55 protein-coding genes (2 of these 55 cut by a window edge) are annotated in these 55,767 nt (G+C 73.6%); 37 read left to right on the top strand and 18 right to left on the bottom strand.

Annotated elements, in window-relative coordinates; translation table 11 throughout:
• Both ACTMS0_RS09965 and ACTMS0_RS09970 read right to left on the bottom strand, forming a co-directional pair.
• Positions 1-800, bottom strand: the 5' portion of a protein-coding gene (locus ACTMS0_RS09965) for a class I SAM-dependent methyltransferase (RefSeq protein WP_441154861.1). 4 nt of this gene lie to the left of the window's left edge; 800 of the gene's 804 nt are visible here — the first part of the coding sequence; the start codon lies at positions 798-800; the stop codon falls past the left edge of the window.
• A 5-nt stretch (positions 801-805) separates the two neighbouring features.
• A complete protein-coding gene (locus tag ACTMS0_RS09970) occupies positions 806-1,570 on the bottom strand; it encodes an SDR family oxidoreductase (RefSeq protein WP_441154862.1) in 765 nt (254 codons plus the stop codon).
• Positions 1,571-1,740: 170 nt separating this feature from the next.
• On the opposite strand from ACTMS0_RS09970, the gene mshA reads away from it, so the two are divergent.
• Together mshA and ACTMS0_RS09980 are read left to right on the top strand one after the other, a co-directional pair.
• Positions 1,741-3,090: a D-inositol-3-phosphate glycosyltransferase gene (gene mshA / locus ACTMS0_RS09975; protein ID WP_441154863.1), complete on the top strand. Its 1,350-nt coding sequence runs from the start codon at positions 1,741-1,743 to the stop codon at positions 3,088-3,090.
• 45 nt (positions 3,091-3,135) lie between these two features.
• Entirely contained in the window at positions 3,136-3,714 is a 579-nt protein-coding gene (locus ACTMS0_RS09980; RefSeq protein WP_441154864.1) for a YbjN domain-containing protein, read from the top strand.
• An 85-nt stretch (positions 3,715-3,799) separates the two neighbouring features.
• Here ACTMS0_RS09980 and ACTMS0_RS09985 read toward each other — a convergent pair whose 3' ends face one another.
• A complete protein-coding gene (locus ACTMS0_RS09985) occupies positions 3,800-5,026 on the bottom strand; it encodes a hypothetical protein (RefSeq protein ID WP_441154865.1) in 1,227 nt (408 codons plus the stop codon).
• On the opposite strand from ACTMS0_RS09985, the gene ACTMS0_RS09990 reads away from it, so the two are divergent.
• Complete coding sequence (locus tag ACTMS0_RS09990) at positions 5,019-5,198, top strand: hypothetical protein (protein WP_441154866.1); 180 nt, start codon at positions 5,019-5,021, stop codon at positions 5,196-5,198. The two genes, ACTMS0_RS09985 and ACTMS0_RS09990, sit on opposite strands and share 8 nt — an antisense overlap.
• 386 nt (positions 5,199-5,584) lie before the next feature.
• On the opposite strand, the gene ACTMS0_RS09995 is transcribed toward ACTMS0_RS09990, so the two are convergent.
• Positions 5,585-6,904 carry an MFS transporter gene (locus ACTMS0_RS09995; RefSeq protein ID WP_441155157.1) on the bottom strand — a complete coding sequence of 440 codons (1,320 nt, stop codon included), beginning with the start codon at positions 6,902-6,904 and terminating at the stop codon, positions 5,585-5,587.
• An 86-nt stretch (positions 6,905-6,990) separates the two neighbouring features.
• On the bottom strand, positions 6,991-8,346 hold the full coding sequence (locus ACTMS0_RS10000) for an MDR family MFS transporter (RefSeq protein ID WP_441155158.1): 1,356 nt from the start codon (positions 8,344-8,346) through the stop codon (positions 6,991-6,993).
• Between the two features lie 159 nt (positions 8,347-8,505).
• Here ACTMS0_RS10000 and ACTMS0_RS10005 point away from each other — a divergent pair, with 159 nt between their 5' ends.
• Positions 8,506-9,273, top strand: a complete 768-nt coding sequence (locus ACTMS0_RS10005; RefSeq protein ID WP_441154867.1) for a phosphoglyceromutase — start codon at positions 8,506-8,508, stop codon at positions 9,271-9,273.
• A 56-nt stretch (positions 9,274-9,329) separates the two neighbouring features.
• Here the strand turns inward: ACTMS0_RS10005 and phoU are convergent, their stop codons facing one another.
• The gene (phoU, locus tag ACTMS0_RS10010) at positions 9,330-9,983 is read right to left on the bottom strand and encodes a phosphate signaling complex protein PhoU (RefSeq protein WP_441154868.1); all 654 of its coding nucleotides are present in this window, start codon (positions 9,981-9,983) and stop codon (positions 9,330-9,332) included.
• 201 nt (positions 9,984-10,184) lie between these two features.
• Here phoU and ACTMS0_RS10015 point away from each other — a divergent pair, with 201 nt between their 5' ends.
• Together ACTMS0_RS10015 and ACTMS0_RS10020 are read left to right on the top strand one after the other, a co-directional pair.
• Complete coding sequence (locus ACTMS0_RS10015) at positions 10,185-11,480, top strand: sensor histidine kinase (RefSeq protein ID WP_441154869.1); 1,296 nt, start codon at positions 10,185-10,187, stop codon at positions 11,478-11,480.
• Positions 11,481-11,493: 13 nt separating this feature from the next.
• Positions 11,494-12,177 carry a response regulator gene (locus ACTMS0_RS10020; protein ID WP_441154870.1) on the top strand — a complete coding sequence of 228 codons (684 nt, stop codon included), beginning with the start codon at positions 11,494-11,496 and terminating at the stop codon, positions 12,175-12,177.
• A gap of 146 nt (positions 12,178-12,323) precedes the next feature.
• On the opposite strand, the gene ACTMS0_RS10025 is transcribed toward ACTMS0_RS10020, so the two are convergent.
• Together ACTMS0_RS10025 and ACTMS0_RS10030 are read right to left on the bottom strand one after the other, a co-directional pair.
• A complete protein-coding gene (locus ACTMS0_RS10025; protein WP_441154871.1) occupies positions 12,324-12,998 on the bottom strand; it encodes a response regulator in 675 nt (224 codons plus the stop codon).
• On the bottom strand, positions 12,995-14,689 hold the full coding sequence (locus ACTMS0_RS10030; protein ID WP_441154872.1) for an ATP-binding protein: 1,695 nt from the start codon (positions 14,687-14,689) through the stop codon (positions 12,995-12,997). Before ACTMS0_RS10030 ends, ACTMS0_RS10025 begins: the two co-directional genes overlap by 4 nt.
• Before the next feature lie 99 nt (positions 14,690-14,788).
• Here ACTMS0_RS10030 and ACTMS0_RS10035 point away from each other — a divergent pair, with 99 nt between their 5' ends.
• Genes ACTMS0_RS10035 through ACTMS0_RS10060 form a run of 6 tightly spaced genes read left to right on the top strand, consistent with a single transcriptional unit; the run spans position 14,789 to position 19,840 of the window.
• The gene (locus ACTMS0_RS10035) at positions 14,789-15,799 is read left to right on the top strand and encodes a Bug family tripartite tricarboxylate transporter substrate binding protein (RefSeq protein ID WP_441154873.1); all 1,011 of its coding nucleotides are present in this window, start codon (positions 14,789-14,791) and stop codon (positions 15,797-15,799) included.
• Positions 15,800-15,804: 5 nt separating this feature from the next.
• Entirely contained in the window at positions 15,805-16,491 is a 687-nt protein-coding gene (locus tag ACTMS0_RS10040) for a tripartite tricarboxylate transporter TctB family protein (RefSeq protein WP_441154874.1), read from the top strand.
• Positions 16,492-17,994, top strand: coding sequence for a tripartite tricarboxylate transporter permease (locus ACTMS0_RS10045; RefSeq protein ID WP_441154875.1), 1,503 nt, complete (start codon positions 16,492-16,494; stop codon positions 17,992-17,994). It begins immediately after the preceding gene.
• On the top strand, positions 17,991-18,383 hold the full coding sequence (locus tag ACTMS0_RS10050; RefSeq protein ID WP_441154876.1) for a universal stress protein: 393 nt from the start codon (positions 17,991-17,993) through the stop codon (positions 18,381-18,383). Before ACTMS0_RS10045 ends, ACTMS0_RS10050 begins: the two co-directional genes overlap by 4 nt.
• A gap of 55 nt (positions 18,384-18,438) precedes the next feature.
• On the top strand, positions 18,439-19,611 hold the full coding sequence (locus ACTMS0_RS10055) for an MFS transporter (protein ID WP_441154877.1): 1,173 nt from the start codon (positions 18,439-18,441) through the stop codon (positions 19,609-19,611).
• Between the two features lie 13 nt (positions 19,612-19,624).
• Positions 19,625-19,840 carry a hypothetical protein gene (locus ACTMS0_RS10060; protein ID WP_441154878.1) on the top strand — a complete coding sequence of 72 codons (216 nt, stop codon included), beginning with the start codon at positions 19,625-19,627 and terminating at the stop codon, positions 19,838-19,840.
• Between the two features lie 51 nt (positions 19,841-19,891).
• Here the strand turns inward: ACTMS0_RS10060 and ACTMS0_RS10065 are convergent, their stop codons facing one another.
• Positions 19,892-20,701 carry a hypothetical protein gene (locus tag ACTMS0_RS10065; RefSeq protein ID WP_441154879.1) on the bottom strand — a complete coding sequence of 270 codons (810 nt, stop codon included), beginning with the start codon at positions 20,699-20,701 and terminating at the stop codon, positions 19,892-19,894.
• Between the two features lie 74 nt (positions 20,702-20,775).
• On the opposite strand from ACTMS0_RS10065, the gene ACTMS0_RS10070 reads away from it, so the two are divergent.
• Positions 20,776-21,720 carry a Ppx/GppA phosphatase family protein gene (locus tag ACTMS0_RS10070; protein WP_441154880.1) on the top strand — a complete coding sequence of 315 codons (945 nt, stop codon included), beginning with the start codon at positions 20,776-20,778 and terminating at the stop codon, positions 21,718-21,720.
• A gap of 74 nt (positions 21,721-21,794) precedes the next feature.
• Complete coding sequence (locus tag ACTMS0_RS10075; protein WP_441154881.1) at positions 21,795-22,601, top strand: sugar phosphate isomerase/epimerase family protein; 807 nt, start codon at positions 21,795-21,797, stop codon at positions 22,599-22,601.
• A gap of 52 nt (positions 22,602-22,653) precedes the next feature.
• Here ACTMS0_RS10075 and ACTMS0_RS10080 read toward each other — a convergent pair whose 3' ends face one another.
• From ACTMS0_RS10080 to ACTMS0_RS10090, 3 genes are read right to left on the bottom strand one after another with little or no spacing between them, the layout of a single operon-like run.
• Positions 22,654-23,241: a CGNR zinc finger domain-containing protein gene (locus ACTMS0_RS10080; protein WP_441154882.1), complete on the bottom strand. Its 588-nt coding sequence runs from the start codon at positions 23,239-23,241 to the stop codon at positions 22,654-22,656.
• A gap of 19 nt (positions 23,242-23,260) precedes the next feature.
• Complete coding sequence (locus ACTMS0_RS10085) at positions 23,261-24,427, bottom strand: glutathionylspermidine synthase family protein (protein ID WP_441154883.1); 1,167 nt, start codon at positions 24,425-24,427, stop codon at positions 23,261-23,263.
• A 1-nt stretch (position 24,428) separates the two neighbouring features.
• Positions 24,429-24,707, bottom strand: coding sequence for a hypothetical protein (locus ACTMS0_RS10090; protein WP_441154884.1), 279 nt, complete (start codon positions 24,705-24,707; stop codon positions 24,429-24,431).
• 173 nt (positions 24,708-24,880) lie between these two features.
• Here ACTMS0_RS10090 and ACTMS0_RS10095 point away from each other — a divergent pair, with 173 nt between their 5' ends.
• From ACTMS0_RS10095 to ACTMS0_RS10160, 14 genes are all read left to right on the top strand, one after another.
• Entirely contained in the window at positions 24,881-25,801 is a 921-nt protein-coding gene (locus ACTMS0_RS10095; protein WP_441154885.1) for a proline dehydrogenase family protein, read from the top strand.
• Between the two features lie 109 nt (positions 25,802-25,910).
• A complete protein-coding gene (locus tag ACTMS0_RS10100; RefSeq protein ID WP_441154886.1) occupies positions 25,911-26,711 on the top strand; it encodes an alpha/beta fold hydrolase in 801 nt (266 codons plus the stop codon).
• Positions 26,704-27,285: a TetR/AcrR family transcriptional regulator gene (locus ACTMS0_RS10105; RefSeq protein WP_441154887.1), complete on the top strand. Its 582-nt coding sequence runs from the start codon at positions 26,704-26,706 to the stop codon at positions 27,283-27,285. Before ACTMS0_RS10100 ends, ACTMS0_RS10105 begins: the two co-directional genes overlap by 8 nt.
• Positions 27,285-27,620: a YrdB family protein gene (locus ACTMS0_RS10110; protein WP_441154888.1), complete on the top strand. Its 336-nt coding sequence runs from the start codon at positions 27,285-27,287 to the stop codon at positions 27,618-27,620. The genes ACTMS0_RS10105 and ACTMS0_RS10110 overlap by 1 nt, the downstream gene beginning before the upstream one ends.
• 93 nt (positions 27,621-27,713) lie before the next feature.
• A complete protein-coding gene (locus tag ACTMS0_RS10115; protein ID WP_441154889.1) occupies positions 27,714-29,039 on the top strand; it encodes a hypothetical protein in 1,326 nt (441 codons plus the stop codon).
• 130 nt (positions 29,040-29,169) lie between these two features.
• A complete protein-coding gene (locus ACTMS0_RS10120) occupies positions 29,170-30,546 on the top strand; it encodes a hypothetical protein (protein WP_441154890.1) in 1,377 nt (458 codons plus the stop codon).
• 41 nt (positions 30,547-30,587) lie between these two features.
• Positions 30,588-31,988, top strand: a complete 1,401-nt coding sequence (locus ACTMS0_RS10125; RefSeq protein ID WP_441154891.1) for an efflux RND transporter periplasmic adaptor subunit — start codon at positions 30,588-30,590, stop codon at positions 31,986-31,988.
• A complete protein-coding gene (locus ACTMS0_RS10130) occupies positions 31,985-32,887 on the top strand; it encodes an ABC transporter ATP-binding protein (protein ID WP_441154892.1) in 903 nt (300 codons plus the stop codon). The genes ACTMS0_RS10125 and ACTMS0_RS10130 overlap by 4 nt, the downstream gene beginning before the upstream one ends.
• Positions 32,884-34,068, top strand: a complete 1,185-nt coding sequence (locus ACTMS0_RS10135; RefSeq protein WP_441154893.1) for an ABC transporter permease — start codon at positions 32,884-32,886, stop codon at positions 34,066-34,068. The genes ACTMS0_RS10130 and ACTMS0_RS10135 overlap by 4 nt, the downstream gene beginning before the upstream one ends.
• Positions 34,069-34,262: 194 nt before the next feature.
• Complete coding sequence (locus tag ACTMS0_RS10140) at positions 34,263-34,472, top strand: helix-turn-helix domain-containing protein (RefSeq protein ID WP_007465625.1); 210 nt, start codon at positions 34,263-34,265, stop codon at positions 34,470-34,472.
• 215 nt (positions 34,473-34,687) lie between these two features.
• Complete coding sequence (locus ACTMS0_RS10145; RefSeq protein WP_007465623.1) at positions 34,688-34,789, top strand: 30S ribosomal protein bS22; 102 nt, start codon at positions 34,688-34,690, stop codon at positions 34,787-34,789.
• A 117-nt stretch (positions 34,790-34,906) separates the two neighbouring features.
• Complete coding sequence (locus ACTMS0_RS10150) at positions 34,907-35,980, top strand: NAD-dependent epimerase/dehydratase family protein (RefSeq protein WP_441154894.1); 1,074 nt, start codon at positions 34,907-34,909, stop codon at positions 35,978-35,980.
• A 350-nt stretch (positions 35,981-36,330) separates the two neighbouring features.
• Positions 36,331-37,188: a lysophospholipid acyltransferase family protein gene (locus tag ACTMS0_RS10155; protein ID WP_441155159.1), complete on the top strand. Its 858-nt coding sequence runs from the start codon at positions 36,331-36,333 to the stop codon at positions 37,186-37,188.
• A gap of 93 nt (positions 37,189-37,281) precedes the next feature.
• Complete coding sequence (locus ACTMS0_RS10160) at positions 37,282-38,541, top strand: MFS transporter (protein WP_441154895.1); 1,260 nt, start codon at positions 37,282-37,284, stop codon at positions 38,539-38,541.
• Positions 38,542-38,565: 24 nt separating this feature from the next.
• On the opposite strand, the gene ACTMS0_RS10165 is transcribed toward ACTMS0_RS10160, so the two are convergent.
• From ACTMS0_RS10165 to ACTMS0_RS10175, 3 genes are all read right to left on the bottom strand, one after another.
• A complete protein-coding gene (locus ACTMS0_RS10165; protein WP_441154896.1) occupies positions 38,566-39,435 on the bottom strand; it encodes an HAD family hydrolase in 870 nt (289 codons plus the stop codon).
• A gap of 151 nt (positions 39,436-39,586) precedes the next feature.
• A complete protein-coding gene (locus ACTMS0_RS10170) occupies positions 39,587-40,468 on the bottom strand; it encodes a DUF5667 domain-containing protein (protein WP_441154897.1) in 882 nt (293 codons plus the stop codon).
• 275 nt (positions 40,469-40,743) lie between these two features.
• Positions 40,744-41,685 (bottom strand): ECF subfamily RNA polymerase sigma factor, BldN family, encoded by a 942-nt coding sequence (locus ACTMS0_RS10175; protein WP_441154898.1) that lies wholly within the window; start codon positions 41,683-41,685, stop codon positions 40,744-40,746.
• 675 nt (positions 41,686-42,360) lie between these two features.
• Between ACTMS0_RS10175 and ACTMS0_RS10180 the strand changes: the two genes are divergently transcribed.
• From ACTMS0_RS10180 to ACTMS0_RS10190, 3 genes are all read left to right on the top strand, one after another.
• The gene (locus ACTMS0_RS10180) at positions 42,361-44,013 is read left to right on the top strand and encodes an AMP-binding protein (protein ID WP_441154899.1); all 1,653 of its coding nucleotides are present in this window, start codon (positions 42,361-42,363) and stop codon (positions 44,011-44,013) included.
• Positions 44,006-44,257 carry a glutaredoxin family protein gene (locus tag ACTMS0_RS10185; RefSeq protein WP_441154900.1) on the top strand — a complete coding sequence of 84 codons (252 nt, stop codon included), beginning with the start codon at positions 44,006-44,008 and terminating at the stop codon, positions 44,255-44,257. Before ACTMS0_RS10180 ends, ACTMS0_RS10185 begins: the two co-directional genes overlap by 8 nt.
• A gap of 61 nt (positions 44,258-44,318) precedes the next feature.
• Positions 44,319-44,966, top strand: coding sequence for an HAD family hydrolase (locus ACTMS0_RS10190; RefSeq protein ID WP_441154901.1), 648 nt, complete (start codon positions 44,319-44,321; stop codon positions 44,964-44,966).
• 105 nt (positions 44,967-45,071) lie between these two features.
• On the opposite strand, the gene ACTMS0_RS10195 is transcribed toward ACTMS0_RS10190, so the two are convergent.
• On the bottom strand, positions 45,072-45,713 hold the full coding sequence (locus ACTMS0_RS10195; RefSeq protein ID WP_441154902.1) for a response regulator transcription factor: 642 nt from the start codon (positions 45,711-45,713) through the stop codon (positions 45,072-45,074).
• 96 nt (positions 45,714-45,809) lie between these two features.
• Positions 45,810-47,114, bottom strand: coding sequence for a sensor histidine kinase (locus tag ACTMS0_RS10200; protein WP_441154903.1), 1,305 nt, complete (start codon positions 47,112-47,114; stop codon positions 45,810-45,812).
• Positions 47,115-47,482: 368 nt separating this feature from the next.
• Between ACTMS0_RS10200 and ACTMS0_RS10205 the strand changes: the two genes are divergently transcribed.
• The 6 genes from ACTMS0_RS10205 to ACTMS0_RS10230 all read left to right on the top strand — a co-directional run bounded on the left by ACTMS0_RS10205 (position 47,483) and on the right by ACTMS0_RS10230 (position 54,659).
• Positions 47,483-48,256, top strand: coding sequence for a redox-sensing transcriptional repressor Rex (locus ACTMS0_RS10205; protein WP_441154904.1), 774 nt, complete (start codon positions 47,483-47,485; stop codon positions 48,254-48,256).
• Entirely contained in the window at positions 48,253-49,674 is a 1,422-nt protein-coding gene (locus ACTMS0_RS10210; protein ID WP_441154905.1) for a glutamyl-tRNA reductase, read from the top strand. Before ACTMS0_RS10205 ends, ACTMS0_RS10210 begins: the two co-directional genes overlap by 4 nt.
• Positions 49,671-50,642, top strand: a complete 972-nt coding sequence (hemC, locus tag ACTMS0_RS10215) for a hydroxymethylbilane synthase (protein ID WP_441154906.1) — start codon at positions 49,671-49,673, stop codon at positions 50,640-50,642. Before ACTMS0_RS10210 ends, hemC begins: the two co-directional genes overlap by 4 nt.
• On the top strand, positions 50,639-52,219 hold the full coding sequence (locus tag ACTMS0_RS10220) for a uroporphyrinogen-III synthase (protein ID WP_441154907.1): 1,581 nt from the start codon (positions 50,639-50,641) through the stop codon (positions 52,217-52,219). Before hemC ends, ACTMS0_RS10220 begins: the two co-directional genes overlap by 4 nt.
• A gap of 14 nt (positions 52,220-52,233) precedes the next feature.
• Positions 52,234-53,217, top strand: a complete 984-nt coding sequence (hemB, locus tag ACTMS0_RS10225; protein WP_441154908.1) for a porphobilinogen synthase — start codon at positions 52,234-52,236, stop codon at positions 53,215-53,217.
• 938 nt (positions 53,218-54,155) lie between these two features.
• Positions 54,156-54,659, top strand: a complete 504-nt coding sequence (locus ACTMS0_RS10230; RefSeq protein WP_441154909.1) for a helix-turn-helix domain-containing protein — start codon at positions 54,156-54,158, stop codon at positions 54,657-54,659.
• Between the two features lie 37 nt (positions 54,660-54,696).
• Here the strand turns inward: ACTMS0_RS10230 and ACTMS0_RS10235 are convergent, their stop codons facing one another.
• A protein-coding gene (locus ACTMS0_RS10235) for a lamin tail domain-containing protein (RefSeq protein ID WP_441155160.1) crosses the window boundary here: on the bottom strand, positions 54,697-55,767 show its end. It continues 2,208 nt past the right edge of the window; 1,071 of the gene's 3,279 nt are visible here — the last part of the coding sequence; its start codon lies beyond the right edge, outside the window; its stop codon occupies positions 54,697-54,699.

A 55,767-nucleotide genomic window follows, 5' to 3' on the forward strand; every position in this document is an offset into this window, starting at 1 on the left:
CGGGGTCGGTGGGGGGTTACGGCGGGCCAGGGGACGGTCAGTTCGCCGTGGCGCCAGCGGCGGGGGCGGTCGAGGATCGGCCAGCCGGCCTCGCGGACTGCGGTCACCGTCCGCAGCCAGCGTTGGCGGGGCCCGTAGGGGGCGTAGGGGGCCGCTGACCGCCAGGCGGTCTCCAGGGCCGTGAGCAGGGCGTGGACGGGTTCGCCGTCGACGTTGCGGTGGATCAGCGCCTTCGGGAGACGTTCGGCGAACTGGGCGGGGCTCTCCAGGGTGGTCAGCTTCGCCGCGAGGGTCAGCGAGCGCGGTCCGTCCGCGTCGAGCAGCACCCAGGAGCCGAGCCGGCCCAGCTCGTCGCAGGTCCCCTCGACCAGCCGGCCGCCCGGGGCGAGCGCCCCGGTCATCGTCGCCCAGGCGCCGGCGACCTCGCTCTCGTCGTACTGGCGCAGCACGTTGAACGCGCGGACCAGGGCGGGGCGGAGCCCGGCCAGTTCGAAGCCGCCCCGGGCGAAGGTGAGCCACGGCGGGTCGGCGGCGGGCTGGGCGGCGGCGACGCGTACCGGATCGATCTCCAGCCCGACCACCCGCACGTCGGCGCGGACCGCGGCGGCCAGCCGGGCCCGCAGTTCGACGGCCGTGACCGGGGTGGCGCCGTAGCCGAGGTCGACCACCAGCGGGTCGGCGGCGGCCCGTACGGTCTCCCCGCAGGCGTCGACGATCCAGTTGTCCACCCGGCGCAGCCGGTTGGGGTTGGTCGTGCCGCGGGTGACGACGCCCAATGGACGCCGCACCGACCCGGCCATCACACTCAGCCGACCCGGTGCACCTTGTGCTGGGCGGCCTGCGCCAGCGGGCGGACCACCAACCGGTCGATGTTGACGTGGTGCGGCCGGGTGGCGCACCAGGCGATGCAATCGGCGACGTCGTCGGCGACCAGCGGGTCGGGAACCCCGGCGTAGACGGCCGCCGCGCGGTCGGGGTCCCCGTCGAAGCGGACCAGTGAGAACTCGTCGGTCTTCACCATCCCGGGGTCGATCTCGACGACCCGGACCGGCCGGCCGCACAGCTCCAGGCGCAGCGTGCCGGCGATGGCGGTCTGCGCGTGCTTGGCGGCCGCGTAGCCGCCCCCGCCCTCGTACACGGTGAAGCCGGCGGTCGACGACACGACGACGATCGTGCCGGCGCCGGAGGACTCCAGGGCGGGCAGCAGCGCCTGGGTCACCCGCAGGGTGCCGAGCACGTTCACGTCGTACATCCACTGCCAGTCGCCGACCGAGCCGGTCTCCACCGGGTCCAGGCCGCGCGCACCCCCGGCGTTGTTGACCAGCAGGGTGACCGGCCCGGGCGCCGCCGCGGCCGCGGCCGCGAGCCCGGCCACCGACTCGTCGGAGGTGACGTCGCAGGCCACCGCGGTGGCCGAGCCCCCGGCGCCCGCGATCTCCGCGACCAGGTCGGCGAGCCGGTCGGTACGCCGCGCGGCGGCCAGCACGTGGAAGCCCTCGGCGGCGAGCCGGCGGGCGGTGGCCGCACCGATCCCGCTGGACGCTCCGGTGACGACGGCGACTGAGGTCATCCGCTCATTCTCACCCCCGGCCGGGGCCGGTGGCGCGATGAGGTCCGTCACGCCCGGGAACGCCGGGAGGCATTACCGATCCCCGATCGGGAAGATGACATCCGGCGTGGAGGTTGACCGAGAGGCGCCGGTCGTGCGGAACGGCAACAACCGTGACAGAGGGAGCGGACGTGGCGGAACAGCACACCGGTGTCGGTCGTCAGCGAGGTGCCCGTCCGTGGCCGCGGCCCCGCCGCATCGCGACGCTCTCCGTGCACACCTCGCCGCTGCACCAGCCGGGCACCGGCGACGCCGGCGGCATGAACGTCTACATCGTGGAGGTCGCGCGGCGGCTGGCCGAGGCGGACGTCGAGGTGGAGATCTTCACCCGGGCCACCTCCGGTGACCTGCCCCCGGTGGTCGAGATGATGCCCGGCGTCCATGTCCGGCACATCACCTCCGGCCCCCTGGAGGGGCTGACCAAGGAGGAGCTGCCCGGTCAGCTCTGCGCGTTCACCGCCGGGGTGCTGCGGGCCGAGGCCTCCCGCCCGCCGGGCCACTACGACCTGATCCACTCGCACTACTGGCTCTCCGGCCAGGTCGGCTGGCTGGCCAAGGAGCGGTGGGGCGTGCCGCTCGTCCACAGCGCGCACACTCTCGCCAAGGTGAAGAACGCGCAGCTCGCGGCCGGGGACCGGCCGGAGCCCAAGGCCCGCGTGATCGGCGAGGAGCAGGTCGTCGCCGAGGCCGACCGCCTGGTCGCCAACACCAAGGTCGAGGCCGGCGACCTCATCGACCGGTACGACGCCGACCCGACCCGGGTCGCCGTGGTGGAGCCCGGCGTGGACCTGGCCCGGTTCCGGCCCGCCACCGGCGACCGGGACCTGGTCCGGCTCGCCGCCCGCCGCCGGCTCGGCCTGCCCGGGAACGGGTACGTGGTGGCGTTCGTCGGCCGGATCCAGCCGCTCAAGGCACCGGACGTGCTGATCCGCGCGGTGGCGGCGCTCCGGGAGCGGGATCCCGCGCTGGCCGGTGAGCTGACCGTGGTGATCTGCGGCGGCCCCAGCGGCAGCGGGCTCGACCGGCCGACCGCGCTGATCGAGCTGGCCGCCTCGCTCGGCGTGACCGACCGGGTACGGTTCCTGCCGCCGCAGACCGGTGACGCCCTGGCCGCCCTGTACCGGGCCGCCGATCTGGTGGCGGTGCCGTCGTACAACGAGAGCTTCGGTCTGGTGGCGCTGGAGGCGCAGGCCTGCGGCACGCCGGTCGTGGCGGCTGCGGTCGGCGGCCTGGTCACCGCCGTCCGCGACCAGGTGAGCGGTGTCCTCGTCGGCAGCCACGACCCGGTCGACTGGGCCCGTACGCTCGCGCACCTGCTGCCGGACGCCGGCCGCCGGGCGGAGTTGGCCCGGGCCGCGGAACGACACGCCCGCAACTTCTCCTGGGACCGCACCGTCTCCGGCCTGCTGGACGTCTACGGCGAGGCGATGTCCGAACACCGCGCCCGTCTGACGTCCGAACTCGCCACCTGCTCCTGGTGAACGGGCGCCGCGCGGGTCTGCCGGCGCGACCGTAGAGTGGGGGCGATGAGCGGCAAGAGCGACCTCGGGGCGTTGATCGAGTCGGTCTGCGACGAGCGGGACCTGGCCTGGGAGTCCACCGGCCCGAACTCGTATGCGGTCACCCTGCCCGGCACACACAAGCTCAAGACGGCCTGCAACCTGATCGTCGGCGAGCACGCCCTGCGGATCGAGGCGTTCGTGATGCGCCAGCCGGACGAGCGCCGCGACGAACTCTGGGCGTGGCTGCTCCAGCGCAACGCCCGCATGTACGCGGTCTCCTTCTCCATCGACGCGGTCGGCGATGTCTACCTGACCGGTCGGGTCAACCCGGCGGGGGTCGACGCCGACGAACTGGACCGGCTGCTCGGTGCGGTGCTGACGTACGCCGACGAGTCCTTCGACACCATGCTGGAGATCGGCTTCGGCACGTCGATCCGCCGGGAATGGGAGTGGCGGGTCAAGCGCGGCGAATCCACCGCGAACCTCGCGGCCTTCGCGCACCTCTTCGAGCCCTCGGCTGCGGGGACCGGACCGGCCGCCGGCGGCACCGGATCGCCCGCCGCCGGCACCGGATCGGCCGCCGGAGGTTCGGACCGGTCCTGACGGGTATGCCGCACCGCGCGGTGCGGCACTTGGGACCCGCCGCGTGCCGAGGACGGACTGTCGAGGAGCGTGAGCGTCCCATGGCTCAGCGAAGCAGCTCAGGTCGCGGCGGGACTGCGACCCGGAGCAAACGGCAGGCGGGGAACCAGACCCCGAACACCCCGCAGATCTCCGAAACCGCGATCTCGCGGATGAAAGTGGACGAGATTCGAGGGCGGTTGCGCCGGCACGGGGTGTCCGGCGTCTCCGCGCTGCGCAAGCCGGAACTGGTGAAGACGTTGGCACAGGCGTTGCGGTCGGCGCGGCGGGGCGGCGGGGCGGCCCGGACGGCCACCGGCCCCGCGGGGCGGGCGGCCGGCACGAGGGCGTCGGCGGGCCGCGCGGCGGCGACGAAGAAGGCGGCCGGGCGTACCGCGAAGGCGGCACCGTCCCGGGCGAAGGCCGCGCCGGCGAACAAGACCGCGCCCGCGAAGAAGGCCGCCGTGAGGAAGGCGGCCGCAAAGAAGGCTGCCGCCCGCAAGGCGGCCCCCGCGAAGAAGGCGGTGGCGGCGAAGAGGGCCGCGCCGGCGAAGAAGGCCGCGCCGGCGAAGAAGGCCGCGCCGGCGAAGAAGGCGGTGGCGGCGAGGAAGGCCGCGCCGGCGAAGAAGGCGGTGGCGGCGAGGAAGGCGGTGGCGGCGAAGAGGGCCGCGCCGGCGAAGAAGGCCGCGCCGGCGAAGAAGGCGGTGGCGGCGAGGAAGGCAGCGGCGGCGAAGAAGGCGCCGGCGGCGAGGAAGGCAGCGGCGGCGAAGAAGGCGCCGGCGGCGAGGAAGGCAGCGGCGGCGAAGAAGGCGCCGGCGGCGAGGAAGGCAGCGGCGGCGAAGAAGGCGCCGGCGGCGAGGAAGGCAGCGGCGGCGAAGAAGGCGCCGGCGGCGAGGAAGGCAGCGGCGGCGAAGAAGGCGCCGGCGGCGAGGAAGGCAGCGGCGGCGAAGAAGGCGCCGCCCGCGAAGAAGGCAGCGGCGGCGAAGAAGGCAGCGGCGGCGAAGAAGGCGCCGCCCGCGAAGAAGGCAGCCGCGGCGAGGAAGGCAGCGCCGGCGAGGAAGGCGGGGGCGGCCCCGACCGGCGCCGGGGCTACGGCGACACGGACCGGGCGGTTCACGTCGCGCTCGGCTCGGTCGTCGCAGGTCATCTCGTCGCCGGCCGACCGGCCGGAGCGTCCCGGGCGGAGCCTCGTCACCGCCAACCACGACGTCATCCGGCGGTGGGCGCAGGAGCGCAACGCGAGGCCGGCCACGATCGCGGGTACGGAGCGCGAGGGCCGCGCCGGTGTGCTCACGTTCAACATGCCGGGCTACCGGGAGAGCAGCCGGGTACGGGAGATCACGTGGGACGAGTGGTTCCGGACCTTCGACCTGCGGAAGCTGAACCTGATCTACCAGGAGCAGATGCGGGACGGCCGGCAGAGCAACTTCTTCCGGACCGAGTCACCCGATCGTGAGGATGCCTGAGTGTTTGCGGGAATGGCCGGCGGGTATGCGCTGTTGGCCACAGGGAAGACCCGTGACGGCGGTGACACCGGGTGGGACACCGGTGATGTGACCGGCGAGACAGCCGGTTCAGGTTGAATCCGCAATCCGGGCGAACTAACTTTATTGCACCGTGCCGCGCTCGGTTCCGTTCGGGGGAGCGGAGGATCGATCAGATCCGTGCAACGAGCGAGGCGCGGGGGACGGGTGGACCAGCACCGTTGGGGGACGGTGGCCACCTGTTTGGACCGGCGGCGCGAGCGGGCGCCGCTTACGGGGGTGAGTGCCGCCCGCCGCCGCCGGTCATACGCGCGAACGCCCACCACGACCTGTTCGTGGTGGGCGTTTCGTGTGCGCGGCGCCCCGGGTCACCTCCGGGAGGCCAGCGCCGGCTCCGGCCGTTCGGTGGCCCGGCGCCGGGCGGCGACGCGGCGCTCGCGCGGCGGGCCCGCGAGCAGGTGGCAGCCGGCGGCGAGCAGGCCCAGGGCGCCGACGATCAGCCAGTGCCGCTCGCCGAGGTACTGGAGGCTCACGCCGCCGAGGGTGGGCGCGACGAACGACGCCGCCGGGAACGCGAGGTAGAAGACCGACTGGTACCGGGCCCGCAGCTCGGGTGGGGCCAGGTCGGCGTTGATCTGGGCGTTGGGCGGGGCGGCGAGCATCTGGCCCACCGTCCAGACCACCGCCGCGACCAGGTAGACCCAGAGGTCGTCGGCGACGGCGAGGGCCGCGAAGCCCGCCGCGAGCAGGGCCGTCGAGACGGCCAGGACGTGGTCCTTGCGGTGCCGGTCGATCAGCCGCGGCACGAAGAGCTGCCCCACCACGATGAGCACGCCGCCGAGCGCCATCACGGCGCCGTACGCCGAGGGACGCAGCCCGTCCGCGCGCATGGCGAGCGGCATGATCGTGGAGGTCTGCATGGTCAGCACGGCCAGCACGAAGGTCAGCCCGACGAAGATCAGGAACACCCGGTCGGTCAGCGCGGTGTGCAGCCCCGGCCGCCGCACCCGCCCGGCCCGGTCCGTCCGGCCGGCCCGGTCCGCCTGCCGAGCCCGGCCCGCCTGCCGAGCCCGGTCCGGCCACCCGGCCCGCCGGGCGCGGCGGGTGTCCGGGAGCGTCTCGGGCACCTTTACGGCGATCACCAGCGCCGCGATCAGGGTCGCCCCGGCGTCGACCAGGAAGAGCGCGACGAAGCTCGCCTCGGCGAGGACACCGGCGAGCAGCGACGCGACTGCCATGCCGAGGTTGAACGCCCAGAACTGGAGGTTGAAGGCCCGCGACCGCCGTTCCTCGGGCACCACGTCGACGATGGCCGCGACGAAGGCGGGACTGGGCATCGAGTGGGCCACGCCGACCAGGGCGCTGAGAACGGCGATGAGCAGCAGATGCCGGCTGAACGCGAGCGCGACCATCAGTGCGGTCGTACCGAGGTGGGCGGCGAGCAGGGTGGCCCGCCGCCCCCAGCGGTCGGCGAGGACCCCGCCGAGCAGCACGCCGGCCGCTCCACCCAGCCCGTACGCCCCGACCATCGTTCCGGCCAGGCCCTCGCTCGCCCCGCGGGCCTCGGTGAGGTAGAGCGAGAGGAAGAGCATGGCGAAGGCGCCGGCGCGGTTGATCAGCAGACCGGCCCAGAGGTACCAGAACGTGGCGGGGAGCCCGCCGGCGGTGTCGTGCAGCCAGCGGCGCAGCACGTGCCCTCCGAACAGTTTTGTTTCCTAAACGAACTGTTCCCGACCGTAGGAAGGTCAACCCTTCCGCGCCAGCGTGTCGCGCGTCACGCCTCGTCGGCGGTGACCGTTGTGGTGCGCGTACCCCCGCCGGTCGTGGCCGGGACCGGCTCGGCCGGCGCGGTCGCCGCGGCCTCGCCCGCCTCCGGTGCGGGCGGCTGGAGCGCGACGACCGGGACCACCGGCGCGGTCGCGGTCCGCAGGGCGGCGGCGCGGCGCTCGCGGGCCGGTCCGGAGACCAGGTGCGCCACCGCCATCAGCCCGCCGATCACGGCGCAGCCCAGCCACAGCGCGGTGTTGCCGGCCTGCTCCCGGACCAGACCGCCGAGGACCGGCGCGGCGGCGCCGGCCACCTGCCAGGACAGCGAGAAGGCGCCCTGGTAGCGACCGCGCAGTTCGGCGGGGGAGAGTTCGGCGATCAGGGTGGCGTTGGACGGGGAGTTGAGCATCTCGCCCACGGTCCAGATCAGCACGGTCAGGCCGTAGAACCAGGCGGTCCCCGCGAACGCGGTCAGGCCGAACCCGACCCCCATCACCACCGCCGCCAGGGCGAGCACGTGCGAGCGGCTGCGCCCCTTGATCAGCCGCGGGACGAAGAGCTGGCCCACCACGATCAGCACCCCGTTCAGGGCGATCACCGAGCCGTACGTGGCGGGGGAGAGGCCCGAGTCGCCCATCGCGATCGGCAGCATCGAGATGTGCTGGAGGAACACCAGCGCGGAGAAGAGGTTCAGCGCCACGAAGCCGAGGAAGATCCGGTCGGTCAGGATGGTGCGCAGCGCCCCGGCCGGTGCGGCCGGCCGCCCGGTGGCGGCCACCACGGGCCGGCGGGTCTCCCCGACCTTGAGGAAGATGATCAGCGCGGTGACCAGCGTGGTGGCCGCGTCGACCACGAAGAGCAGCAGGTAGCCCGCCTCGGCGGCCATCCCGGCGAGCACGGCGGCGCAGGCGAAGCCGAGGTTGATCGCCCAGTAGTTCAGGGAGAAGGCGCGCAGCCGGTCCTTCTCCGGGACGACGTCGATCATCATCGCGCCGAACGCGGGCCGGGCCGCCTCGGCGAAGAGGCCGAGCAGGAGGGCGCCGAGCGCGACCGTCGACAGGTCCCGGGCGAAGCCGAGGGCCAGCATCATGGTCGCGGCGCCGAGGTGGGCGGTGAGCAGGGTCGGCCGGCGGCCCCAGCGGTCGGTGAGCGTGCCGCCGACGGTGGTGCCCACCGCGCCGCCGACGCCCCAGAGGCCCAGCACCAGGCCGGCCTGGGAGGCGGAGAAGCCCCGCTCCTGGGTGAGGTAGATGGCGAGGAAGACCAGGACGAACGAGCCGAGCCGGTTGATCAGGGTGCCGGCCCACAGGTACCAGAAGGTCCTGGGCATTCCGCCGGCGGTGTCCCGTAACCAACCCCGCATCGTCCGCACGTCGGCGCCCCCGTATTCGTAATGACCGGCGTCACTCCAGCGCCTTACAACCTAGTGCCGCCGCCGGGCGGTGGTCACCGGATTTTCCACGTGGTGGTCGTCACGACCCTTCGCGCGCGTGCGGCGGGTCGGTGGGGCAGGATGACCCGCATGACTGCTAGCGAAGGGCCTACCGTCGGGACGCTGGTCCTGCTGCGGCACGGCGAGAGCGACTGGAACGCGAAGAACCTCTTCACCGGCTGGGTGGACGTCGGCCTGACCGCCAAGGGCGAGGCGGAGGCGCGCCGCGGCGGTGAGCTGATGCGCGAGCACGACCTGCTGCCGGACGTGGTGCACACGAGCCTGCTGCGCCGGGCGATCCACACCGCCGAGCTGGCGCTGAACACCGCCGACCGGCAGTGGATCGCGGTGCGCCGGTCGTGGCGGCTCAACGAGCGCCACTACGGCGCCCTGCAGGGCAAGGACAAGAAGCAGACCCTGAACGAGTACGGCGAGGAGCAGTTCATGCTGTGGCGCCGCTCGTACGACACCCCGCCGCCGCCCATCGCGGACGACGACGAGTGGTCGCAGGTCGGCGACCCGCGCTACAAGCTGCTGCCGACCGAGTTGATGCCGCGGACGGAGTGCCTCAAGGACGTCGTCGAGCGCATGCTGCCGTACTGGTACGACTCGATCGTGCCGGACATCCTGGCCGGCCGGACGGTGCTGGTGGCGGCGCACGGCAACTCGCTGCGCGCCCTGGTCAAGCACCTCGACCAGATCAGCGACGAGGAGATCGCCAAGCTGAACATCCCGACCGGGATCCCGCTGCGGTACGACCTCGATTCAGAGCTGCGGCCGCACAAGGTGGGCGGCACCTACCTGGACGCGGAGGCGGCGAAGGCGGCCGCCGCCGCGGTGGCCAACCAGGGCCGCTGACGGATGCGACGACGGCCCCCGGTCCACCCGGACCGGGGGCCGTCGCGCGTCGCGGCTCAGCCGGCGGAGGGCGTCGTCTCGCCGGTGATCAGGTAGACGACGTGCTCGCCGGCGTTGACCGCGTGGTCGGCGAAGCGCTCGTAGAAGCGCCCGAGGAGGGTCCCGTCGATCGCGGTCTCCACCCCGTACGGCCAGTCGTCGCCGAGCAGCACGCCGAACAGGCTCTTGTGCAGGTCGTCCATGGCGTCGTCGTCGTGGTCCAGCTCGGCCGCCAGGTCGGCGTCGGGCTTGGCGAGCACGGTGGCGATCTTCCCGCCCATCCGGTCGGCGATGCCGGCCATGTCGGTGAAGATCGGCCGCAGCTCCGCCGGTACGGCCGGCGACGGGTGCCGTCGCAGTGCCGTCTTCGCCACGTGGTCGGCCAGGTCGCCCATGCGCTCGAGGTCGGCGGCGACGTGCAGCGCGGTGATCATCATGCGCAGGTCGGACGCGACCGGGGCCTGCCGGGCGAGCAGGTCGCACACCCGCTCCTCGACGTGGCGGTAGAGATCGTCGATCTCCGCGTCCCGCTGGATCACCGTCTCCGCAGCCGCCCGGTCGGCGGTGAGCAGGGCGCGGGTGGCCTGCCGCATCGCGGCGCGGACCCCCTCCGCCATGTCCACCAGCAGCTGGCTGACGAGCTGCAGATCGGCCCGGAACTCCTCGCGCATCATCACGTCCTGTGGTCGGTGCCGCCGGGCGGTGCCGGCGGGGTGGTAGTCAGGTGCGCGCCCCACGGTAGGCGGGACGGGCGGACCGCAGATGAACCCCGGTGAACGAAGCCGGACGTAACAGTGAACTTTCCCCGAAGCGAGAGGGATTCGTCCTGTTCTGGGCGGTCGCCAGGTTAACAATGACCATACGATCGCCGCGTGGAGTGGTCGGTGACGGTCGCGGTGGCCGTGGGCGTGGTGGCCGGGCTGGCGGCCGGGGTGCTGCTGCCCCGGTTCGTCCCGGCGCTGCGCGACCGTGCCGCTTCGACGGGGAGTCGCTGGTCCGGCTTCCTCTGGAGCAGGGGGAGGCTCGCGATAGCCGAGGATCCGCAGTCCGGCCTCGGCCGCCGGACGATCGACTCCCTACGGGCCGGTGTCGTCGTGCTCGATCCCGACGACGTGCCCGTCCTGGTCAACCCGGCGGCCCGCGCGATGGGGCTGCTCCGCACCGGCACCTCGCCGGGTTCGGTCGCCGCCCACCCGTTGATCCGTACGCTCGCCGGCCAGGTCCGGCGCACCGGCGTGCGGCGCGAGATCGAGCTGGACCTGCCCCGGGGCCGCGACAACGCGGGGGACCCGCTGGGCGTGCACCTGCGGGCGATGGGGCTCGGTGCCGGTTACATCGCGGTCGAGGCGGCCGACGTGACCGAGTCGCACCGGGTCGCCCGGGTCCGGCGCGACTTCGTGGCGAACGTGAGTCACGAGCTGAAGACCCCCATCGGCGCCCTGCAACTGCTGGCCGAGGCGCTGTTGGACGCCACCGAGCCGGCCGGCGAGGGGCAACCGGACCTCTCCGAGGACCTGGTCGCGGCGCGCCGGTTCGCCGAGCGGATCCAGCACGAGTCCACCCGGCTGGGGCGGCTGGTGCAGGAGTTGCTGGAGCTGACCCGGCTCCAGGGCGCCGAGCCGCAGCCGGCCCCCGAGCCGGTCTCGGTGGACTGGGTGATCGCCGAGGTCGTCGACCGTACGCGGACCAGCGCCAGCTCCCGCCGGGTGGACGTGGTGGTCGACGGCGAGCGCGGGCTGACCGTGTACGGCAGCGACACCCAACTCGCCACGGCGGTGTCGAATCTGGTCGAGAACGCCATCAACTACTCGGGCGAGGACACCACGGTCCGCATCACCGCCCGGGCGGACGACGACCACGTCACGATCGCCGTCGCCGACCAGGGCATCGGCATCGCACCGACCGACGTCGACCGGATCTTCGAGCGGTTCTACCGGGCCGACCAGGCCCGGTCCCGCGCGACCGGCGGCACCGGTCTGGGGCTCGCCATCGTCAAGCACATCGCCAGCAACCATGGCGGAAGGGTCGAGGTGTCGAGCACTCTTGGTGGGGGGTCGACGTTCACCCTCCGGCTGCCCGCCCGTCCACCGGACGACCTCCTGGCGACACTGCCCTCCGCTGGGATCGAGGCCGGCCCGGCCGAGCTTCGGCAGGTCCGACAGCAATGAAAGGACATATCCGTTGAGCCGCGTTCTGGTGGTGGAGGACGAGGAGTCGTTCTCGGACGCCCTGTCGTACATGCTCCGCAAGGAGGGCTTCGAGGTTTCTGTCGCAGCGACCGGCCCCTCCGCCCTCACCGAGTTCGACCGGACCGGCGCCGACATCGTGCTGCTCGACCTGATGCTGCCCGAGATGTCCGGCACCGAGGTGTGCCGCCAGCTCCGGCAGCGCTCGCACGTGCCGATCATCATGGTCACGGCCCGGGACAGCGAGATCGACAAGGTGGTCGGCCTGGAGATCGGCGCCGACGACTACGTGACCAAGCCGTACTCGCCGCGCGAGCTGGTCGCCCGCATCCGGGCGGTGCTGCGCCGGCAGAGCGCCGAGGTGGCCGAGTCGGGGGCGCCGACGCTGGCCGCCGGCCCGGTCCGGATGGACATCGAACGGCACGTGGTCACCGTCGACGGCGCCGCGGTGCAGCTGCCGCTCAAGGAGTTCGAGCTGCTGGAGCTGCTGCTGCGCAACGCCGGTCGGGTGCTCACCCGGGGCCAGCTCATCGACCGCGTCTGGGGGGCCGACTACGTCGGCGACACGAAGACGCTGGACGTGCACGTCAAGCGGCTGCGCTCCAAGATCGAGCCGGAGCCGTCCGCTCCGCGCTACATCGTCACCGTCCGTGGCCTGGGCTACAAGTTCGAGCCGTGACGTGACGGACCCGGGACGGGGGCCCGCGCCGATCGCGCGGGCCCCCGTTCCGTGCGCTCAGCGGACGACCCTGACGGTGAAGATCCCGGTGCCCAACGCGCACCCTGGCCGACGCCCCCCGGGCTGATCGGCCGGTCAGCCCGGCGTCAGCCCACCCACGAGTAGCGCCGCTCGGGGCGGCCCGCGGCACCGTACCGCAGGCTGACCTCGGCGCGGCCGGTGCCGGAGAAGTGCTCCAGGTAGCGGCGGGCGCTCACCCGGGAGATTCCCACGCGGTTGGCGCACTCCGCGGCCGAGAGCGTGCCGGTGATCTCCCGCAGGGCACGTTCGACGAGTTCGGCCGTCTGGGGGCTCAACCCCACCGGCAGCGTCGAGGTCGCGATGTGCGATCCGGTACGCGACAACACCCGGTCGACGTCGGCCTGGTCACTGACCACGGCTGCGCGTAGTGAGGTGCGCCGGGCCGCGTACTGCTCGAGCCGGGTCCGCAGCTCGTCGAAGCCGAACGGCTTGAGCAGGTAGTTGACGGCTCCGTAGCGGACCGCCTGGCGTACCGCCTCGGCCTCCCGGGCGGCGCTGATGACCAGGATGTCGCAGTCGCGTCGGGCGGCGCGCAGGCGCGTCACCACGTCCAGGCCGAACATGTCGGGCAAATAGAGGTCGAGCAGCACCAGGTCGGGCCCGAACTCGTTGACCGCGGCGATGGCCTGCTCTCCGGTGTTCGCCGTGCCGACCACCTCGAAGCCGTCCACCCGGTCGACGAAGCCGCAGTGGATCCGGGCCACCATGAAGTCGTCGTCGACGACCAGCACCTTGATCATCGAACCTCCTCCAACGCCCTCGACAGCGACATGCGGGCGGTGAACATCGCGCCGTCCTCGGTGTTCGTCACCGCGACCTCTCCGCCGCGACGATGGCAGACCAGCCGGGTGAGTGCCAGTCCGATGCCGCGCTCACCGCCCTGGGCCGCCTTGGTGGTGAAGCCGTGGGTGAAGACCTCCTGGGCCAGCTCCGGGGCCACCCCGGGGCCGCTGTCCCGGACGACGATCTCCACGGACGACGCGTCCTGGCGCAGCTCGACCTCCACCCAGGCGGGCCGCTCCTGCTGGCCGACGCCGCCCGGGACCGTTCCGCCGCCGTCCGGGCTCCCGCCGCCAACTCCCTCCCGGCCCCCGGCGACCGCCTCGACGGCGTTGTCGACCAGGTTGCCCAGCACAGTGGCTACGTCGGCCGAGACCTCCGGCTCCAGCCGGTCCAGCCCGCTCCGATCGGAGATCCGCAGCTCCACGCGGCGCTCCGCGGCCACCGCCGACTTCGCCATCAACAGGGCGGCGACGGCCGTGTCGTGTATCCGGCTGGTGACGGTCAGGTCGAGCGACGCCCGGTGCCGGCTCAGCGCTTCTACGTACCGGACCACCTCGTCGTGCTCGCCGATCTGGATCAGCCCGGAGATGGTGTGCAGTTGGTTGGCGAACTCGTGGGTCTGCGCCCGGAGCAGTTCGGTGGTGCTTCGGAACGAGCCGATCTCCTGCTCCAGCCGGGCCAGCTCGGTGCGGTCACGCAGAGTGGTCACCGAGCCGAGCCGGCGGCCGTCCTTGGCGACCGTCATCCGGTTCATCACCAGCACCCGACCGTGCCGGACCACGACCTGGTCGCGGGCATCGGGGCCGCCGACGCCGGCCAGCACGTCCCGTAGCCGGCCGGAGATCCGCAGCTCGGCGAGGCTGCGGCCGAGGCAGTCCGCGGGCAGGTCGAGCAGCCGCCGGCCACCCGCGTTGACCAGGGTGACCCGCAGTTGGGGGTCCAGCGCGATCACCCCTTCGGCGATGCCGTGCAGCAGCGCCTCCCGGTGCTCGGCCAGGCCGGCGATCTCCCGCGGCTCCAGCCCGAGTGTCTGCCGCTTGATGCGCCGGGCCAGCAGCCACGAACCCGCCACCCCGAGGGCGCAGGCGATGCCCAGGTAGGTGAAGAGGTACGACGAGGCTCCGAGCACCCGCTGCGACCAGGTCGGCGACGTCTCGCCGACCACCACCACGCCCAGGTGCCGCCCGAGGTTCTCCTCCTTCCGGTCGCCGAGCACCGGCACCTGCGCCACCAGCTCGCGCGATCCGTCGACCTCCAGCTCGCCGAACCAGGCCCGGCCCTGCGCCACCCGTGGATCACCGAGCACCACCTGGCTGCCCACCAGCGTCGGGTTGGTGGAGCTGACCACCCGGCCGCGGGCGTCGGCGACGCTGACCGTGGTCACCCCGGACTGGGTCAGCGTGTTCTGTACCAGCGGGGCGATCGTCTCGCCGGGTGCGGGCCGGGTGAGCCGGTCGCGCAGCAGTGGGTTGCCGGCGAGCTGCTCGCCGAGGGCGGCGACCCGGCGTCCCTCGACCCGGTTGAACGTGGCCGCCGACTGGGCCAGCGACACGGCGGCCACCGCCAGCAGCACCACGACGATGATCGCGAGCTGGAGGACCAGCAGCTGCCCGGCCAGGGTACGGCGGCGGGACGTGATCGCGACCACAAAGACCTCAACTTCCGCTGGTGACACAACGCAGACGGGTGGCGCCCCCGGAGGCCATCATCTTGCCGCCGGACTCATTCGAAACGGAAGAGAAACATGATGGCAACTCGGAGAAACGTGCTGGTCATGGGCGTCGCCGCCGCCACGGCGTTGGCCCTGGGTGCCTGCGGCGCCACCGCCGAAAAGAACGAGGGCGGCGCCACCAGCGGCGACGGTAAGCCGGTCACCGGTCTGCGGATCATGGTGCCGAACACGCCGGGCGGTGGCTACGACACCACGGCCCGCACGGCGGCGAAGGTGATGGAGGACGCCAAGATCGCCACCGGGGTGCAGGTCTTCAACCTGCCCGGCGCGGGCGGCACGGTGGGCCTGCAGCGGACGGTGAACGAGAAGGGCAACGGCAAGCTCGCCATGCAGATGGGGCTGGGCGTGGTCGGTGCCTCGTACACCTCCAAGTCCGCAGCCACGCTCACCCAGACCACCCCGCTGGCGAAGCTGATCGAGGAGGCCGGCGCCATCGTGGTGCCGAAGGACTCGCCGTACAAGACGATCAACGATCTGGTAGCGGCCTGGAAGGCCAACCCCAGGGGCATCGCCGTCGGCGGCGGCTCCTCGCCCGGCGGCCCGGACCACCTGCTGCCGATGCAACTCGCGAAGACCGTCGGCATCGACCCCCGCCAGGTCAATTTCGTCTCGTACGACGGTGGCGGCGAGCTGCTGCCGGCGCTGCTCGGCAACAAGATTGCCTTTGGCGCCAGCGGCTTCGGGGAGTTCCTCGACCAGGTGGAAGCCGGCCAGATCCGCGTGCTCGCGGTGACCAGCGAGGCGCCGATCGAGGCGCTCAAGGACGTCCCGACGCTCAAGTCCTCCGGCATCGACCTGGTCTTCACCAACTGGCGGGGCATCGTCGCGCCGCCGGGCATCAGCGACGCCGACAAGAAGGTCTGGATCGACGTGCTGACGAAGATGCACGAGTCCGAGGAGTGGAAGGCGGAGCTGAAGAAGCGCGGCTGGACCGACGCCTTCGTGACCGGCGACGAGTTCGCTACCTTCCTGACCGAGCAGGACAGGGCGGTCGCCGACGTGCTCAAGCAGCTCGGGTTGGCGTGATCGGTATGACTACCCGACCGGACCGGGGCGGCGATCCGCCGTCCCGCCCGGCCGCATCCGCGGAGCCGGGCGCTGCCCCCGCCGTTCCGGTGATCCCGGAGCAGCCGGGCGCGGAGCGTACGCCGCCAGCGGTGGCCCGGCCCGAGCGGGCCGACGTCGCGCCGGCGCTTGTGACGGACGACCCGGCCGACGGCGAGCAGCCGGCGAGCAGGCCGGACCGGGCGCAGTACGCGGTCTGCGCGTTCCTCGCCCTGGTCGGCGGCCTGGTGATCTTCGACGCGACGCGCATCGGGCAGGCAGTCAACGCCGCCGACCCGATCGGCCCCAAGCCGGTGCCGATCGTGCTCGGCGTGCTGCTGCTGATCGTCGCGGCGATCTACGCCCTCGACGTGGCCCGCGGCGGAGCGGGCGAGCCGGAGGCGGGCGAGGACGTCGACCTGACCACCCCGATCGACTGGCGGACCGTGCTGCTGCTGGTCGGCGCGTTCCTGGTCAACGCGGTGCTGATCGACCGGCTCGGCTGGGTGATCAGCGGCGCCCTGCTCTTCTGGGGCTCGGCGTACGCACTGGGCAACCGGCACTACGTGCGCAACCTGCTGATCGCCGTCGCGCTGTCGCTGATCACGTTCTACACCTTCGCCATCGGGCTCGGCGTCAACCTGCCCGCCGGCGTGCTGCAAGGGATCCTGTAGATGGACAACCTCGGCAATCTGCTCGACGGGTTCGCCAGCGTGGTGACCCCGATCAACCTGCTGTTCGCGCTGCTCGGCGTGACGATCGGCACCGCCGTCGGCGTGCTCCCCGGCATCGGTCCGGCGATGACGGTGGCGCTGCTGCTGCCAGTCACCTACGGGATGGAGCCGATCCAGGCGCTCATCATGTTCGCCGGCATCTTCTACGGCGGCATGTACGGCGGCTCGACCACCTCGATCCTGCTCAACACCCCCGGAGAGTCGTCCTCCGTGGTGACCGCGATCGAGGGCAACAAGATGGCGAAGGCCGGCCGGGCCGCGCAGGCGCTGGCCACCGCCGCCATCGGCTCGTTCGTCGCCGGCACCATCGCCACCCTCCTGCTGGTGCTGGTCGCCCCGCCGGTGGTGCGGTTCGCGATCAGCCTCGGCGCCCCGGACTACTTCGCGCTGATGCTGCTCGCGTTCGTGGCGGTCACCGCGGTGCTCGGCGCGTCCCGGGTACGCGGCTTCGCCTCGCTGCTGATCGGCCTGATCATCGGCGTGGTCGGGATCGACCAGACCGGTCAGCAGCGGCTCACCCTGGGCATCCCGCAGCTCGCCGACGGCATCGACGTCGTCGTTGTGGCAGTCGGCATCTTCGCCGTCGGCGAGGCGCTCTGGATCGCCGCCCACCTGCGCCGCCGCGCCGCCGAGGTGATCCCGGTGGGCCAGCCGTGGATGGGGAGGCAGGACTGGAAGCGGTCCTGGAAGCCGTGGCTGCGCGGCACCGCCTACGGTTTCCCGTTCGGGGCGCTGCCGGCCGGCGGGGCGGAGATTCCGACCTTCCTGTCCTACGTCACCGAGAAGAAGCTGACGAAGCACCCGGAGGAGTTCGGCAAGGGCGCGATCGAGGGCGTCGCCGGGCCGGAGGCGGCCAACAACGCCTCGGCCGCCGGCACGCTGGTGCCGCTGCTCGCCCTCGGCCTGCCCACCAACGCCACCGCCGCGGTGATGCTGGTCGCCCTCCAGCAGTGGGGCTTCCAGCCCGGTCCGCTGTTCTTCGAGCGGGAGTCCGCGCTGGTCTGGACCCTGATCGCCAGCCTCTTCATCGGCAACCTGCTGCTGTTGGTGCTCAACCTGCCACTCGCCCCGGCGTGGGCGCGGCTGCTGCGGATCCCGCGCCCGTACCTCTACGCCGGGATCCTCTTCTTCGCCTCGATGGGCGCGTACGCGGTCAACGCCTCGCCGTTCGACCTGTTCCTGCTGCTCGCCCTTGGCCTGCTCGGCTTCGGCATGCGCCGCTTCGGCCTGCCGATCCTGCCGCTGATCGTGGGCGTCATTCTCGGCCCGCGCGCCGAACTGCAGGGCCGACGGGCGCTGCAGCTCTCCGGCGGTGAGCTGCACGGCCTGATCGGCGGCTGGGTGTCCTGGCTGATCTACGCCGTGGTCGTGGTGGTGCTGCTCTGGCCGCTGATCGGCCGGTTCGTGGTCCGTCCGCTGCGCGGAAGGTTGGTGACCGGATGACCGTGCTGGTGGGATACGTGCCGTCTCCGCTCGGCGAGGCGGCCCTGCGGGCCGCCATCGAGCAGGCGAGGTTTCGTGACGAGGCGGTGCTGGTGGTGAACACCTCGCGCGGGGACGCGTACGTCGACCCGCGCTTCGCCCAGGAGCCGGACCTGGAGCGGGCCACCCGCGAGCTGACCGCCGCCGGCGTGCCGCACTCCGTTCGGCAGTTGGTGCGCGGCCGGGACGCGGCCGAGGAGATCGTCGAGATCGCCGAGGCGGAGGACGTGTCGCTGGTGGTGATCGGGATCCGGCACCGGACCCCGGTGGGCAAACTGATCATGGGGTCGAACGCCCAGGAGATCCTGCTCCGGGTCTCCTGCCCGGTGCTCGCGGTCAAGGCCGACTGAGTGGCAGGTCGCGCGCCGTCGCCGGGGACCCCCGCCTGAGAAGTGGGGGGTCCCCGTGCGAACCCAGACCGGCCTGCTGCTCGCGCACACCATCGTGGTGCAGGCGGTCACTTTCATGCTCCGCCCGGCGTCCGCGTACCGGGCGCTGGACCTGGACGTGCCGTCGGCCTGGCTCGGCGTGCTCGGCGCCAGCTTCGCCGTCGTACCGCTTGTGCTCGCCGTCCCCTCCGGCCACGCCGTCGACCGGTTCGGCGAACGCCGGGTCGCGCTGGCCGGGTCGGGTCTGCTCGCCGCCGCCGGCCTCGGCTTCGTGTTCCTCGCCCACTCGGTCGCCGGCCTGGTGCTGGCCAGCATGGTTCTCGGCACCGGACACCTCTGCACGGTGGTGGCCCAGCAGGCCCTGGTCGCCAACCGCACCCCGGCGGACCGCTACGACGCCGCGTTCGGCTACTACACGTTCGCCGCCTCGCTCGGTCAGGCCCTCGGTCCCGGCCTGATCGTGCTCTTCGGCGGGGACCGACCGATCCCGGACACCGGAGCCATCTTTCTCGGTGCCACCGTTCTGACCCTGCCACTGTTGGTCATCGCCGCCTGCCTCCAGCCGTCGGGTCACCACCGCCGGGCCGCCGGGCCGGATGCGGGCGGGATGCGGGAGCTGCTTCGCCAGCCCGGACTGGTGCGGGCCCTCACCGTCAGCTGCATCGTCCTGGCGGCGGTCGACATCACCCTGGTCTACCTGCCCGCCCTCGGCGCCGAGCGCGGCATCGACGCCGGCTCGATCGGCGTCCTGCTGGGGCTGCGCGCGGCCGCCTCGATGGCCTCCCGGCTGCTGCTGGGCCGCCTGGTCGCCGCGGTGGGTCGGCGCGCGCTGCTGATCGGTACCGTCGCGCTCTCCGCCGCCGGCCTCGGGCTGCTGCTGCCGCCGCTGCCGCTGTGGGCGATGGCTGTGGTCGTCACGGTCGCCGGGCTGGGGCTGGGCGCCGGTCAGCCGCTGACCATGTCGTTCCTGGCCGAGTCCGCCCCGCCCGGCCTGCGCGGCCGGGCGATGTCCCTACGGCTGTCCGGCAACCGGCTCGGGCAGGTGCTGATCCCGAGCGCCGCCGGGGCGCTGGCGGCCGGTGCCGGCGCGGCGGGGGTGCTCGCCTGCACCGCCGCCGGCCTGGCCGGCGCTGCCGTGGCCGCGACCGGCCTGCACCGCTCACCTCCCGCGAATCCGAAACCCGATTGAGAGAAGGACGGGCGTGGTCATCTACGGTGCCGTGCGTGATGTCGCCGCCCTGCGAACCCTCCCGATCGGCATCAAGGCGCTCGGCGCCAACCCCCGTAAGAGCGCCAAGGCGGGCGCGGGTGAGCGGGACGTGCCGGTGTCGTTCGGCAACTGCGTCTTCCAGCCGGGCGCCGAGGTGTACAGCGACGACGACGGCATCCTGGTCCTGCCCGTCGGCGGGCAGGCCTAGACCGGCGCGTCAAACGGTAGCAACCTTGCTACCAAGATCAACTGAAGTGGATCAGAGCGGGTCGGCGGGGTGGGGGGCGACCATGCCCTGCCGGTGGCGGGCCGCGCACAGCTCGGCGAGCTTCGCGTACGCGGGGGCGCCGATCAGGGCGGTCAGCTCGGGGCCGTACGAGACGTACATCGGCTCGGTGCCGACGTGCGCGTCCGTGGACGAGGTGCACCACCAGTCCAGGTCGTGCCCGCCGGCGCCCCAGCCCCGGCGGTCGAACTCGCCCAGCGTGGACAGCAGCACCTTGGTGTTGTCCGGCCGCTTGACCCACTCCTGGTCCCGGCGGATCGGCAGCTGCCAGCAGACGTCCGGCTTGTACTCCAGCGGGTGCACGCCGTCCCGCAGCGCCTGCGCGTGCAGGGCGCAGCCGCCCCCGCCCGGGAAGTCGGCGTCGTTGAGGAAGACGCACGGGCCGTCCGCGTCCCGGGTGGCCGTCCGGCGGGCCGGCGTCTTGCCGTCGACCGTGTCGTCCGCGGTCCAGTTCTTGAAGCCACGCCGGTGGTGCTGCCAGGTCTGCGGCGTCAGCCGCTTCACCGCGTCGCGGACCCGCTTCTCGTCGTCGGAGTCGGTGAAGAACGCGCCGTGCGAGCAGCAGCCGTCCGCGGCCCGGCCGGCGATGATGCCGTGGCAGCCGCGACCGAAGACGCACGTCCAGCGGGACAGCAGCCACGTCAGGTCGGCCCGGACCAGGTGCTTCTCGTCGGCCGGGTCGACGAACTCGATCCACTCGCGGGGGAAGTCCAGGGGGACCTCGCGGCTGCGCGGGTCGTCCGGGTCGTCCACCAGCACATGGAGTTCGGTCTGCCCTGTCACCCGGCCCAGCGTACGCGCGCTCACCAGGGCGGGCCGGCGAGCCGGCCAAACGTGTTGGCCCTACTGTTTGCATCATGCGACTGGGTGTCCTCGACGTCGGGTCCAACACGGTGCACCTGCTGGTGGTCGACGCCCATCGTGGTGCCCACCCCTGGCCGGCGCACTCGGAGAAGGCCGTGCTGCGCCTGGCCGAGCAGATCGGCCCGGACGGCGCGCTCACCGACGCCGGTGCGGACGCCCTGGTGAAGGCGGTCGGCACGGCGAAGGAGGCCGCGGCGGGGCTGGACGCCGACGACCTGCTGGCGTTCGCCACCTCGGCGGTCCGCGACGCCACCAACTCCGCGCAGGTGCTGGCCCGGGTCCGCGACGAGACCGGCGTACGCCTGGAGGTTCTCTCCGGTGCGGACGAGGCCCGGATGACCTTCCTCGCGGTGCGGCGCTGGTTCGGCTGGTCCGCCGGGCGCCTGCTGGTGCTCGACATCGGCGGCGGTTCGCTGGAGATCGCGGCCGGCATCGACGAGGAGCCGGACGCCGCCGTCTCGTTGCCGTTGGGGGCGGGCCGGCTCACCCGCGACCGCCTCCGGGTCTCCCCGGACAGCGCCGCGCCGCCGTCCGCCGAGATGGTGGAGGAACTGCGCGAGTACGTGGACGGCCGGCTGAACAAGGTGGTCGATCAGCTGACCGAGGTGGGCTGGGAGCGTCCGGTCGCCACCTCGAAGACCTTCCGCACGCTGGCCCGGCTCGCCGGGGCGGCCCCCTCCGGAGCCGGCCTGTGGGCCCGGCGCCAGCTGACCCGCTCCGGGCTGCGCCAGGTGCTCGGCTTCATCCGGCACATCCCTCCGGCGCAGCTCGTCGAGCTGGAGGGGGTGAGCGTGAGCCGGGCCCACCAGCTCCTCGCCGGTGCGGTCGTCGCCGAGGCGGTGATGCGCCGCCTCGACATCGACAGGCTGGACGTCTGCCCGTGGGCGCTGCGGGAGGGCGTCATCCTGCGCCGGCTTGATCAGCTCGCGCCGATGTGACGTACGCGCGGGCTCTGCGGAGTTTGCGGACACTCGTCCTGATGGTCCCATCGACGCCCGCTACCCTCGACGATGTGACTTCCCGCGTCCCGGTGCTCCTGTCCACCTCGTCGGTCTTCCCCGAGCGGACTGCGGCGGCGTTCCAGCTGGCCGCGGCGCTCGGCTACGACGGCGTGGAGGTAATGGTCTGGACGGACGCCGTGAGCCAGGACGCCGGCGCGCTCGCCGGGCTCGCCAAGCACTACGGCGTGCCGGTGCTGTCCGTGCACGCCCCGTGCCTGCTGGTCACCCAGCGGGTGTGGAGCGCCGACCCGTGGGAGCGGCTGCGGCGCTCCGGTGAGCTGGCCGAGACCCTCGGCGCCCCGACGGTGGTGGTGCACCCGCCGTTCACGTGGCAGCGGGACTACGCCCGCAACTTCACCGAGGGCCTGCACGAGGTGACCGGGCGGTTCAGCGGGCTGCGGTTCCCGGTGGAGAACATGTACCCGGTACGGATGGCCGGGCGGCAATTCGTCCCGTACGTCCCCGGCTGGGACCCGACCGAGACCGGCTACCCGTCGTACACCCTCGACCTGTCCCACTGCGCGGCCTCGCACACCGACTCGCTGGAGATGGCGGATCGGATGGGCGCCGGCCTGGCGCACGTCCATCTGGGCGACGGCACCGGGGAGGGGCGCGACGAGCACCTGGTGCCGGGCCGGGGCACCCAGCCCTGCGCGGAGCTGCTGCGGTCGCTGGCCGGGCGTGGCTTCACCGGGTCGGTGGCGGTGGAGGTGTCGACCCGGGGCGCGAAGAGCCGCGCCGACCGCGAGGCGGACCTGCGGGCCGCGCTGGAGTTCGCGAGGCAGCACCTCGGCACCCCGTCCCCGGTCGACGCCTGAGCGTCGACCACTCCGCTCGGCCGGCGGGTGCCGACCGGACGGGACGACCAGGTCAGCTGACCGGCGTCAGGGTGTCCGCCGGGGCGGTGGGCTGGGCCGCCACCGGGACCTGCTCGCCGATCGCGGCCCGCTTCCGGGCCCGGTGCGCCGCCACGTGGGAGCGGGTGGCGCAGCGCTCGGAGCAGAACCGCCGGCAGCAGTTCGACGAGGTGTCCAGGTAGACGTTGCCGCAGCGCTCGTCGGCGCACACGCCGAACCGGGCACTGCCGTACTCGCAGAGCCAGACCGACAGGCCCCACACGGCGCCGGCCAGGTACTCCGCGCTCACGGAGGCGCCGCGGCTGGTGACGTGCATGTGCCAGTCGCTGGAGTCGTGCCCGGAGATGCGGGGCTGCACCGGGTACGCCTCCAGGAGCGCGTTCAGCTCGGCGACCGCCTGGGTGTCCCGCCCAGAGGTGCCGTACTCGAAGACGTCCCGCAGGCGCTTCTGCGCCCGCCGGAAGGTGGCGAGGTCCCGCTCCGACACTTCGTCGCGCATCCACGCGTTGTCGTCGGGGAAGAGAGCCCGCAGGGCGTCGAGGTCGTCCAGCCGCGCGTTGACGAGATCAACGCCGGTCCGGGCGTACGCGTCGAAGTTCACGCCACCAACGGTAGACGACTCACGAGGCGCGCGGCGCGTCGATGTAGTGCGGCAGGAACCGCGCGTAGCCGTCGGTGATCAGACTCGCGCTCTCCCGGACGCCGGCGCCGGCCGACTCGCCGTCCACGACCCAGCTGCCCAGCACCATCCGGTTGCCGGCGAACTCGGGCAGCGCGCGGAACTCCTGGTAGCACCAGCCCTCGTCGCCGTAGATCCCCGGGTTGACGATCTCGGTGTCGCCGGTCACGATGCGCACCGACCCGCCCTCCCGGCCGAGCAGCGGCTTGGCGACGTACTCGGACATTCCGCGCGGCGAGTCCAGGTACGCGGGAAGCAGCAGTTCATGCCCCGGGTACAGCTCCCACAGCACCGCGAGCAGCGCCTTGTTCGACAGGAGGAGCTTCCACGCCGGCTCGATCCAGGTGGTCGGGGTGCCCGGGTCCAGCGCCGGCCGCCCGTACGGTTCGGCGAGCATCCACTCCCACGGGTAGAGCTTGAAGCAGGTGGTGACCGGGCGGTCGGCGGCGTCGACGAAGCGCCGGCCGTCCCAGCCGATCTCCTGGATCGCCAGCAGCTCCACGTCGAGGCCGGCCTGGCGGGCGGTCTCGGCCAGGTAGCCGGCGGTCATCTGGTCCTCGCCGGACTCCTCCTCGCTCGACCAGGCCACGTGCACCCGGCGGTCGTGCAGCCTCGCGCCGATCTTGGCCCAGGCGGTGACCAGGCGTTCGTGCAGGCTGTTCCACTGGTCCAGCTCCGGCCGGGTGTGCTCCAGCCAGTACCACTGCACGATGGCCGCCTCGACCAGCGCGGTCGGGGTGTCGGCGTTGTACTCCAGCAGCTTGGGCGGCCAGCTGCCGTCGTACCAGAGGTCGAAGCGGCCGTAGAGGGTCGGCGGCGCCTCGCGCAGCGACCGGGCGACCGCCTCGGCGGCCCAGGCGGGGATGCCGAACTCCGCGTACCGGTTGCGGGCGACCACGTGCTCGGCGGCGGCCACCGACATCCGGTGCAGCTCCTCGGTGGCCTCCTCCAGCCGGAGCACCTCGGCCAGGTCGAAGGCGTACGCCGCGGTCTCGTCCCAGTACGACATGATCCCGCCGTCGGGCAGCTCGGTGTCCACGTACACCAGGCCCTGGGAGCGGATCGTCGCGTCCCAGCCGGCGCGCGGGGTGACCGGCGTCCGGCGCACGTCAGCCGCCGCAGGCGGCGAGGTGGGTGCCGAAGCCGCCGCGATCCGGCAGCGCGGCCGGCGCCGGGTCGGGGGCGACCCGCCCGGCGCCGGCCTCGGGCACGCGCAGCGCGAGGGCGACCGTGTCGCCACCGCCGACCGGGCCGAGGGCGCAGTCGTCGTCATCGTCGTCGTCGGACGTCATGTTGCAGCCGGAGAGGGCGAGCGCCAGGGCGGTGAGCGCGCCGAGCTGCACGGAGGCCGAGCGGAGCCGGCGGCGGGGGTGTTCGGTCACGTTCATGGTTGTAACCGATGAACGCCAGCGGCGTCGTCCCCCGTGCAGGTGCAAGGAAGGGTCCCCTTTTATCGCCTCGTGAGGTGGAAGGGCCCCCTGTTAACACGCCGCGCGCCGGGCCCGTCACACCCCCGGCCGCCGCCCGGCACGGGTACCGGGGCTGGCGTTACGCTCAGCTCATGCTCCGTTCCGTCATTCTCGCCGCCTCCCGGTCATCCCAGGTCGAGCGGCTCGTCGCGACGGCCCCGTTCACCCGGGACGTCGTGCGCCGGTTCGTCGCCGGCGCCAAGACCGACGACGCGTTGCGCGCGACCCGCGAACTCGTCGACGACGGTCTAGCGGTCACCCTCGACCACCTCGGCGAGGACACCGTCACCCCCGAGCAGGCGAACGCCATCCGGGACGAGTACCTGAAGCTGCTGGGGATGCTCTCCGCCGCCGGCGTCACCCCGGCCGCCGAGGTGAGCGTCAAGCTCTCCGCGCTGGGCCAGATGTTCGACGAGCAGCTCGCGTACGAGAACGCGCGGGCGATCTGCGCGGCGGCCGACGAGGCGGGCACCACGGTCACCCTGGACATGGAGGACCACACCACCACCGACTCGACGCTGGACATCCTCACCAAGCTGCGCAAGGACTACCCGTCGACCGGCGCGGTGCTCCAGGCGTACCTGCGGCGCACCGAGTCGGACTGCCGCGAACTGGCCGGGGCCGGCTCCCGGGTGCGGCTGTGCAAGGGCGCGTACAAGGAGCCCGAGTCGGTGGCGTACCAGTCCGCCCGCGAGGTGGACAAGTCGTACGTCCGCTGCCTCAACATCCTGATGTCCGGCGACGGTTACCCGATGCTCGCCACCCACGACCCCCGGCTGATCGCGATCGGTGAGGACCGGGCCCGCTGGTTCGACCGCGGCCCGGACCAGTTCGAGTTCCAGATGCTGTACGGCATCCGCCCCGAGGAGCAGAAGCGTCTCGTCGGTGAGGGCTACATCGTGCGCACCTACGTCCCGTACGGCGACGAGTGGTACGGCTACCTGATGCGCCGTCTCGCCGAGCGCCCCGCCAACCTGGCGTTCTTCGCCCGCGCCCTGGCCTCGAAGAAGTAGCGTCGCAAACACCGTCCACGGGTCGGTGGTGACCTCCTGGTCGCCGCCGGCCCGTCCGTCTTTCCCGGGCCGCTTGACGGCGCTGGCTAACCGAGTTAGCTTCAGAGCTATGAGTGTTAGCTCTGTGGGGCGGCCGGGTGGACGGATCGCGTACGAGGTGCACGGGCAGGGCCCGCTGGTCGTGCTGTCGCACGGCATGGGGGAGAACCGCGGCTCGTTCCGCCACCTCGTGCCGCTGCTCGTCGAGGCGGGCTACCGGGTGGCGGCCGTGGACGTGCGCGGGCACGGCGAGTCGAGCGCCGGCTGGCCCACGTACGCCCCGGCCGAGGTCGGCGCCGATTTCCTCGCGGTCGTCCGTGACCTCGGCGGTGGGCCGGCCACCCTGGTCGGCAGCTCGTCCAGCGCGGCGGCCGTGGTCTTCGCCGCCACGGACGCCCCGGAGCTGGTCAGCGGCATCGTGCAGATCGGCGCGTTCGTCGGTCAGGCGAAGCCGAACCCGGCGATGCGGCTGGCCCAGTTCGTGGTGCTGCGCAGTCCACGGCTGTTCGGGGCGTTCCACCGCACGCTCTTCCCGGTCCGGCGGCCGGCCGACGACACGGCGTACCGGAAGGCCATGGTGGCCAGGCTGCGGGAGCCCGGCCGGATGGCCGCGACCCGGGGCGTGATCGCGCCCGCCGAGCCGCACTGGACCGCCCGGGCGCCGCAGGTCCGGCAACCGGTGCTGGTGCTGATGGGCGCGAAGGACCCCGACTTTCCCGACCCGGGCGCGGAGGCCCGCGCCGCCCGGCGGCTGTTCACGACCGCCGAGGCCCGGATGATCGACGATTCCGGCCACTACCCGCACGCCGACCAGCCGGAGGCGACCGCCGCGCAGCTCACCGAGTTCCTGGCGGTGACCCGGGGTGCCTAGGGCCGGCCTCACTCCGGACATCGTCGTGCGCGAGGCGGCCCGGCTCGCCGACGAGGTCGGTCACGACCGGCTCACCCTCGCCGCCCTGGCCACCCGGCTCGGCGTCGCGCTGCCGAGCCTCTACAAACACATCCGGGGCGCCGACGCGCTCGCGCAGCGCCTGGCCGCGCTGGCGACCGCCGAGATCGCCGACGAGATGACCGCGGCCGCCGCCGGTCACGCCGGCGCCGACGCGCTCCGCGCGGTCGCCACCGCCTACCGGGCGTACGCACGCCGGCACCCCGGCCGCTATCCGGCCGCGCAGCGGGCGCCCGACCCGGCCGATCCGGAGCACCGGGCCGCGGGGGAGCGCGCGGTCGGCGTCGTCTACGCCATCCTCCGGGGGTACGGGGTGACAGGCGAGCCGGCCGTCGACGCGGTACGCATGTTCCGCAGCGCCGTGCACGGCTTCGTGTCACTGGAGGCGGCCGGCGGGTTCGGGCTTCCGCAGGACGTGGACCGCTCGTTCGACCGGCTGCTCGACGGCTTGGACGACGCCTTCCGCTCCTGGCCGACCGCGAAAAAGGAGGACTGATGTACGTCCTCGGCCTGCTGCTGCTCTTCCTGCTGGAGATGGCGGTGCTGGTCGTCGCCGGTTGGTGGGGCTGGACGCTGGCGGCGAGCACGGCCGTCCGGCTCCTCGCCGCCTTCGGCGTACCGCTGCTGCTCGCGGTGCTCTGGGGTGTCTTCGGCTCGCCCAAGGCCCGGGTGCGGCTGAGCCCGGCGGCGAAGCACGCCTTCCAGGCAGCCTGGTTCCTGGTCGGCGGTGGAATCCTCGCCCTGCTCGGGTGGCCCCTGGCCGGTGCCGTGTTGGTCGCCACCTGGGCGGTCACCGTGACCCTGCTCCGCCGGGCGGGCCGGCCCGCCTGAGCCCTCGGGCCACCACCATCGGCGCGAGCAGTCTGCACAAACCGGCTCTCCTCGCGATGTCGTCCGCGCCGGATGGGTCGTACCCTTCGCGTCGTGACAGACGGGGAACACGGGACCGACGGCGGACCCGCGCCGGACGAGCCGGTGGCGGTCGTACCCGAGGAGCCACCCCGCCGGTCGCGGCGCTGGGCGCTGTGGACGGCGCTGGCGGCCGTGGTGGTGCTGCTCGCCTGCGGCCTGCCGGCGGCGCTGTTGGCCGGCGGGCAGGGAAGCGCCGGACCCGGCCGGCCCGCCGTGGCGGCCGTCGACCCGGCGACCGTCGTCGCGCGCCAGTTCGCCGAGCGGATCGGCGCGCAGCTCGACCGCCAGTCGGCCGCGCTGCTGCGCGGCGACCGGGCGGGGTGGCTGGCCGTGGCCGAACCGGCGGTCCACGCCGAGCTGGGGCGTCGCTTCACGGCGCTGCGGGCGCTGCGGGTGACCGGTTGGCAGGCCCGGCCGGACGGCCTGCCGACGCCGGTCGAGGGCCGGCCCGGCGAGTGGCGGGTGATGGTCGAGTTCCGGTACTGCTTCGCCGTGCCGGACTGCCGGACCAGCCCGGTGCTGACGGCCACCCGCTGGCGGGACGGCACGCAACCCAAGCTGCTCGCCGTCGAGCCGTCCGCGTCGCGGTCGGCCGGCACCCGGCCCTGGGAGATCAGCGACCTGGTCGTCGCGGTCGGCGAGCGTACCGTCGTCGCCACCACGCCGGCGCTGCGCAAGCGGCTGCCCGACCTGCTGGCGCGGGCCGAAGCAGCCGCCCGGATCGCCGACACCTACGCCGTCGACGGGCGGACACCGGACCGGTACCGGATCTTCCACGCGGGCCGGACCGAGTGGAAGCGCTGGTACGGCGGCGGCCGGCCCAAGTGGACGGCGGGGTACGCGGTCACCGTCGGTGGCGGCCACCACGAGGTGGTGCTGAACGCCGACAGCCTCACCGAGACCGGACTCGACGACCTGCTCCGCCACGAGCTGACCCACGCCGCCACCATGCCCGAGGGCGGCTATCCGGGCGCCCGGACGTGGTGGCTGATCGAGGGGGTGGCCGAGTACGCGGGCGTCGACGGCCGGCCGGTCGACCGGTACGACGGGTTGGCGGACGTACGGCAGCTGATCACCGGGGACTGGTCCGGGCGGCTCGACCGCCTCGCGCCGGCCCACAACGCCTCGGCCGACCGGGTCTCCGGCAGCTACGGGCTCGCCTACCTGGCGGTGCAGCACCTGGTGGACCGGTTCGGCACCGAGCGGCTGCTCGCCTTCTTCCGATCCGTGGCGCACGAGGGGCGGTCGCTCGACGAGGCCGCCGACGAGGTGTTCGACACCCCCTGGTCGGTCCTGCACGACGAGTGCGTCGCGTACGCCCGCTCGGTCGCCGGCTGAGCCGCATCGCCAGCCGTCAATGCACTCCTGGCGTCCACTGCGGACGGCGCGCACCGTGATCGGTCGACCGGCCTCGTGGCAGGGCCCGGTGGAGACCGGACGGTCGCAGGGTCGTACCCTTCGCCGCGTGATGAACGGGGAGCCCCTGACCGACGACCATCCGCCGACGACGCCCGCCGCGCCGGGCCCGGTGACCGAACCGGCACCGCATGCGGCTCCCGACCGGCGACCGCGCCGGCGCTGGCCGTTGTGGTCGGCGTTGGTCGCGGTCCTGGTGCTGCTCACCTTGGGCCTGCTCACGGCGTTGCCGGCCGGTGCGGTCGGCGGGGCCGATGCCAGGATGTTCGCCGGGGTCGTCGCGCGGGCCGAGAACCCGACCACCCGTGCCGCCCGGCAGCTCGCCGACCGGATCACCGTGCAGCTGGAACGGCAGTCCACCGCGCTGCTCCGCGGAGACCGGGCCGGGTTCCTGGCCATCGCGGAGCCCGCCGTGCAGGCCGACCTGCGCCGCCGGTTCGCCACGCTCCGGGCGCTGCGGGTGAGCAGCTGGCAGGCCCGCCCGAAGGGCCTGCCCACCGAGGCCGGCCGGCCGGGTGAGTGGCGGTTGTCGGTCGAGTTCCGGTACTGCTTCGTGGCGCCGAACTGCCGGCCCAGCTCGCTGCTCGTGGAGACCCGCTGGCGGGTGGGCGGTGCGGAGCCCCGCCTGCTGGAGCAGGCGAGGTCGAAGCCCGTGCCGCGGCTGGCCGGCCGGGGCACCGTGCAGGTCGGCGGCCTGCCCTGGGAGATGAGCGACCTCGTCGTCGCGGTGGGGAAGCGCACGCTCGTGGCGACCACCCCGGCGTTTCGCAAGCGGCTGCCGAACCTGCTGGCGCGGGCCGAGGCGGCGGCCAAGGTGGCCGATCAGTACGTGGTCGGCGCTGCCCGACCCGACCGGTACCGGATCTACTACGCCGGACCCGGCGAGTGGAAGCGCTGGTACGGCGGCGACCAGCCGGAGTGGGTCGCCGGGTACGCGATCGGCGTCGGCGGCGACCACGAGGTCGTGCTCAAGGACAACCGGTACACCGCCGCCGGCCTGGACGAGATACTCCGGCACGAGCTGGCGCACGTCGCCTCGCTGCCTGACCACGACAATCGGAGCGACTCGACGTGGTGGCTGACCGAAGGGTTGGCCGAACACGCGGGTGCCGACGGGCGGGCGATCGGCCGGTACGTCGGGCTGAGCGCGACGCGGCGGCTGGTCAACCGCGGCTGGGACGGGAAGCTCGACAACCTCGCCCCCGACGAGAACACCCCGGACGCGCGGGTGACCGGTAGCTACGGGATCGCGTACCTCGCCGTCCGGTACCTCGTCGACCGGTTCGGCGAGGAGCGGGTGTTCGCCTTCGTCAAGGCCGTGATCCACGACCGCCGGATCCCGAGACAGACCTCCGACGAGGTCTTCGGCGTGCCCTGGTCCACCCTCCACGACGACTGCGTCAAGCACATCCGGGGCGTCGCGGGCTGACGAGCCGGCCGTATCGTCGGACGTCGACGTGCCCTCGTAGCATGGGGCGTGTGCGCCGCACCGACTCGCCGCGGCTGCCCGCAGCCACGCGCTTCCGCCCCCGTCTGCTCACCGCCCTCCTCGCGGTCGTCGTCCTGACCGGCACCACCGCCGCCTCGTGCGGCGGGGAGGAGTCACCGGTCGCCCTCGCGGCCGCCGGCCGGACCGCCGTCGCCGAGGTCATCGACGCGCCGGCCACCGTGACCGCCCGGGCCGCCGCCACCCTCACCGCCGCCGCCGACGGGACGCTGGCGAGCCTCCGCGTGCAGCCCGGCCAGCGGGTCCGGCGCGGGCAGGTGCTCGCGGTCATCGACTCACCGCAGGCGGAGGAGCGGCTCCGGCAGGCCCGGGAGGCGCTCGCCGCCGCGAAGCGGGCCGGGCGCGGTGGCGGCGGGGGAGACCTGACCGGCGGACTGCGAGGCACCGACCGGGCCGCCGACGAGACGTACGCGGCGGCCCGCGCCGCTGCGGCGAAGATCAGTGATCCGAAGCTGCGGGAGGCGTTGCTGCTCCAGGTCCGGGACGCTCAGCAGCGGTACGAGGCGGCCGCGCGTGCCGCCGACCGCGCCGTCCGCGCGGTGCAGCGCGGCGTGAGCAACCTCAACGCGGCCGTCGGCGCGCTCGCCACCGCCCAGCGGCTCCAGGCCCAGCAGGCGTACGACCTGGCGAAGGCGACCGTCGACGCGCTGACCCTGCGCGCCCCGATCGGCGGTGTCGTGCAGATGGGTGGGACGACCACCGGCGGCGGTGTCGCACCGGACGCCCTGGCGGGGTTGCTCGGCGGGGGTGCGGCGTCCGGGCTCGACCCGTCGGCGCTCGGTCCGGTGCCGGCCGGCCCGCCGCCCGGGGTGGACGTCGCCGTCCCGGTGGGTGGCCTGGTCACGGCCGGGACGCCGGTGCTGACCATTGTCGACACCGGCCAGCTCGGGCTGCTCGCCGAGGTGGACGAGACCGACGTCCTGCTGGTGAAGGCGGGGCTGGCCGCGACCGTCGAGCTGGACGCGGTCCCCGGCGCCACGTACGAGGCCACGGTCCGCTCGGTCGACGTTCTGCCCACCACGTCGGCGCGGGGCGGGGTGGGCTACCGGGTCCGGCTGGCCCTCGGCGCGGGCCGGTTCGGCGAGGGGGAGCCGGCGCCGACCCCGCGACCGGGCATGAACGCGGTGGTCCGCCTCCAGGTGCGGGAGGCCACCGACGCGGTCACCGTGCCGGCGTCGGCCGTCTTCTCCGCCGACGGGCGGGACGTGGTCTGGGTGGTGCGGGACGGCCGGGCCGAGCGGGCGGCGGTGACGGTGGGCGTCCAGGGCCAGGACCTGGTGCAGATCGTCAGCGGGGTGCAGGCCGGCGACCGGGTCGTGGTCCGGGGCGCCGACCAGGTCCGCGACGGCCAGGAGCTGGGGTGACCGCCCCGGCGATCGAGGCCGTGGACGTGTCCCGCACGTACCAGCTCGACGGTGTCTCGGTGCCGGCTCTGCGCGGGGTGTCGCTGACCGTCGCGCCGGGCGACTACGTGGCCCTGGTGGGGCCGTCCGGCTCCGGCAAGTCGACCCTCATGCACCTGCTCGGCGGGTTGGACCGGCCGACCGGTGGCCATCTGGCGATCGGCGGCCGCGAGGTGGACAGCCTCTCCGCCGGGGAACTCGCGGCGCTGCGCAACGAGACCATCGGCTTCGTCTTCCAGGCGTTCCACCTGCTGCCCCGTACCTCCGCGGTGGACAACGTGGCCCTGCCCCTGGTCTACCGGGGAGTGAGTGCCCGGCAGCGGCGGGAACGGGCCGCCGCCATGCTCGGCTGGGTCGGTCTCGGGCACCGCCTCGACCACCGGCCGAACCAGCTGTCCGGCGGCGAGCAGCAGCGGGTGGCGATCGCCCGCGCCCTGGTCACCGATCCGACGGTGCTGCTGGCCGACGAGCCCACCGGCAATCTCGACAGCGTCACCGGCGCGGCTGTGCTGGAGCTGCTGGAACGGCTCAACGCCGAGTCCGGCGTGGCGCTGGTGATGGTCACCCACGACAACGAGGTGGCCGCCCGGGCCCGCCGCCGGATCGCGATGCGCGACGGGGTGGTCGTCGCGGACAGCGCCACCGGCGAGCGTCATGATCCACCGGTGTCGGGGGACGCGGGGCCGCCTGACACACTGGTACCCGCTCCCAGCGCGGAGTCCCGGTCCGCGTCCGGAAGCGGTCCGGGGCACCCGTCCGGTGGCACCGGTGGCGCCGCCGGAGCCACCGGGCGCCGCGCGGCGGCGGGACCGGCCGGTGGAGGGCCCGGTCTGTCGGCCGACGCGGGGTCCGGCTCGTGAGGCTCGCCGAGGCCTGGCGGGTGGCGTTGGACGCGCTGCGGGCCAACCGCCTGCGCAGTGCCCTGACCATGCTGGGCGTCATCATCGGCGTGGCCTCGGTGGTGATCCTCGTCGCCATCGGCACCGGCACCAAGCAGAAGGTCGAGCAGCAGGTCGAGGGGCTGGGCTCCAACCTGCTGCTGGTCGTACCCGGCCGGATCGACGTGGGGTCCGCACCCGCGCTCTCCCCGTTGACCCTGGACGACGTCGACGCGGTGTCCCGGGTGGTCGGTGACCCCGACCGGGTGGCCGTCACCGTCGCCTCCGGCGCCACCGTCCGGGCGGGTGCCCGGTCGGACTTCAGCACGGTGCAGGGCGTACTGGAGACGACCCCCGCCGTGTTCACCCGCGAGCTGGCCCGGGGCCGCTACCTCACCGGGTCCGACGTGGACACCAGCCGCCGGGTGGCGGTGCTGGGCGCGTCGGTGGCGCGGGCACTCTTCCCGGACCGGGATCCGGTCGGCCAGCAGGTCACCGTCTCCGGGGTGCGGTTCCGGGTGATCGGGGTCTTCGCCCCGCTCGGCCAGAGCCTCGGTGTGGACCGGGACGACGAGGTCCACGTGCCGGTCACCGCCGCCCAGCGGCTCTACGGCACGCAGCGGATCGACGGCATCGCGGTGAAGGCGCCGGACCGCGAGCGGATCGACGAGTTGGGCGAGCGGATCGTCGCCGAGCTGACCCGCCGGCACCCGGGGACCGAGTTCAGCGCGGTCACCCAGGAGCAGATCCTCGGTGTCCTCGGTGACATCCTCGGCATCCTCACCGGGGTGCTGGCCGCGATCGCCGGCATCTCGCTGCTGGTCGGCGGCGTCGGCGTCTCCAACATCATGCTGGTCTCGGTCCGCGAGCGGACGAGGGAGATCGGGCTGCGCAAGGCGGTCGGTGCCCGCCCGCGGGACATCGGCGTGCAGTTCCTGCTGGAGGCGGTGCTGCTCACCTCGATCGGCGGCCTGACCGGCATGGCCCTCGGCGTCGGCACGGCCCTGACCGTGGCGGCCGTGTCGCCGATCCCGGCGGCGGTCACATGGTGGTCGCTGGCGCTGGCGTTCGGCGTCTCGGCCGCGGTGGGGATCGTGTTCGGCGTGGTGCCCGCCCAGCGTGCCGGGCGGCTCGATCCGGTCGTGGCGCTGCGGTCCGAGTGAGCGGTGATCCGGACGAAGGTCGGTAAACGACGTAACACCCGGTCCGACACCCGTGCGAATTATGATCAGTTGTACGAAGGGATCGCGCCGGTCACAGCGGCCCCGCTACCGTACTGGTAACACGCGCGTCGCCGGTCCGGGCGGAAGCTCCCCGCCGGATGGGACGCGCCGGGCATGGGATGGGTCGGTGAGCCATGGCCGGGTCGCAGTCCGACGGTCGGCTGTCGGAGGTCAAGTTCCTGACCGTCGCCGAGGTGGCGACGGTCATGCGGGTGTCGAAGATGACGGTCTACCGCCTGGTGCACAGCGGTGAACTCACCGCGGTCCGGGTCGGCCGGTCGTTCCGCGTTCCCGAGCACGCCGTGCACGAGTACCTGCGCGGCGCCTTTCAAGAAACCGCCTGAGCCGCCGCCGGGGCGGACGGACCAGCCGGCGTGACGGGCATCGAGGGGCCGCGTTGGCCCTGCTGAGGCTCTGCGGCTACCCTGGACCCCGACCGTGACCGCAGGTGCGCTCTGCCGCCCGTCCCGCTGGTCCGGTCCGTTGTCCGCAAGCGGTCGCCGGCGTCACCCGTGACGTCATCCGGTCCGCCCCGCACGTTGCATCGAAAGGCTGTCGTATGGGCTCGGTGGTCAAGAAGCGCCGCAAGCGCATGGCTAAGAAGAAGCACCGCAAGCTGCTGCGCAAGACCCGCGTCCAGCGTCGCCGTCTCGGCAAGTGACCGGTGCCGGGCCTGACCCGGCACCTCGTCACCCGCCAACAGTCGACCCTCGGAGGCTCAGGTGATCAGGCCGTGGACGTCCCGGCTCGATCCCGCCTGCCGGGGGAGGTGTGAGACATGACCCCCGGTGGCACCCCTGGTGCTCCGGGGGTCGTCGTCGTGACCGGGGTGAGCCGGTACCTCGGCGCCCACGTCGCGGCCCGGCTCGCCGCCGACCCGCGGATCGAACGCGTCATCGGTGTCGACCCGTCGGAGTCCGGCGCGGAGTTGACCGACCTGCTGGACCGGGTCGAGCGCGTCCGCGTGGACGCCGGCTCGATCGGTGGCCTGCTCACCGACCTCGACGTGGACGCCGTCGTGCACCTTGCGCTGGTCAGCGCACCGGACCCGCAGCACGGCGGCCGGGCGGCCATGAAGGAGCAGAACGTCATCGGCACGATGCAGCTGCTCGCCGCCGCCCAGCGCGCTCCCCGGCTGCGCAAGCTCGTCGTCCGCTCGTCGACCGCCGCGTACGGGGCCTCGTTCCGCGACCCGGCCGTCTTCACCGAGGAGACCGAGCCGCGCGAGGTGCCGCGCGGTGGTTTCGGCCGCGACATCCTGGACATCGAGGGGTACGTGCGAGGTTTCCGCCGCCGCCGGCCCGACGTGACCGCCACCGTCCTGCGCTTCGCGCCGTTCATCGGCTCGACCGCCGACACCACGCTGACCCGCTACTTCTCGCAGCCGGTGGTGCCCACCGTCTTCGGCCGCGACCCGCGGTTGCAGTTCCTGCACTTCGACGACGCGCTGGAGGTGCTGCACCGGTCGATCGTCGAGGACCATCCCGGCACGTACAACGTCGCCGGTCCCGGCGTGCTGGCCCTCTCGCAGGCGATCCGGCGGGCCGGCCGCGTCGCGATGCCGGTCCTCGAACCGGGCCTGTCCGGGGCCGCGGCGCTCGCCCGCAGCCTCGGCTTCGGCCGCATCGGGCTCGACCAGGTCGACCTCTTCGTGCACGGCCGGGTCGTCGACACCGGCCGGCTGGAGCGGGAGTACGGCTTCACCCCGCGCTCCACCGCCGCCGCGTTCGACGACTTCATCCGCGCACACCACGGCGGAGCCGTGGTGACCCGGGACCAGCTCGCCGCCGCCGAGCGGCTGGTGCTGGACGGGATCCGGCAGGTCCGTGCCGCCGCCCGGGAGCGGTCGTGACCGCCCGGCCGCGGCGCGAGCCCGCCGGCGGCGACGGCCGGTACGACGTACCGCTGGCCGTGCCGCACCCGGCGCGGGCCAACGGGCACCGACGGGTCGCGGCGGCCGAGCCGGTGGCGGTGCCGGACGAGCTGGACACGGCGGCGACGGACGAGCCCGTGGCGGCGGCGGCCGAGCTGGACACGGCCGCGACTGACGAGCCGGTGGCCGTGCCGGACGAGCTGGACACGGCGGCGACGGACGAGCCCGTGGCGGCGGACGAGCCGGACACGGCGGCGACCGACGACCCGGGCGAGCCCGGGGCCGCGACTACGGGTGCCGCCGAGCGGGCCGGGCCGGACGGGCCGGCGGTGCCGGACCGGCCGGGCGACCACTGGGACCGCAAGGTGGCCAACGGCCTGGCGTTCCTGCGGCGACGGCTCGCCGGTGAGTACGAGGTCGACGAGTTCGGCTTCGACCCGCAGATCACCGAGGCGGTGTTCCATCCGCTGCTGCGGCTGCTCTACCGGGACTGGTTCCGCACCGAGGTCAGCGGCCTGGAGAACGTGCCCGCCGAGGGCGCCGGCCTCGTCGTCGGCAACCACTCCGGCACCGTCGCCCTGGACGCGCTGATCCTCTCGGCCGTGCTGCACGACCGGCACCCGGCGCACCGGTTCCTCCGCCTGCTCGGCGCGGACCTGGTCTTCCGGATGCCGGTGGTGTCGGAGATCGCCCGCAAGACGGGCGGCACGGTGGCGTGCAACCCGGACGCGGAGCGCCTGCTCGGTGCCGGTGAGCTGGTCGGCGTCTTCCCCGAGGGCTTCAAGGGCATCGGCAAGCTGTACGCGGAGCGCTACAAGCTGCAACGCTTCGGCCGGGGCGGCTTCGTGTCGGCGGCGCTGCGGACCGGGACGCCGATCGTGCCGGTGGCGATCGTCGGGGGCGAGGAGATCTACCCGATGCTCGCCGACGTCAAGCCGCTCGCGCGGCTGCTCAAGCTTCCGTACTTCCCCATCACGCCGACCTTCCCGTGGCTCGGCCCGCTGGGCATGGTGCCGCTGCCGAGCAAGTGGCTGATCGAGTTCTGCCCGCCGATCCCCACCGCCCACCTGACCGACTCGGCCGACGACCCGCTGGTGGTGTTCAACCTCGCCGACCAGGTGCGGGAGACCGTCCAGCAGGCTCTGCACAAGCTCCTGGAACGCCGACCGGACCCGTTCGGCCCCTGAGCCGGCCGGATCCGTTCGGCCCCTGGGAGGCTGGTTACGCCGCCGGTAATGCAGGTGCGGTCCCGCCCCGGGAGGTCGTACGGTCCTGGGTTTGTGAGCAGGGTGGTCGAGGCCGTCGTACCGGCCCGGTTGGGGAGAAGTTTCCGCTGGTTGCTGGCGTCGTCGTGGGCGACGAACCTCGGCGACGGGGTGGCGGTCGCGGCCGGACCGCTGCTGGTCGCGTCGCTGACCGACAACCCGTTCCTGGTGTCGCTGGCGGCGCTGCTGCGGTGGGCCCCGCCCATGCTGTTCGGCCTGTACGCCGGTGTGCTCTCCGATCGGCTCGACCGGCGCCGGATCGTGATCGTGGCGAACGCCGTTCGGGTCGTCGTCCTGGGCGTGCTGGCCCTGGCGCTGGTGGCCGACCGGGTCTCCGTGTTCGGCGCGCTGCTGGCGCTGGGACTGATCGCCACCGCCGAGGTCTTCGCCGACAACACCACCGGAACCCTGACGCCCATGCTGGTGCGGCGGGAGGACCTGGCGATCGCCAACGCGCGCGTCCTGGCCGGGTTCATCACGCTCAACCAGTTGGCCGGCCCGGCGATCGGTGCGGCGTTGTTCGCGGCCGGCCGGTCCTGGCCCTTCGCCACCGAGGCCGTTCTCGCGGCAGCCGGTCTGCTGCTGGTGTCCCGGGTGTCGCTACCGGCCCGCGACCCGGCCCCGACGGAGGCGACCCGCAGTGTGCGGCGGGACATCGTGGAAGGACTCCGCTGGACCGTCCGTCATCCGGCCGTCCGGACGCTCTGCCTCACCATCCTTGTCTTCAACATCACCTACGGCGCGGCCTGGTCGGTCCTCGTGCTCTACGCGAGCGACCGCCTCGACCTGGGTGCCGTCGGCTTCGGCCTGCTCAGCACCGTGACGGCGGTCGGCGGGCTGCTCGGCACCATCATGTACGGGTGGCTGACCCGCCGGGTGAGCCTCGGCAACATCATGCGGGCGGGGCTGGTCATCGAGACCCTCACCCACCTCGCGCTCGCCGCCACGACCTCACCGTGGCTCGCCTCGGCGGTCCTGTTCGTCTTCGGCGCGCACGCGTTCGTCTGGGGCACCACCTCGCTCACCATCCGGCAGCGGGCCGTCCCCACCGACCTCCAGGGCCGGGTCAACAGCATCAACACCATCAGCACCTACGGCGGCCTGGTCGCCGGCTCGGCGATCGGCGGTCTGCTGGTCACCCCGTTCGGGGTGACCGGGCCGTTCTGGTTCGCGTTCGCCGGCTCGGCGGTCCTCGTCGTCCTGCTGTGGCGGGAGTTCACCCGGATCGCGCACAGCGACGAGCCGGCACCGGTGTCCACCGTCCCGGCCGCCTGACGGTCGGGGAGCCCCGGCCGGAGTTCAGGACACGCGCTGGCGCCGGCGGTGCAGGGCAAGGCCCGCGGTGACGGCCCCGGCGACGAGCCCGGCGGCGGCCGTCGACGGGACGGCGATCTTCGCCGCGCGGCGTCCGGTGCGGAAGTCCCGCACCTCCCAGCCGCGCTGCCGGGCCTCCCGCAGCAGGCTGCCGTCCGGGTTGACCGCGACGCCACGACCGACCGTGCTCAGCATCGGCAGGTCGTTGGACGAGTCGCTGTACGCGGTGCAGCGGGACAGGTCCAGGCCCTCCACCGCGGCGAGCTGGGTGACCGCCTCGGCCTTCGCCGGCCCGTGCATCAGGTCGCCGACCAGCCGCCCCGTGTACGCCCCGTCGACCACCTCGGCCACGGTGCCGATGGCGCCGGTCAGGCCGAGCCGGGCGGCGATGATCCGGCCGATCTCCACCGGTGCCGCGCTGACCAGCCAGACCCGCTCGCCGGCGTCGAGGTGGCGCTGGGCGAGCCGGCGGGTGCCGGCCCAGATCCGGGGGGCCATCAGCTCGTCGAAGATCTCCTCGGCGAGCCGCTCCACGTCGTCCACCCGCCAGCCCTCGATGAAGGCGAGCGCGGTCTCCTTGGCCTGGGACATGTCGCCCGCGTGCTCGGTGGCAAGAACCCGGAACCGCAGCTGTTGCCAGGCGAACCGGAGCAGGTCGCCGGTGGTGAAGTAGTTGCGCGCGGCCAGCCCACGGGCGAACCAGTAGATCGAGGCACCCTGCATCATCGTGTTGTCCACGTCGAAGAAGGCGGCCGCGGTCGGATCGGGCGCGGGGGGCGGGGCGTCCGCCTCCGCCCAGCCGGAGGTGTGACCGTGGGCGTCGGTGCTGACCGTCACCTTACGGCTGCGGACCACGCGCCCTCCCTCCGCTCGACCGGCGCGCCGTGCGCCACCTCGCGAGGGTAGCCGGACGCCCGGCCAGGGGCGGGCGGTCCTCCGGACAATTGTGGCGCGGACGGCCCTCAGGGCCGGTGTCGCGCCGCGGCCCCTGCCGGTCGAGCCGGCCCTATCGGTCGGCGGGGCAGGTGGCCGGGGCCGGGCCGAGGGCGTCGCTGCCGACCGGGGCGGGCAGGCCGCACGCGATGGCGGCGCGCAGCGCGTCCGAGCGCTTGCGGACCGAGTCCAGCAGGGCGAGCGAGCGGCGGGTCCGGTCCCGCTCGGCGCGCGTCCCCTCGTCGAGCAGGCCGCTCACCGCCTGCCGCTGCGCGGTGACGAAGGTGTTGACCGTGTCCAGCGCCGCCGGGTCGGACCGCTGCACGGCGGCACCGGTCAACAGGCGTACGCCCTGGCGGGTGTCGGCGTCCATGTCGTCCAGGACGCCGCTGTAGCCGGCCCGGTCGCCCCGGAGCTCCGCGGCCTCGCCTAGGCGGGTACGGGCGAAGTCCAGGAAGAGCTGCCCGCGGCTCACGTCCGAGCTGGTGAGCGCGAGCTGGGCGCGCTCGGTGGAGCGCTTCATGCCGTAGAGGGCGTCACCCGGCACGGCGTTCTCACTGGCGGCCGAGATGCCGGACAGGGCCACGGCGCCGGCCGCGATGCCGACCAGGATGGCGCCACGGGCGCGGGCCCGTCGTGCGGTGACCGCCGGCAGCAGTGCCGGACGGCTGGCTCTCGTGCGGCGCGTCGCCCGCCCGGAGGCGGTGTCGGCGGCGGCTGCGCCGATGCCCTCGCGCTCGGCGGTGGCCAGCAGCATCGCCCGCAGGCCGGTACGGAACTCCGTGTCCACCTCGATCGCCGGCGGGGCGGCGCTGAGCCGCTGCCCGACCGCGACGAGGGCGGCGAGCTGGTCGTCCGCGCGGGACCGTACGTGGTGCCGCCGCCCGCCGTTGGCCTCGTCGAGAAGCTGAGCGAAGCGCTCCGCGCGCCGACGGGAGAAGAGGTCGCTGTCCACCGCTGGCACCTCCTCTCGCTGGTCACGGCCGGTCGGCCGCGGTCGTCGCCGACGACCGGTGACGGCGGGACACCACGGGAAGGCTCGTGCCGGCGGCGTCGCCGGACCTGAGGAACCCGGGGGGATGCCGGGACTGCCAACGGTCGCACCCGGAGAAACGCGCCGCGCAGGGCATGGGTTACGGGGCGAACAGGGCAGAAATCACGGAAAGTGATGCGTATCACCCGACGGCCTCCGCGCCGAGCTGCCTCGACGTCCCTCGGCCGCCCGCTGGGTCACGGTTGGAAGCCGTCGGGCAGCAACCGCGCCAGCGCGCGGACCGCGCGGTACTGCAGCGCCTTGATCGCACCCTCGTTCTTGCCCATGGCCCGCGCCGTCTCCGCCACCGAGAAGCCCTGGAGGAAGCGGAGCACGATGCATTCCTGCTGCTCCGGGTTGAGTCGCTTGACGGCGCCGAGCAGAGCGACGTTGGTGATGTGCTCGACCACCGCCGCCTCCGGGCTGCCCTCCGGCCCCCGGTCCTCGCGGTCGGCGTCCAGGACGTCTCCGGTGGTCACCTCCAGCCGGTACCGGCCGGACTTGAAGTGGTCCGCGACGAGGTTGCGGGCGATCGTCACCAGCCACGCCCCGAGGTCCCGGCCCTGCCAGGTGAAGCTGCCGATCCGCTTGAGCGCGCGCAGGAAGGTGTCGGATGTGAGGTCCTCCGCCAGCTGGCGGTTGCCCACGCGGAAGTAGACGAACCGGAAGACCGTGTCGACGTACCGGTCGTAGATCAGACCGAAGGCCTCGGCCTCGCCGGCCTGTGCCCGCTCGACCAGCGCCCAGACCTCGGTGGCCGGGTCGGACGGGTCGGGGCGGCTCGGGAAGCCGGTCGTGGTGGCGGGCACTACCGGCAGCACCGCGGTCTCCGTGGTGGACGGGTCGGCTGTGGCCGGCGGGTCGGCGGCACGTCGGCCCTGTACCGGCATGGTCGGGCGGGCCGGTGTCGCGACCCGGCCGCCGATCGGTTTGGCGTTCCCGCCCGGCGTCGCCGGTCTCGGCGCCGGCTCGTTGTGGTGCGGTCGGTCCCGCAGGCGGCTCGACGTGCCGTCGCCACGGGTGGCGAGGCTGCCGGTGTCCTCCACCGCGCCCCGGGCGGCCGGTCGCTCGTTCGTCGCGGGGCGTGGGGCCGGACCGGTCAGACCGAGCGGGCGGTCCGCGTAGCCGAAGGTCGTCATCGGGCCACCTCCGTCCCGCCGGTCACGCGCCGCGTGCCCGGTGCGCCGGGTACGCGGGGGTCGGGCAGGGCGGGTCGGGGGTGTGCCGACGGGCGGCAGATCCCCTTGAGGTGCTGGTCCAATGCGCTCACGGGCACGGGGGCCTCCTCGGGCTGAGGGGTGTCGACTCACGGCAAATGGGGTGAGCCGACCCGAGTGATGATAGGGCCAACGTCACCCGCGCGTGGCAAGTCCGTTACACAGGGCCGAAGTATTTCCCGCTGTGTCGCACGAATGGCGGACCGGTTGTCCGTCGTGTGCGGTTGACTTTCGGATTTGCCGCTGGTCCGCAGTGGATTCCCAGGTGGATGGCGTTGTGGCGAGCCGGGTCGGCGGCCCGCTCGACCCGGTCGGCTGAGGGTGGGTCGGTGTGTCGGCCGGTTTCGGTGTGTCCTGTCGACGGGACCGGAGGCGTCACAGCTGGTGCCGGCCGTCGGTCCCGTCGGCGGGACCAGGCACGTAACCGTCGAGGGCGGTCAATGGAACGTGCCGGCCCACGTCGATCCCGGCCGGTCGCTCCCGTCCTCGGCGCGGCCCGCCCGGCACCCGCCCGGGGCTGTCTGGCGCTCCGACGTACGGCGTGGGAGCCCGTTCCGGCGTGGCCGGCCGTCCCGCTCTGTGCCAGACTCAGCGACCGTGCAGGACGCAACAGGAAGCACCGCGTCGACCCTCGCCGACCGGCTCCGCCGGGCGGCCGTCGCCCACGGCGACCGCCCCGCGCTGCACTGGCGCGGAGAGACCCTGACCTGGTCCGAACTGGACGCCGCGGTGACCGCCGTCGCGCACGCGCTGGCCGCCCAGGCGGTCAGCGGCGACCGGCACCCGCCCCGGGTCGCGATCGCGCTCGGCAACACGCCGGACTTCGTGGTCAGTTACCTGGCCACGCTCCGCGCCGGCCTGGTCGCGGTGCCGGTCAACCCCGCCTTCACCGTCCGCGAGCTGGCCCACGTACTGGCGGACTCCGGCGCGTCCGTGCTGATCGGCACCGCGCCGGTGCGCGACCGGGTCGCCGAGGTGGCCGGTGACCTGCCGGCACTCGCCGCCGTGCACACCGCGCCGCCGACGGCGGACGGCGGCGGCGCCTTCCCCGCCCGGAGCGGGGACGACCTGGCGGTGCTGCTCTACACCTCCGGCACCGAGGGGCGGCCGAAGGGGGCGATGCTGTCGCACCGCGCGCTGGCCGCCAACCACGAGCAGGTGGACCGCATCGAGCCAACCGTCGTGGGCCCGGACGACACCCTGCTGCTCGCGTTGCCGCTGTTCCACGCGTACGGGCTCAACTCCGGGCTCGGCGCGGTCGTCCACCATGGGGCGACCGGGGTGCTCGTCGACGACCTTGGCGGCGACGCGGGCCTGGCGGAGATCGCCCGGCACCGCGTGACCGTGCTGGTCGGCGTACCGTCGATGATCGCGGCCTGGTCCACGGCGGACGCCGGGGCCGCCGCCGCGGCGCTGGCGTCGGTGCGGGTCGCGGTCTGCGGCGCGGCGCCGCTGGAGCCGGCCGTCGCGGCGCGCTTCAGCGAGGTCACCGGGCTTCCGGTGCACATCGGGTACGGGCTGACGGAGACCGCTCCGGTGCTCACCTCCACCCTCGTGGGCGGGGAGCCGAAGCCCGGCTCGATCGGCCGCCCGCTGCCCGGTGTGGAGCTGCGTCTGGTCGCGCCGGACGGCACCGACCTGTGGCGGGACGGCGTGGCCGTGCCCGACGACGACGCCGACGAGCTGGACATCGCCGACACCGCCCCCGGCACCGATCCCGGCCAGATCGTGGTGCGCGGGGCCAACGTGTTCTCCGGCTACTGGCCGGACGGGCGGGGCGGGCCCGACGCCGAGGGCTGGTGGGCAACCGGGGACGTGGCGTACGCCGACGACGACGGCGACCTGTTCCTGGTGGACCGGATCGGCGAGCTGATCCTGGTCAACGGATTCAACGTCTACCCGCACGAGGTGGAGCTGGTGCTCGCCGCGTACCCCGGCGTGGCCGAGTCGGCGGTACTGGGTGTGCCGCACCCGCGGACCGGCGAGACTGTCCAGGCGTACGTGGTGCCGGAGCCGGGGCGGGAGGTGACGGTGGAGGACCTGCTCGCTCACTGCGCCCGCAACCTCGCCCGGTTCAAGTGCCCGACCGCCGTCGAGTTCGTCGACGAGTTGCCGCACTCGGCGATCGGGAAGGTCCGCAAGACGCTGCTCCGGCCACCGGCCGGGGCGAAGCCCGCGACGCCGGTCCCGGCGGCGCCGGCCAGCCACCCGCCGGTCCCGGCCGGCACGACGGAGGAGACCGATGCGTGAACCCCGCCTCACCCTGATCACCCGGCCGGGCTGTCACCTCTGCGAGGACGCGAAGGCGGCGCTGGACCGGGTGGTGGCGGTCACCGGGGACCAGTGGATCGAGAAGGATGTCACCGGCGACATCGAGCTGGAGCGGGAGTACGGCGACCGGTTGCCGGTGGTGCTGCTCGACGGCAAGGAGCACGGCTACTGGCGCGTCGAGGAGGACCGGCTGCTGCGCGACCTCACCACCCCGCAGCTCTGACCGCTGCCGGTCGCCGGCTGCGGACGGGCGAGGGCCGCCGCCGGCCGGATAGGGTGCGGCGATGACCCCCGCGCACCCCCACCTGGTGTGGGACTGGAACGGCACCCTGCTCAACGACCTGGACCTGGTCGTGGCGTCCACCAACGCGGTCTTCGCCAGCGTCGGCGGGCCGGCGGTCACCGCCGACGAGCACCGGGTCCGGTTCCGCCGGCCGATCGCGGAGTACTACGCGGAGGTGCTCGGGCAGGCGGTCGACGACGAGGCGTTCGGTCGGCTCGACCGGATCTTCCACGACGCGTACCGGGACGGCTTGACCACCTGCGCGCTGGCGCACGACGCGGTCGAGGCGATGTCGTCCTGGGCGGGTGGGCAGTCGCTGCTGTCCATGTGGTTCCACGACGAGTTGGTGCCGGCCGTCCACACGTACGGACTGACCGGCCGTTTCCTGCGGGTCGACGGGCTGCGGGCGACGGTCGGCGGTGACCGGAAGGCCGAGTCGCTGGCCCGGCACCTGGCCGAGCTGGGGGTCGACGGCCGGGACGTGGTGCTGATCGGCGACTCCCTCGACGACGCCGACGCCGCCCTCTCGGTGGGCGGCCGTGCGGTCCTCTACACCGGCGGCTTCACCGACCCCATCCGCCTCAAGGCCTCCGGCCACCCGGTGGCCGACACGCTGACGGAAGCGGTAACCCTGGCCCGCACCCTGTAACGCGCCCCCCGCCCCCTTTTCCCGCGTTGATCATGAGGTTGACGGCGATGTGGATCTCCTCCGGTGCCGCTAACTTCATGATCAACGGGGTTCAGTGGCGGGATCTCAGGTGCGGAGGTAGGTCAGGACGGCGCGGACGCGGCGGTGCTGCTCCGTGTCGGGGGGCAGGTCGAGCTTGGTGAAGATGTTGCGGACGTGCTTTTCCACCGCACCGTCCGTCACCACCAGCGTGCGGGCGATCGCGGTGTTGGAATGGCCCTCGGCCATCAGGGCGAGCACCTCCCGCTCCCGCGGTGTCAGGTTGCGCAGCGGGTCGTCGCGGCGGCGCCGGGCGAAGAGCTGACCGATCACCTCCGGGTCGAGCACCGTGCCGCCACCGGCGACCCGCTCCAGCGCGTCGAGGAACTCGCCGATCGCGGCCACCCGGTCCTTCAGCAGGTAGCCGATCCCGGCGCCGGTGGCGAGCAGGTCCTCGGCGTACGACACCTCGACGTACTGGGACAGCACCAGGATCGGGGTCCGGGGCACCAGCCGGCGGCCCTCCACAGCGGCCCGCAGCCCCTCGTCGGTGTGCGACGGGGGCATCCGGACGTCGACGATCGACACGTCCGGGCGGTGGGCCACCACCGCCGCCACGAGGGCGTCACCGTCGGCGACGGCGGCCACCACCTGGTGCCCGCGCTCGGTGAGCAGCCGGACCAGCCCCTCCCGGAGCAGGACGGCGTCGTCGGCGATCACGATCCGCATGGCTGTGTTGTCTACCACGTCGGCCGCGCGCCCGGCCGCCCCGCGCCCGGCCGCCCTGGGAGGGGTCGGCCCGGCGCTTGGCGGCAGCCGCCGCGCTCACCGCGGAAGGTCCGCGCGTACCTCGGTGGGACCACCGGCCGGGCTGGTCACGGTGAGCCGGCCGCCGGCCGCCCGGACGCGGTCGGCGATGCCGGCCAACCCGTGGCCCTTGGCCAGGTGTGCGCCGCCCTCGCCGTCGTCCTGCACGCCGACCCGCAGCAGCGGGCCGTTCCGCTCCACGATGACGCGGCACTCGGTGGCCCGGCTGTGCTTGGCCACGTTGGTGAGCGCCTCGGCGACGACGAAGTACGCCGTGCTCTCGACCGCCGGGTCGAGCCGACCGCCGGGCCCGCCGAGAGCCGGGTCGACCCGCAGCTCGATCGGGATCAGCCCGCGCCCGGCCAGCGCGGCGAGGGCGCTGGGCAGGCCCCGGTCGACCAGGATGGGCGGCGCGATGCCCCGGGACAGGGCGCGCAACTCGGCGAGAGTCTCCCGGGTCTGGCCGACCGCCTCGTCCAGCGTCCGGCGGGCCGCCTCCGGGTCGGACGCGAGTTGCTCGCGGGCCCGGCTGAGGTCCATCGCGAGCCGGACCAGGCGCTGCTGCGGCCCGTCGTGGATGTCGCGCTCCAACCGGCGCAGCGCGATCGCCTCGGCGGACACCGCCGCGCGCTTCTGCTCCTCGAGGGTGGTGATCCGGTTGCGCATCTCGGCGACACCGGTCAGCAGGGAGCGGGCCAGGCCGGCCTGGAGCCGGGCGCAGGCACGGGCCACCAGCGGCAGTGTGAACAGGCAGAACACGCCGATGGCGGTGTTCAGGACGATCCGCGCGCCGGCGCCGTCGCCCATCCCGAGGAGCTGGCTCAGGTCCTGGTCGTCCGGGCCGCGGGGGATCGCCCAGTCGTACGCCCCGTAGAGGGTGCCGGCGACACCCACCGCCCACCAGACGATCAGCACGACGAAGGTCGGCAGCGCCACGAGCAGCTTGCCGAAGGCGTGCAGCAGGTCGAGCCAGGACTGGAGGTCGCGCATCGGCACCACGACGCGGCGCCAGAAGCGCGCGTCCGGCGCGGGGGTCAGGTAGTCCGGGCGGACCCGGGGCAGGTGCAGCACGGCGGGGAGCCGGAGCCGTTCGAGGTCGGCCAGCGCCCGCGCCGCGTAGAGGGTGCCGGCGAGGACCGGCAGACCGAGCGTGGTGACCAGCAGGCCGGCGGTGAGTGAGATCCCGGCCACGGCCAGCACGAAGCCGGCCAGCGCGAGCGGCAGGCCGAACAGCACGTAGCCCGAGTCGCGCAGGACCTGACGGGCGAGGCTGTGGACGGGCGTGGCGCGGGTCGGTGCGGCGCCCACTGGTACGGCGGTCATGCAGCGAGGCTATGGGCCGGCGGCGGTCCGGCCCATCCCGTACACCGGCCTCCGGAGGGTGGGGCTGGCCCTACCCCGGTCGGTTCCGGTACGTGACGCGCCCGCGCGCGATTGGTCAGAGAAGTCGCAATTGAGCAATAATCGGCGGGCGGCGCCGGCGGAGGCCGCCGGATCGATCTTGCGGAATGGAGGGCCTGGTGGAGCCGCGTCGCGCGCGACCAAGATCGCGATTTGTGCGTGTCTTCACAAGCGCCTACCCTGTAGTTCCGACGCGCCCTGCTAGCACAGCCGGCAACCTCGGTCGCCAGCGGGAGTCCCGAAGCGGCCGACCGGCGGAGTTGGCCCAGGATCGCACCGCACGGAGTCTCATGAGTCAGCACCGTCACCCAGGCGCGCCCGGCCGCCCCGGCGCCGTCCCCGCGCTGCCGGACCTGCCCGAGGCGACCGTCGCCCGGCTCCCCGAGTACCTCCGCGCCCTGCACAACCTTGCCGAAACCGGCCACGAGACGGTGTCGAGCGAGGGGCTGGCCAGCGCCGTCGGGGTGAACTCGGCCAAGCTCCGCAAGGACCTGTCGCACCTGGGGTCGTACGGCACCCGGGGCGTGGGCTACGACGTGGCCCTGCTGATCGACCAGATCGAGTACGTGCTCGGGCTCACCCATCGGCGGTCGGTCGCCCTGGTCGGCGTGGGTAATCTCGGTCACGCCCTGGCCGGTTACGACGGCTTCGCCACCCGCGGCTTCCGCATCGCCGCGCTCTTCGACGCCGACCCGTCGCGCGTCGGCGAGGAGATCAACGGCCTGGTCGTCCGGCACGTCGACGAGCTGCCCCGGATCGCCGCCGAGGAGTCGATCGCGATCGGCGTGATCGCCACGCCCGCCGCTGCCGCGCAGCGGGTCGCCGACCAGCTGGTCGCCGCCGGTGTGACGAGCATCCTGAACTTCGCGCCCTGCGTACTCTCGGTCCCGGACGGCGTCGACGTGCGCAAGGTCGACCTCGCCATCGAGCTGCAGATTCTGTCCTTCCACGAGCACCGCAAGGCGTCCCTGACCGCGATCCCCGCCACCACCGGCGGGTCCACCCTCACCGCCCTGCCCGGCGGCCTCGCGGCCGCCGACCCCCAGGAGGCGATCGGCACGTGAAACTGCTCGTCGTCGGTGCGTCCTACCGCACCGCTCCGGTCGCGACACTGGAGCAGCTCGCGGTCGCGCCCGCCGATCTCACCCGCACCCTGGACCGGCTGGTCGCGCAGCCGTACGTCACCGAGGCCGTACTCGTCTCCACCTGCAACCGGGTGGAGGTCTACGCCGCCGTGTCCGGCTTCCACGGCGGTCTGGGCGACATCTGCGCCGTCCTGGCCGAGCAGGCCGGCTGCCAGCCGGCGGCGCTCGCCAACCACCTGTACGTGCACTTCGACGCCGCCGCCGTCGACCACGTCTTCCGGGTCGCCACCGGCCTGGACTCGATGGTCGTGGGCGAGGCGCAGATCCTCGGCCAGCTCCGTGACGCGTACCACTGGGCGTCCGGCGCCGACACCACCGGCCGACTGCTGCACGAGCTGATGCAGCAGGCGCTGCGGGTGGGCAAGCGCGCCCACTCCGAGACCGGCATCGACCGGGCCGGGCAGAGCGTGGTCACCGCCGCGCTCGACCTCGCCGCCGAGCATCTCGACGGCGACCTGACCGGCCGTCCGGCACTGGTCGTCGGGGCGGGGGCCATGGGCTCGCTGGGCGTGGCGACCCTCTCCCGGCTGGGCGCCGGGCCGGTCACCGTGACCAACCGCGGTGCCGACCGGGCGGTCCGGCTGGCCGAGTCGTACGGCGCCGCCGCCGCGCCGATGGCCGAGCTGACCACGACGCTCGCCACGGTGGACGTCGTCGTGGCCGCCACCGCCGCCACCGAGCCGGTCCTCACCCGCGAGGTCGTGACCCGGGCGCTCGCCGACCGGGACCCGGCCCGCGGCCCGCTGGTCCTGCTCGACCTGGCCGTCCCGCGCGACGTCGAGCCCGGCGTCGCCGAGCTGCCCGGCGTCGAGGTGATCGACATCGACCGGATGGCCACGCTGATCGCCGACGGCCCGGCCGCCGCCGACGCCGCCGCCGTGGAGCGGATCGTCGTCGGCGAGGTCGACGCCTTCCTCACCTGGCTGCGGGGCGCCGACGTCGCGCCGACCGTGGCCGCCCTGCGGGGCCGCGCCGACGACGTGGTCAGCGCCGAGCTGCGCCGGCTCGCCCAGCGCCGCCCCGACCTCACCGACGACCAGCGCGCCGAGGTGGCCCGGACGGTGCACCGCGTCGTCCAGCGCCTGCTGCACCAGCCGACCGTGCGGGTCCGTCAGCTCGCCGCCGAACCCGGTGGTGACCAGTACGCGGCCCTGCTGCGCGAGCTGTTCGACCTCCAGGTGCCGCAGACCTCACCGGTCGACACCGTCCCCGACGTGGTGGAGCCCGAGGCCGTCCCGCCGTTCGGCGGCACCGCCGGGCTTCCGCTCGGCGACACCGCAGGCCTCCCGCCGTTCGGCGGCGCCGCCGACGTCCCACCCACCGGAGGTGAGCGATGAGCACCGCCCCCCTGCGCCTCGGCACCCGGGGCAGCGCCCTGGCGATGGCCCAGTCCGGGCATGTCGCCGAGGCGCTGACCGCCGCCACCGGCCGCCCCGTCGAGCTGGTCGAGGTGGTGACCGCCGGCGACCGCTCGAACGCCCCGGTGCACCGGCTCGGTGTCGGCGTGTTCGTGTCCGCGCTGCGCGACGCCCTCGCCGCCCGCACCATCGACTTCGCGGTGCACTCGTACAAGGATCTGCCCACCGCGGCGGCCCCTGGGCTGCACATCGCGGCGATCCCACCCCGGCAGGACCCGCGTGACGCGCTCGTCGCCCGGGGCGGCCGTACGCTCGCCGAGCTGCCGCCCGGCGCGCGGATCGGCACCGGTGCGCTACGCCGGATCGCCCAGCTGCACGCGCTCGGGCTGCAGCTGGAGGTCCAGCCGATCCGGGGGAACGTCGACACCCGCCTGGCGCGGGTGCTCGGCCCCGACGCCGACCTGGACGCCGTCGTCCTGGCCCGGGCCGGGCTCGCCCGGCTGGCCCGGACCGACGTGATCACCGAGACGCTCGACCCGATGCTGATGCTGCCCGCGCCCGCCCAGGGGGCGCTGGCCGTGGAGTGCCGGATCGACGACCCGGACCTGGTCGAGTTGCTCGCCGTGCTCGACCACGCACCGTCCCGCGCCGCGGTCGTCGCGGAGCGGGCGCTGCTGGCCACCCTGGAGGCCGGGTGCAGCGCACCGGTCGCCGCCTACGCCGAACTCGCCGAGGGCGACTCCGGTGATGAGATCTACCTGCGCGGGGCGGTGATCAGCCCGGACGGCGCCCGTGACCTCCGGCTGTCCCGCACCGGAACGCCCGCCGACGCGGCGGAGATCGGTAAGGCACTCGCCGCCGACCTCCTCGACCTCGGCGCCGACTCGATCCTCGGCCAGGAAGGACACACCGGCCCGGGGACCCAGCAATTTGGGAGCACAGAATGACCCGCACCCGTAAGCCCGTCGGCCGTATCGCGTTCGTCGGGGCCGGTCCCGGCGACCCGGGCCTGCTGACCCGCCGGGCGCACGACGCCCTGGTCGACGCCGACCAGGTGGTGTACGACCGGGGAGTCCCCGAGTCGCTACTCGACGTCGTCCGCGCGGAGGCGAAGGAGGACGCCCAGTTCACCCCGGCCGAAGGCGCGCCGGGTGACGTGGCGAAGGTGCTGATCTCGGCGGCCCGTTCCGGGCTGAACGCGGTGCACCTGGTCGCCGGGGACCCGTTCGGCCACGAGTCGGTGGTCAAGGAGGTGCAGGCGGTGGCGCGTACCGCCGCGCACTTCGAGGTGGTCCCGGGCGTCGGGCAGGCCGAGGGTGTGGCGACCTACGCGGGCGTGCCGCTGCCGGGCGTCCGTACGGTGGCCGACGCCGAGGACGTCACCACGCTGGACTTCGACGCGCTGGCCGCGGCCGTCACCCGCGGCTCGCTGGCGCTCGCGGTTGACGCGGGCGACCTCGCCGCCGTCCGGGACGGGCTGCTCGCGGCCGGGGTCGACGGCGGCACCGCCGTGGGGGTGACCGGCGACGGCACCGGCGAGACGCAGTACACCACCACGTCGATCGTTGACTCCTTCGTCGCGGCGGCGCTCGGCTTCACCGGCCGGGTCGTGCTCACCGTCGGCGACGGCGTCGGCCAGCGGGACAAGCTCAGCTGGTGGGAGAACCGCCCGCTGTACGGCTGGAAGGTGCTCGTCCCCCGGACCAAGGAGCAGGCCGGCGCGATGAGCGCGCGGCTGCGGGCGTACGGCGCCATCCCCTGCGAGGTGCCGACCATCGCGGTCGAGCCGCCGCGCACCCCCGCCCAGATGGAGCGGGCGGTCAAGGGCCTGGTCGACGGCCGGTACGCCTGGGTGATCTTCACCTCGGTGAACGCGGTCCGCGCGGTGTGGGAGAAGTTCGCCGAGCACGGTCTCGACGCCCGGCACTTCGGCGGCGTCAAGATCGCCTGCATCGGTGAGGCGACCGCCGACGCCGTCCGCGCGTTCGGCATCCAGCCGGAGCTGATCCCGTCCGGGGAGCAGTCCTCGGAGGGCCTGCTGGCCGAGTTCTCGCCGCACGACGAGGTCCTCGACCCGGTCGGCCGGGTGCTGCTGCCGCGCGCCGACATCGCCACCGAGACGCTCGCCGCCGGGCTCACCGAGCGCGGCTGGGAGGTCGACGACGTGACCGCGTACCGGACGGTCCGGGCGGCGCCGCCGCCGGCCGAGATCCGCGACGCCATCAAGTCGGGCGGGTTCGACGCGGTCCTCTTCACCTCCTCGTCCACCGTCCGGAACCTGGTCGGCATCGCGGGGAAGCCGCACGCGCGTACCGTTGTTGCTGTCATCGGGCCCAAGACGGCGGAGACCGCCACGGAGTTCGGCCTGCGGGTCGACGTGCAGCCTCAGCACGCCTCGGTGCCCGACCTGGTGGAGGCGCTGGCCGCCTACGCCGTCGAGCTGCGCGAGAAGCTCGCCGCGATGCCGGCGAAGCAGCGGCGCGGTTCGAAGGTGCAGGGGCCGACCGCCCTGAGGTTCCGCTGACCCTGGAGGCTCCCGTGCCGTACCCCGAGATCCGGCCCCGCCGGCTGCGCCGCAACGCCGCCGTGCGACGGCTGGTCTCCGAGACCCGCGTCGACCCGGCCGAACTGGTCCTGCCGATGTTCGTCAAGGAGGGGCTGACCGAGCCGCGGGCCGTGGCGTCGCTCCCGGGGGTGCTCCAGCACTCCCGGGACTCGCTGCGCAAGGCCGCCGTCGAGGCGGTCCAGGCCGGGGTCGGCGGGATCATGCTCTTCGGGGTGCCGGAGTCGCGGGACGAGCGCGGCTCGGGCGGGATCGACCCGAACGGCATCCTCAACGTCGCCATCCGGGACGTGATCTCGGAGGTGGGCGACGCCACGGTCGTGATGAGCGACCTCTGCCTGGACGAGTTCGCCTCGCACGGGCACTGCGGCCTGCTCACCCCCGACGGCGGGGTGGACAACGACGCCACCCTCGCCGCGTACGGCGAGATGGCGGTGGCCCAGGCCGCCGCCGGGGTCCACGTGGTCGGGCCGTCCGGCATGATGGACGGCCAGGTCGGCGTGGTCCGCCGGGCCCTGGACGCCGCCGGGCACCAGGACGTGAGCATCCTCGCGTACGCCGTGAAGTACGCCTCGGCCTTCTACGGACCGTTCCGGGATGCGGTGGAGTCGGCGCTGGAGGGCGACCGCCGCACCTACCAGCAGGACCCGGCGAACCTGCGGGAGTCGCTGCGCGAGGTCGAGCTGGACGTCGCCGAGGGCGCCGACATGGTGATGGTCAAGCCGGCGCTGCCGTACCTCGACGTGGTCGCGGCGGTCCGAGCCGCGGTGGACGTCCCGGTCGCGGCCTACCAGGTCTCCGGCGAGTACGCGATGGTCGAGGCGGCCGCCGCGAACGGCTGGATCGACCGCGAGCGGGTGATGCTGGAGACGCTCACCTCGATCCGCCGCGCCGGCGCGCAGATCATCCTCACCTACTGGGCAGTCGAGGCCGCCCAGCTGCTGCGCGAGCGCTACTGACCATCGTCCGCACGGTCGGCAGGGCGGGCCCAGCCGCCGGCCGGCGCCCCTCCTCGGGCGGTGGAAACGCGAGCTGCTGAGGTAGCCACCAGATGCTCAGCAGGTCGCCATCTCCCGCCTTGGAAGTGGGCGGCGGGCCGCGCCACGGAGGCCGGGGCGACACCTGACCTATGAAGAGCGACCGGGGCGGGCGCAAGCTCGCAGCCCCGCCATCAACTCTCTACCCGGCGACCGACGCACCGTCGGTGACCGTCCGTGACTGGGCGACCGGCACCCCGCACTCACCTTCGCAGCCTTTGCTCTGCACCTCTATCCGCACCACTCACGGACAGTTGCTGGTGCGGATTGGGGTGCAGAGCAAAGGCTGCGAGTGGGGGTCTGTGTCGCTGTGGGTGCCAGGTGCGAATTGCCTGGTCAGCGGTGTGCTGGAGCCAGCGCCGGGCGGACGGGGACCGCGGAGGCCGAGTGCGGAGAGTGATTGTCGGCATCGAGGGGCCTCGTAACTGTTAGTTATCCAAGCCGGTGTCGCGGGGAGTTCCAAGTCGGGAGGGGGGCTTCGAGGGCTGCCAGCCCCGGCCGCTTGCGGACCGCGCGTTGTCCACAGGGGCGTCCCGTTATCCACAGGGATGACCACCAGGGTGGCGCAGGGGACGCCCATCGGCGACCGTGACGGCATGCCTTCGCCGTACCCCTGCGGGCGACCTGTTCCGGCGACCTCGCTCAAACGAGGCTGTCAATCGGCGGCAGCCGAACCACGCGATGCGACAGCGCCATGCAGGGAAGCCGCACGAGTCGAGGTGGCACGCGAGGCCCCCGCAAGAATCGAGGCGCCGTCAGGAGTCGACGGAGTGGCGGGAGTCGACGAAGTGGCGGGAGTCGAGGCGCCGTCAGGAGCCGAGGCTACCCGGCGGGTCAGTCCTGACGATGAGGCGTGGCCGGTGGTCGGAATCGTTCGGGCCGCCCGGCGCCGGGCGGACTGGAGTCAGCGGGAGTTGGCCCGGCACGCGGGCGTCCATCACGCCACGATCGGTCGCATCGAGGCGGGGCGGTTGACGCCGAGCCTCGCGCTCCTCCAGCGTGTCCTCGGCGCGGCCGGATTCCGGCTGGCCGTGGTCGACGGCGATGGGCGGGTGCTGCGGCCGATGCGCGACCGGGACGACATCCGTGACGGTGCTGAGCGTCGGTACCCGTCCCACCTCGACACCATCCTGGATCCCGAGCCGGGTGAGTGGTGGGCGGACATGTACGGGCTGGCGCGCCCGCCGGAGACCTTCTACCGCAGTCGGGTGCTCCGGGACGCGTTGCGGCGCCGCAGCCAGTGGGAGGTGCGCGTGGCCAAGTACCGGAACGTCCCGCCTCCGCCCGACGTGTTCCGCAGCGCCCGGCGCCGAGCGATGCTGGAGGCGGACATGAACGACGAGGACGGCCCGCCGGTCCGGTGAGTGCCGGGCCGACGGGCCGCCGATCGACGGTGACGGGTCAGTCGTCGTTGACGATCGTGCCGGTGCCCAGCGCGTCGGCGAGGCGGAGCCCCGGCACCCCGGCCACGAGCAGCGTCAGCTTCTCGTCGGCCTCGCGCTTCCGGTCACCGCGCACGGTCACCGGGAACGTGAGGGCCGTCTGGCCGGCGGCCAGCGTCTTGCACCCGACGTACGACTCGTAGTCCGAGCCGCTCTGGGCGGTCGTGCCGTAGGTGGCGGCGCAGACCAGGACCGGCTGGGAGAGCGGTCGGGACACGGTGGCGGTGAAGGCGAGCTGCGTGGTGCCCCGGTCGCCCTCGACCACCGACGCGTCCGCCACGCTCAGGGACGCGCGGGAGCGGAAGCGGGCCACCTGCGGGTCGTGGTCGCTGGAGCCGCGCGTGCCGTCCCCGGCGTGCTCGGCCGGCCAGTCGGCGTTGATGTGCGCGGCGCGCATCTGCACCAGGTCGCCGTGCAGCGCCTCGTTCACGAACAGGTGGTCCAGCGTCTGCGCCTGCCCCTCGAAACTGTACGAGTACGCGGACGACGGAGCGTCGGCCAGCAGGTCCTCCCAGAGGTTGCGCAGCCCCGCCTCGTACAGCGGGCCGAGCTGGTCCGACGGGGTCGGGTCCGCCCCGGTCGCGATCGGGTCGTCGGGGCGCGGGAAGACGTTCAGGTCCCCGCCGTACACCACCCGGGCGTTCGGGTCGGACGCCTCGATGGCCGCCACGATCGCGGCGCCATACGCGGCCTGCTCCCGGCGCTGCCCGACCCGGCTGTCCGGACCGGACGAGTAATGGTTGCTCGCCGCCCACACCGTGAACCGCTCGCTCGACCCGGGCGCGGCGGCCACGGTGAACTTGCCGAGCTGCGGCGCCCGGGTGAAGACGTCATCGCCGTCCTTGCCGGTCGAGGTGTCCACGTCGGACGGGAGCACCGCGTTGAGGGCCTTCGGGTTCTGCACGTCCGCGTTGGACGGCAGCCCCGCCGACCGGTACTGAACGGTCGGCGACGAGCCCAGCAGCGGGTCGTCGGCGGTCGCCTCGGCCAGCGAGACCCGGTCGGTGCGGTAGAGGAACGCCGCGGTGAT

Origin of the sequence: Micromonospora sp. H33 (assembly GCF_052068455.1) — a bacterium.
GTDB lineage: Bacteria > Actinomycetota > Actinomycetes > Mycobacteriales > Micromonosporaceae > Micromonospora.

Excerpts from the sequence above, each read along its gene's own strand:
- ACTMS0_RS10205 (WP_441154904.1), top strand. The coding sequence starts at position 47,483 with ATGAGTCAGCACCGTCACCCAGGCGCGCCCGGCCGCCCCGGCGCCGTC.
- ACTMS0_RS10200 (WP_441154903.1), bottom strand. The coding sequence starts at position 47,114 with ATGACCGCCGTACCAGTGGGCGCCGCACCGACCCGCGCCACGCCCGTC.
- ACTMS0_RS10095 (WP_441154885.1), top strand. The coding sequence starts at position 24,881 with ATGCTCCGTTCCGTCATTCTCGCCGCCTCCCGGTCATCCCAGGTCGAG.
- ACTMS0_RS10120 (WP_441154890.1), top strand. The coding sequence starts at position 29,170 with ATGAACGGGGAGCCCCTGACCGACGACCATCCGCCGACGACGCCCGCC.
- ACTMS0_RS10070 (WP_441154880.1), top strand. The coding sequence starts at position 20,776 with ATGCGACTGGGTGTCCTCGACGTCGGGTCCAACACGGTGCACCTGCTG.
- ACTMS0_RS10090 (WP_441154884.1), bottom strand. The coding sequence starts at position 24,707 with ATGAACGTGACCGAACACCCCCGCCGCCGGCTCCGCTCGGCCTCCGTG.
- hemC (WP_441154906.1), top strand. The coding sequence starts at position 49,671 with ATGAGCACCGCCCCCCTGCGCCTCGGCACCCGGGGCAGCGCCCTGGCG.
- ACTMS0_RS09980 (WP_441154864.1), top strand. The coding sequence starts at position 3,136 with ATGAGCGGCAAGAGCGACCTCGGGGCGTTGATCGAGTCGGTCTGCGAC.
- ACTMS0_RS10050 (WP_441154876.1), top strand. The coding sequence starts at position 17,991 with ATGACCGTGCTGGTGGGATACGTGCCGTCTCCGCTCGGCGAGGCGGCC.
- ACTMS0_RS10025 (WP_441154871.1), bottom strand. The coding sequence starts at position 12,998 with ATGATCAAGGTGCTGGTCGTCGACGACGACTTCATGGTGGCCCGGATC.
- ACTMS0_RS10000 (WP_441155158.1), bottom strand. The coding sequence starts at position 8,346 with ATGCGGGGTTGGTTACGGGACACCGCCGGCGGAATGCCCAGGACCTTC.
- ACTMS0_RS10005 (WP_441154867.1), top strand. The coding sequence starts at position 8,506 with ATGACTGCTAGCGAAGGGCCTACCGTCGGGACGCTGGTCCTGCTGCGG.
- ACTMS0_RS10150 (WP_441154894.1), top strand. The coding sequence starts at position 34,907 with ATGACCCCCGGTGGCACCCCTGGTGCTCCGGGGGTCGTCGTCGTGACC.
- ACTMS0_RS10190 (WP_441154901.1), top strand. The coding sequence starts at position 44,319 with ATGACCCCCGCGCACCCCCACCTGGTGTGGGACTGGAACGGCACCCTG.
- ACTMS0_RS10185 (WP_441154900.1), top strand. The coding sequence starts at position 44,006 with ATGCGTGAACCCCGCCTCACCCTGATCACCCGGCCGGGCTGTCACCTC.
- ACTMS0_RS09970 (WP_441154862.1), bottom strand. The coding sequence starts at position 1,570 with ATGACCTCAGTCGCCGTCGTCACCGGAGCGTCCAGCGGGATCGGTGCG.
- ACTMS0_RS10140 (WP_007465625.1), top strand. The coding sequence starts at position 34,263 with ATGGCCGGGTCGCAGTCCGACGGTCGGCTGTCGGAGGTCAAGTTCCTG.
- ACTMS0_RS10040 (WP_441154874.1), top strand. The coding sequence starts at position 15,805 with ATGACTACCCGACCGGACCGGGGCGGCGATCCGCCGTCCCGCCCGGCC.
- phoU (WP_441154868.1), bottom strand. The coding sequence starts at position 9,983 with ATGCGCGAGGAGTTCCGGGCCGATCTGCAGCTCGTCAGCCAGCTGCTG.
- ACTMS0_RS10110 (WP_441154888.1), top strand. The coding sequence starts at position 27,285 with ATGTACGTCCTCGGCCTGCTGCTGCTCTTCCTGCTGGAGATGGCGGTG.
- ACTMS0_RS10125 (WP_441154891.1), top strand. The coding sequence starts at position 30,588 with ATGGGGCGTGTGCGCCGCACCGACTCGCCGCGGCTGCCCGCAGCCACG.
- ACTMS0_RS10145 (WP_007465623.1), top strand. The coding sequence starts at position 34,688 with ATGGGCTCGGTGGTCAAGAAGCGCCGCAAGCGCATGGCTAAGAAGAAG.
- ACTMS0_RS10045 (WP_441154875.1), top strand. The coding sequence starts at position 16,492 with ATGGACAACCTCGGCAATCTGCTCGACGGGTTCGCCAGCGTGGTGACC.
- ACTMS0_RS10195 (WP_441154902.1), bottom strand. The coding sequence starts at position 45,713 with ATGCGGATCGTGATCGCCGACGACGCCGTCCTGCTCCGGGAGGGGCTG.
- ACTMS0_RS10220 (WP_441154907.1), top strand. The coding sequence starts at position 50,639 with ATGACCCGCACCCGTAAGCCCGTCGGCCGTATCGCGTTCGTCGGGGCC.
- ACTMS0_RS10035 (WP_441154873.1), top strand. The coding sequence starts at position 14,789 with ATGGCAACTCGGAGAAACGTGCTGGTCATGGGCGTCGCCGCCGCCACG.
- ACTMS0_RS10100 (WP_441154886.1), top strand. The coding sequence starts at position 25,911 with ATGAGTGTTAGCTCTGTGGGGCGGCCGGGTGGACGGATCGCGTACGAG.
- ACTMS0_RS10175 (WP_441154898.1), bottom strand. The coding sequence starts at position 41,685 with ATGACGACCTTCGGCTACGCGGACCGCCCGCTCGGTCTGACCGGTCCG.